Source organism: Duganella sp. GW821-FHT07F09 (assembly GCF_059418705.1).
The window spans coordinates 1-57,671 of the sequence record NZ_JBWKQJ010000006.1 but is presented as its reverse complement, the minus strand read 5'-3'; the positions used below and the strand labels follow the sequence as shown (position 1 = coordinate 57,671).

Sequence of the window (57,671 nt, the reverse complement as noted above, 5' to 3'; positions counted from 1 at the left end):
GTGTGCGTCTATGGAGTTGGGAGCGCGGATTCAATCCGCCACCAGGCCGGCATCAACTGCTGGATCTCCGGACGGCCGAAGCGGTCGTCGATCAGGTAGACGGTGCCCTGGTCGGACTGGGTGCGGATCACGCGGCCCGCCGCCTGCACCACTTTTTGCAGGCCGGGATAGGTGTAGGTGTAGTCGTAGCCGGCGCCGAAGATGGCGTCCATGCGCAGGCGGATTTGCTCGTTGACGGGATTGATCTGCGGTAGTCCCAGGGTGGCGACGAAGGCGCCGATCAGGCGCGCGCCGGGCAGGTCGACGCCTTCGCCGAAAGAGCCGCCCAGCACCGCGAAGCCGATGCCTTCGCTCTCCAGCGTGAAGCGGGCCAGGAACTGCGCGCGCTCGGCTTCGTCCATGCGGCGCGACTGGCGCCACACCGGCACGTCCGGATAGGCTTCGGCGAACTGGTTGGCCGCCTTTTCCATGTAGTCGAAGCTGCTGAAGAAGGCCAGGTAATTGCCGCGCTGGCGCTGGTACTGGCGTCCCATCAGGGCGGCGATGGGACGCAGCGATTGCTGGCGGTGCTGATAGCGCGTGGAGATGTGCGCGGCCACCTGCACCGACAGCTGCTCCGCCACGAACGGCGATTCGACATCGACCCAGGCCGTGGTGTCGGGCATGCCGAGCATGTCGCCGAAGTAGTTCCAGGGGCTGAGCGTGGCCGAGAACAGCGCGGTGGTGTGCGTGCTCTCGAAGCGCGGCTTGAGGAAGGGCGCCGGCACGATGTTGCGAATGCAGAGCACCGAGTTGGAATGGCTGGCGCGCGCGCCTTCGTTTTTTTCGATGTCGAACAGCGCGTGGTCGCCGAAGCTCTCGGCCAGCCGCGCGAACAGCAGGGCGCCGAAGTAGAATTCCTGCAGGTCGGCGTCGACATAGCTCGGGTGGTCGGCCATGTAGTCGGAGATCGCGGTGGCCGCCGTCTGCAGCGCGCCCATGAACTTCTCGGGCAACGTCGCGTAGCACTGGTATTCGGCCGTCTGGTCCTTTTCCAGCTGGTTCCATTGCCGGTGCACGCGGTCCAGCGGCTTTTTCAATTCCTCCGGCGCCACCTTGCGCAGCATGCGCAGGCTGGCGTGCTCCATCTCCGCGGAATACATCTTGCGCGCGCGGGAGACCATGTTGTGCGCCTCGTCCACCAGCACGTTGACCTTCCAGTCGTTGAGCAAGGTGAGGCTGTGCAGCATGGCGCTGATGTCGAAGTAGTAGTTGTAGTCGCCGATGACGATGTCGCACCAGCGCGCCATTTCGCTGCTCAGGTAATACGGGCAAACGTCGTGCGCCAGCGCGACCGCGCGCAAGGTTTCGCGGTCCAGCGCAAGGAAGGACGCCTTCGCCGCTTCGCCATCCCTCGGTGAAGGCGGCAGCATGATGTCCAGCGCCGACTGGCGCGCGGCCGGCAGGCGGTCGTAGAAGCCCTTGGCCAGCGGGCACGATTCGCCGTGGCAGGCCTTGTCCGGGTTGACGCAGGCGGTGGACTTGGCCGCCAGCTCCAGGGTGCGCAAAGGCAGCAGCGGCGCGCCTTCGCGGATGATGTCGACGGCGTCCAGCGCCATTTGCCGGCCCGAGGTCTTCGCGGCCAGGAAAAACACCTTGTCGACGCCATGTTCGGCGCTGGCCTTCAGCATCGGGAACAGGCTGCCGACGGTCTTGCCGATGCCGGTCGGCGCCTGCGCCAGCAGGCACACGCCCCGGTTGCTGGCCTTGTACATCGCCTCGGCCAGTTGCCGCTGGCCGGGACGGAAATCCGCGTGCGGAAACCGCATCGCCTTGAGCTGTGTGTCGCGGGCCTGGCGGTGCGCCATTTCCTTCTCCGCCCATCGCAGGAACAGGCCGCACTGCTTTTCGAAGTAGGCGCGCAAGCCAAGCGCCGCATGCTCCTCGTGCAGCACGGTTTCCTTCTGGCTGCCGATGTCGAAGTAGACCAGCGCCAGATGCACCTTGTCGAGGCCCTGGTTTTCGCACATCAGATGACCATAGATCCTGACCTGCGCCCAATGGAGCTGGCGCTGGTTGTCGGGCATCTTCTTCAAGTCGCCGCGATAGGTCTTGATTTCCTCCAGCCGGTTGGCGCGGCGATCGTAGCCGTCGGCGCGGCCGCGCACATGCAGCGGGCCGAAGTCGCCGGACAAGGCGATCTCGGTTTCGTAGTCTTCGTCGCGGCGCGAGGTCACCAGCGCGTGGCCGGCGATGCCTTCCTGCGCCGTGGGCGAGGGCGTGAAGCGCAGATCCAGGTCGCCGGTCTTGGCGGTGAATTCGCACAGCGCGCGCACGGCGACGGTGTAGGTGGCGCCGTTCATGCCGCCCATTGCAGATAGCAGACCGAGATCGGCATCTGGTGCGTGGCGCAGTATTCGATCCAGCGCAGCTGGTTGTCCTGCAGGCGGTCGCCGGGGCCCTTCACCTCGATCATGTTGTAGCGCCGCTCGGAGGGCCAGAACTGGATCAGGTCGGGGAAGCCGCTGCGGTTGGCCTTGATGTCGAGCAGGATGCGCTCGAAGGCGCGCTTCAGGTGCAGCGGCGGGATGCAGTCGAGCGCCAGCCCGATCAGGTCCTCGTCGAGCGCCTCCCAGTACAGGAAAGGCGACTGGATGCCGGTCTTGGCCGCGTAGTTGGCCAGGATGGTGGCGCGGTACTCATCGCCGTCGAGCTGCGCCAGGCAGTTGGCGAATTGCTGCGCGCGGCGGCGCTGGAAATCGGCGCTGTGCAGGTCGGCCGGACCGCGATGGTAGGGATGGAAGAAGGCGCCCGGTATCGGGCAGAACACCGCGTCCCAGCACAGCAGCCCGAACAGGGAGTTGATCAGCGAATTTTCAACGTAGTAGACCGGCGCGTCGTCGCGCGTCAGATGGTCGCGCACGACGAATTCGACGTAGCTCGGCTCCGGCGGCGGCGGCAGGCTCAGATCGATGCGCAGCGCCTGCGCCAGCGGCGTGCGCGGCGGCTTGGCGTGGCCCAGCTTGCGCGCCAGGCGTGGCGCCATGCGCAGCAGTTGCTGGCGTTCGGCCTCGCTCTCGGGCTGTTGCAGCGCGACCTGAAGCAAATCAAAAGCTTCGCGCGGCTGTTCGTCTTTTTCCAGCACGCGGATGGCGCGCGCGCGGGCGCCCGGATAGTGGCAGCTTGCATAGAGCGCGTGCGCGGCCTTCCAGTCGGCCAGCTTTTCCACATGCTGGGCGATGGTGAAGGTCAGCTTGTCGCGGCGGCTGCGCAGCCATTCGTTATCGTCCGAGCAGGGCGGCAGATCGCGGATCACGTCGGCCGGGTCCTCGCCATCGACAAAACGCTCGTGGCAACGGTGCAGCATCAGGAAATCGTCGATGTCGCGGCGGCTGCGGAAGCCGCGCGCGGCCGGCGAAAACGCCACCTTCTCGTACTGGTAGATGCCCAGGTCGGACAGCACGAACTCGGTCCAGTCCTGGTGATAGTTGCCGAAGAAGATAAGGCGCAGGCGGTCGCACAGTTGCTGCGTCAGATGGCTGTAGACATGGTCGCCGGAATTCTCGTACCAGTTCGAAAAGCGGTGCCGGCCATCGTACTGCTCGCGCAGCGCCTCCAGTTGCTCGCTCTTGCGCAACTGCCGCACGTGCGGCGCCAGCTGGAAGATCTTGCCGATCTCCGGCTTTTGCAGCAAATCGAACAGCTGTTCCAGGTCCAGCAGCGGATCTTCCTCGATCAGGCCCAGCGCGGTGAGCGGACGGGCGGCCTCGTGCGCGCTACCGATTTCGGCGTAGGCCAGCTTGCTCGCCCGGAATAGCGTTCCCTTGCGCATGACCATGCGCACCAGCAGCGCGCGCGACGCCTGCGGCAGCGTGGGAAAGGCGGTGATGAAGTCGCGTTCCTCGGTGGTCAGCAGATCGTCGTAACGGTCGCCTATCCACGCCAGCACCTGATGGAAGTTATCCAGGTAATAAAACGCGTTGTCGAGAACTTTGATCATTGCAGGGGAAGCGGAAGCGAGGAGAACGATAAACTGTATTTATATACAGTGTATCGCTTTCAGCACCGCTTGCCCAGCAAAATCAACTCCGGGGTCAGGTCCACCAATTCTACACAAGCTCGGCGCTATAGCATCGATACAGCACAGTTCGTGTAGAAATGGTGGACCTGACCCCGGATTATGCCCCCGGATTAGAGGGATCGATCAGGCTTGCTTGGCGGCGGGGGTGTTTTTTTCCACCATTTCGCTGGCTTTGGCGATTTGCGCCTCCACCGACTGTACCGCCTGCTTGGTGGCTTTGGTCACCTGCTCGTAGCCGTTGAAGGCGTTGTCGATGGCGGTTTTGACGATCTGCACCGCGTTTTCCGAGCCCGGACGCACGTTTTTGGTGACGTCGTAGATCAGCGCGCTCAGATTGCTCTTGGCCTCGGCCACATGGGCGTCGGCGGCGCGGGTGAACTCTTCGCGGATCTCGGCGATGATCAGGCCCAGCTGCTGGTTGTAGGCGTTCGCGCCGGCGACGCCGGGCTGCAGCTTGGCGGCGGCCAGGCTCATCGCCGCTTTCGGGTCGGCCGCCTGGCTCATTTCCTTGCCTGTGGCCAGGCCGTCCTCCATCTGCGACTTGGCGGTCGCCATGTTCAGCGCGACCACCTGCTCGACGCCTTGCACGGCTTTGCTGGTCAGTGCGTTAAATGTTTCAAGTTGGAATTCAAACAGGGCTTTGGTGGCGTTGGCAAATTGCTCGGGATTCGTAAACATACAGTCTCCTCATTATGATGATGGTATGTAATGCCCCGGGGTTCTCCCGTGTTGTTGTGGGTCCATTATTTAGCAAGAACTAACTTTTCGCAACGGCTATCTTTGTACGGTCCCGCCACCTTCTCCCAGCCGGCGCCGAGCGGGGTTTGCGAACATGCCAGCTTGCCGTCGATTTTGCTGCGGTACTGCCACCAGGGCGCCGGACCGGCGCCGAGCTGGCCGCTGCACAGCGCCAGTGTCAGCAGGGCGGCGACGCGCGTATTGATATTCGTCATGCTCCCAGCGTACAGCAAATCGGCGCCGGTGGCGATGCGTGTCGATCCGGCATCATGGTCGATAACATCATAGCGGTGCGACCTTGGGCAGCCGCAAGGTGAAGCGCGCGCCTCCGCCCTCGGCGCTGCTGGCGTCGATGCGCCCGCCCAGCAAGCCGGTGACGATGTTATGGGTGATGTACAGGCCCAGCCCGGAGCCGCCCGAGCCGAGCCGGGTGGTGAAGAAGGGGTCGTAGATGCGCGGCAGGTTGGCGGCCGGGATGCCGGCGCCGGTGTCGCCGACTTCGATGACGAGCTCGCCGTTGCCGCCGTCGCGGGCCGACAGGGTGATCGTGCCGGAGGTGCGGCCGTCGAAGCCGTGCACGATGCTGTTCTCGATCAGGTTGTGCAGCGCCTGGCTGAGCGGACCCGGATAGCTGTCCATTTCCAGCATGTGGTCCACGTCCTCCTCCAAGGTCAAGCCGTGCCGGCGCAGCTCGGCGTCGAGCGGTTGCAGCAGTTGCGCGATCGGGTCGCCCAGCGCGAAGCGGGACCGCTGCGAACTGGCGCTGTCGGCGGCGATGTGCTTGAAGCTGGCCACCAGCGCCGCCGCGCGGGTGAGGTTGCGCACCACCACCTCGTCGGCGCTGGCGGCCTCCTTCAAATAGCTTTCCAGCGCCGAGCGGCGCAGGCCGCTGTCCATGTCGCGCCGCAGTTCGGCCGTGCGCTCGCTCATGCTGGCGGCCATCACCAGGCTGTTGCCGATCGGCGTGTTGAGCTCGTGCGCCACGCCCGCCACCAGCGCGCCCAGCGCCGCCAGCTTGTCGCGCCGCACCAGTTCCTCCTGCGTCAGGCTGAGGTTGTCGAGCGCGGTCGTCAGTTCCTCGTTGATGTGCTCGGCCTCTTCCTTGGCCTGCAGCAGCTCGGCCGTGCGCGCCGCCACCAGTTCCTCCAGATGCTCGCGGTGGCGCAGCAGTTCCTCCTCGCGGCGGGTGCGGACGATGGCGATGCCGGCGATGTAGGTGGCCGCGCCGATCAGGCTGAGATCCTCGGGACTGGGTGTGCGCACCTCGCGGTAGTACATCGCGAGCGAACCGAGCACGGTATCCTTGTCGAGCATGATCGGCACCGACCAGCACGCGCGCAGGCCATATTGCGCGGCCACCGCCTTGTACTCGGCCCATAGCGGATCGTTCATGATGTCGGCCACCACCACCGTTTGTTTGCGGTGGATGGCGGTACCGCAGGAGCCGGCCACCGGACCGATCGGCAAGCCCTCGAGGGAGGCGAGGTAGTCGGGCGGCATGCTCGGGCCGGCGCCGACCTGGACGGTGACGCCGTCCGGCGCCAGCAGCATGGCCGTGCACATCACGTCCTCGGACTGCGATTCGATCAGCAGCATCAGGCCGTTGAGGATATCGCGCAGCGGCGCGGCGCGGGCGATCATCTCCAGCAGACGGTTCTTGCCGTCGCGCAGCGCGTCGGCCAGCTTGCGGCGCGTGACATCGACCACCCGCACGTGCATCAGCCGGTGTGGTCCGGAACTGAGCGGCACCATGCGCAGCTCGCAACACGCCAAGCGTCCCGGGCGGTGCAGCATGGTGAGTTCGAACACCTGCACGCCGCCCGCCATGACCTGCTCGACATGCGCCTCGAACACCTGGGTTGACGGGCGTCCGTCCGGTTGCGCGGGCGGGCACAGCGACAGAAAATGCGTTTGCACCAGTTCCGTTTCCGTCAGGCCGAACAGCTCGCGCGTTCGGCGGTTGACGTCCAGGATGCGGTAGCTGCCGCGCTGCAACAGCAGGATGGCGTCGGGAGAACCCGACAGCATGGTGTGGTAGTTGACCTCCAGCGTGGACATGGCCGGCAGTTCGGCCGCGATCGGCGCGGGGGCGATGACCCGCAAGCGCAGCAGAATTTTTTCGGCCAGGTCGTCGGCGTTGAAACTGAGCGGCAGATAGGCGTCGGCGCCGACCGCCTGCGCGCGCTCGCCTTCCTCCTCGCTGGGCGCGCTGGACAACACGTAGATGGGCAAATCGGGATCGCACACCTGGCGCAGGCGCTGGCACAGTTCCAGGCCGGCGCTGCCGGCCAGTGCCGCGTCCACCACGGCCAGGGCGATGCCGCCGGCGGCGGCCACGAGCAGCGCTTCGTCGCCGCGGCCGACGGCGCGCACGTCATAGCCGTACCTGCCCAGCGTCTTGCCGAGCGTGACGTGATCGTACGCCGAGCTGGTGGCAATCAGTATCGTGTGCGGCTGATCGGGTGGGAACGGCGGCATCATGGGAGTGGGTCCGGTTCCGCAAGGCGGAGGTGAAAACTAGTGTATTACAAGATGGGCGGGACCTGCCAGCTTTATGCCGCCGCCACCGTGGCGGCCTCCTGCGCCTGTTTGATTTGAGGGAAGTTGTCCTCGATCCAATCGACCAGCACCTCGAGCCGTTCGGCCGCCTCGCGCCCCAGCGGGGTCAGGCTGTATTCCACGTGCGGCGGCAACACCTGTTGCGCCACGCGCAGCACCAGGCCGTCGTAGGCCAGCGCGTCGAGCGTCTGCGCCAGCATTTTCTCGCTGACCCCGCCGATCGCGCGCCGCAACTGGCTGAAGCGGTGGGTGCCGTCAAGCAGCACCACCAGCACCAGCACGCCCCAGCGGCTGGTGATGTGGGCCAGCACGGCGCGTGAAGGGCAATCGGCGGCGAGCACCTCGGCGCGCTGGCCGTCGCTCAGGGCCGCGAGGCTGCCGCGCAGGGATTTGCTGGTTTTCGGCTCGGTCATGACGGTGTCCATTCTGAATAGGGTGTACTTACTAAATTGTACGTACTTACAATTCGAAAGTATAGGCCTTATGATAGTCCAAACCGCGCGGAACGTCGCTGCGGCGCTCAATTTAAAGGAAAAAATCATGATTATTGTTACTGGTGCAACCGGCCAACTGGGCCGTCTGGTGATCGCTAGCCTGCTGAAAACCACGCCCGCCGCGCAGATCGTCGCCGCCGTGCGTGATGTCGCCAAGGCCGCCGATCTGGCCGCGCAGGGCGTGCGGGTGCGTCGTGCCGACTACAACGATGCCGCGTCGCTGGACAGCGCCTTCGTGGGCGCGACCAAGGTGCTGTTGATCTCGTCGAGCGAAGTGGGGCAGCGCGTGCCGCAGCACCGCGCCGTGATCGACGCCGCCGCCCGCGCCAAGGTCGGGCTGTTCGTCTACACCAGCGTGCTGCGCGCCGACAGCAGCCAACTGGGCCTCGCCGCCGAGCACCGCGAAACGGAGGCGTTGATCCGCGCCTCCGGCCTGGCCTACAGCCTGCTGCGCAACGGCTGGTATGTGGAGAATTACACTGCCGGCCTCGGTGGCGCGCTGGCGCACGGCGCGTTGGCCGGCGCGGCGGGGGAAGGGCGCATCGCCGCCGCCGCGCGCGCGGATTACGCTGACGCGGCCGCCGCCGTGCTGTCGGGCGCCGGGCCGGTCGAACAGGTGTATGAACTGGCGGGCGACACCGCGTTCACGCTGGCGGACCTGGCGGCGGAATTGTCGCGCCAGTCCGGCAAGCAGGTGCCGTTCCATAACTTGCCGCAGCAGGAGTACCGGGAGATGTTGATCGGCGTGGGCCTGCCGGCGCCGGTGGCCGACCTGATCGCCGATTCCGACGCCGCCGCCGCCAAGGGCGCGCTGGACGACAGCGGCCACGCGCTGAGCAAGCTGATCGGCCGCCCGACCATCTCACTGGCGGACGCCGTCAAGGCGGCGCTGTAGTTTTAGCGTTCAGTAATGAAAAAAGCTCCATCAGACCTTTCGGTTGATGGAGCTTTTTTGCGTATCCGGTAGAGTGGTGCCCACGGAGGGACTCGAACCCCCACACCTTGCGGCACATGGACCTGAACCATGCGCGTCTACCAATTCCGCCACGTGGGCACTGAACTGCTTGCTACTTTTTGCTTCCCGCTGCGTGTTCTGCAACAGAGGCCCGAATCTTAAAGGAGGGCTGTCGCCTCGTCAATAGCAAATTTGGTGCTTGGGCGAAATTCTTTGATTTGAAAGTTGCGATTGTTTCACTACAATCAATTCATGAATGATAGTCGCTCCCTTTGCCTGCTGGCCCTTGTTTCCATCCTGTCGCTGCCGTTGGCCGCGAAGGAGACGCAGGTCGTCACGCTGATCGCCGGCGAGTGGGTGCCCTACCTCTCCGAATCCTTGCCGGACAACGGTCCGGTAGCGCGCGTCGTCACCGAGGCGTTCGCACTGGAAGGTATCACTGTGAAGTATTTGTTCCGTCCATGGAACCGGGCATATGCCGAAGCCGCCCAGGATCTGGCCCACGGCACGCTGGTCTGGAGCATGTCCGGCAAGCCGACCGACCGCACCCGTCGCTTCCATCAAAGCGCGGTGCTGTTCTATGGCCAGTCGGTGTTCTTTCACCGAAAAAATTTTCCCTTCCAATGGCGCGGCGAGCAGTCGTTGAAGGGCCTGCGCATGGGCGGCACGGCCGGCTATGAGTATTTTTTCGATAGAAGCCCGCTGCTGAACATCGACAAGACGGCCAGCACCGACGCGCAGAATTTCCATAAGCTGCTGGCGGGGCGCTTCGACGTGTTTCCGCTCAACCTGGATGTCGGCTTGTCGATCATGAAGACCGACCTGACGCCGCAGGAGGCCTCGGTGCTGACGTGGGACCCGCGCCCCTACAACATCGCCCACTACCATATTTTGTTCAACAGGAAGAACCCGGCCAACAAGCGCCACGTGGCGCTGTTCGACCGCGGCTTGAAGCGTTTGCGCGAGAGCGGCCGCTACGATCAAGTCATGCGCGGTTTCACGCAGAAGGGCAAGCTTGGCAGCTTGGAAAAAGAGATGCGGGCGCAGTGAGCAATGAAAAAAGCCCCCGGTACGCCGTAAGGCTGACCGGAGGCTTTTTTGCGGAATTTTGTGGTGCCCACGGAGGGACTCGAACCCCCACACCTTGCGGCACATGGACCTGAACCATGCGCGTCTACCAATTCCGCCACGTGGGCACTGTACTGCTTGCTGCTTCTTATTACTGCTGCGTGTTCTGCAACAGAGGCCAGAATCATAAGCGGGCCGCTGACCGCAGTCAAGGGAGAAACCATTTTTTTTGTGAAAGAAATTCGCGCGCCACAACGGGCGCGGTGGCGGCGGGGCGGGGCGGATTTCGCGCTTGCTTGTTCAGTCGCACTTTCGTAAGCTCCAGTTTGCCCGCTCGGCATCCAAGCATACGGAGACAGTAATGGAGATGTTGAACAACTGGTTTAACAGTCAGGGATTTATGCCGCACGGCCACTGCTTTTTGTGGATACCGTCCATCCTGTGGACCAGCGTCATCGCCGACGCGCTGATCGCATTGGCGTATCTGACCATCCCCGTCACGTTGATCTACTTCATACGCCGCCGCCGCGACATGCCGTTCAACTGGATGTTCATCGCCTTCGGCGTGTTCATCCTCGCCTGCGGCAGCACGCACGTGGCCGAAATCTGGGTGGTCTGGCGCCCCGACTACGTGCCGCTGGTGATCCTCAAGGCGATCACGGCGGTCGCCTCGGTGGTGACGGCGATCGCGCTGGTGCGGCTGGTGCCGGTGGCCTTGCTGATTCCCAGTCCGGCGCAACTGGCCGCCGTCAACGCCGAACTGCTGCAAGCTAATCGCGATCTGCGCGCGGCGATGGAGCGCGCCGAAGTGGCCAACCGGGCCAAGAGCGCGTTCCTGGCCGCGATGAGCCACGAGCTGCGCACGCCGCTCAACGCCATCCTCGGCTACACGCAAATCCTCAAGCGCGACAAGCAGCTGTCGCCGTCCCAGCAAACCGGCCTCGGTACGATCCATCAAGGCGGACACCACCTGCTGGCGCTGATCAACGACGTGCTGGACCTGTCGCGCGTGGAGGCGGGCAAGATGGAGTTCCATCCCAAACCGGTGCGGCTGGGCGAGTTGCTGACGGTGGTCGCCGACATCATGCGCGTGCGGGCCGAGCAGCGGCATTTGCATTTCGAACTGGAGCTGGCCGGTGGCCTGCCGCTGGCGATCAGCGTTGATGAGACCCGGCTGCGGCAGGTGCTGTTGAATTTGCTTGGCAACGCCGTCAAATTCACCGATCACGGCGCGGTGCGCCTGCGGGTTTCGCCCGCGCCCGCGCCGGTCCCGTTGGTCGCGGCGGCGGACGGTTCGGCCGGCGTTTCCGCCGTGCCCGGGGTGGCGGCCACGGCCCATTTGCGCTTCGAGGTATTGGACGAAGGCGTGGGCATCGACGCCTCCCAGCTGGACATTATTTTCGATCCGTTCGAGCAGGTCGGCGACGCCGCGCGGCGCGCCGGCGGCACCGGCCTGGGTTTGGCGATCAGCCGTCAACTGGTGCGCCAGATGGGTGGCGATGTGAACGTGGAGAGCGTGCCCGGACGCGGCAGCCGTTTCTGGTTCGACGTGCCGATGCCGGTGGTGGACGCGCCCGGCGCCGCCGCCGGTGGCGACGAGATTCCCAGCGGCTACCTGGGGCCGCGTAAAACCTTGCTGGTGGTGGATGACGTCGCCACCAACCGCGCCTTGCTGCGCGACCTGCTGGGCGCGCTCGGTTTCCGCATGCTGGAGGCCGACAACGGCGTCGCCGCGCTGCGCCAGGCGAAAATCGATCCGCCCGACCTGGTGTTGATGGACATGGTGATGCCGGATATGGACGGCATCGAAACGACCCGAAGACTGCGCGCCGAGCCGGATACCGCCAGGACGCCGGTGCTGATCATCTCGGCCAGTTCGACGCCGGAGGAGGGGCAGCGCGCGATCGCCGCCGGCGCCGACGCCTTCCTCAGCAAGCCGGTCGACGAGCATGCGCTGCTTGGCGAAATCGGCGCCCGCCTCAATTTGCAGTGGATAAAATGACGAGGCAATGAAAAAAGCCCCCGGCGCGCCGTTAGGCTAGCCGGAGGCTTTTTTGCGGAATTTGTGGTGCCCACGGAGGGACTCGAACCCCCACACCTTGCGGCACATGGACCTGAACCATGCGCGTCTACCAATTCCGCCACGTGGGCACTGATACTGCTGAACAACAACTGCTATTATAGCGACAGGGTGAGTTTCGCGCCAGATGAACTTTCGTTCCATACTGCGCATCAACCCGGTCTAGCAGTTTCTCGGTTAAACTTTTGTTTTTCAACATTGTCGCTGCGAGAGACCAAGATTATAGAGCAATCCTGCGCAATGTCAAACACCAAATTTGGAATATGTCTGAAAAATCCTGCAGAAGGGCGCCCAATTAGGCTATCGCGGCGTTTCCAAGTACACTACGCCTGTCGTCGTGTCATATATATGCACCCGACGATTTTGCCAGGCCGGATTTCCTCTGAACACTGTCAATAACAACTACAGAAATACTTTTGAACCAAACTACCCACACCATTCCCAGCCGGGAGGAAATTCTCGGCATCTTCCGCAGCGCCAAGGCGCCGCTTGACCTGCTCGCAGTAGCGAAGTCGCTCAAAGTCGCCAATGACGCGCAAGCCGTGCTGTCGCGCCGGCTCAACGCCATGCAGCGCGACGGCCAGATCGTCGCCGACGACACCGGCCACTTCTCGTTGGCGACGGAGACCGGCTTCGTCGCCGGCCGCGTCAGCAGCCACCGCGACGGCTTCGGTTTCGTCATCCCGGACGAGCCGGGCGAGGACCTGTTCCTGCCCGAGAAGGAAATGCAGAAAGTGCTGCACGGCGACCGCGTGCTGGCCAAGGTCATCGGCGTCGACCGCCGCGGCCGGCCGGAAGGCACCATCGTCGAAGTCGTCCAGCGCGCCAACACGCACGTCATCGGCCGCCTGCTCAACGAAAACGGCACCTGGATCGTCGCGCCGGAAGACCAGCGCATCGCCCAGGACATCCTGATCGAAGGCTCGATCGGCAAGGCCAAATCGGGGCAGGTCGTCAGCGTCGAGCTGACCGAGCAGCCGATGCGCTTCAAGCAGCCGGTCGGCAAGATCGTTGAAGTGCTGGGATCGCTTGACGATCCGGGCATGGAGATCGAAATCGCCGTGCGCAAGTTCGGCGTGCCGCACATCTTCTCGGACGCCGCGCTCAAGCAGGCCAACAAGCTGCCCGACGTGGTGCGCGAGATCGACCTGGCCGACCGCGTCGACCTGCGCGACATCCCGCTGGTGACCATCGACGGCGAAGACGCGCGCGACTTCGACGACGCGGTCTACTGCGAGCCGGTCAAGATCGGCCGCGCCAACGCCTACCGCCTGATCGTCGCCATCGCCGACGTCAGCCACTACGTCAAGCCGAACGACGCGCTCGACACCGACGCGCTCGAACGCAGCACCTCGGTCTACTTCCCGCGCCGCGTGATTCCAATGCTGCCGGAAAAACTGTCCAATGGCCTGTGCTCGCTGAACCCGGCGGTCGACCGTTTGACCCTGGTGTGCGACGCCGTCATCACCGCCAAGGGCGAGATCAAGGCCTACCAGTTCTACCCGGCCGTGATCCACTCGGCCGCGCGCCTGACCTACACCGAAGTGGCCGACATCCTCGGCAACACCAAGGGACCGGAGGCCGCGCGCCGTCCGGGCATCGTGCCGCACCTGCTGAACCTGTACGACGTCTACCAGGCCTTGTTGAAGGCGCGCAGCGAACGCGGCGCGATCGACTTCGAGACCACCGAAACGTACATCGTTTGCAACCCGTCGGGCAAGATCGAAAAGATCATCCCGCGCACCCGCAACGAAGCGCACAAGCTGATCGAAGAATGCATGTTGACCGCCAACGTCTGCGCGGCCGACCTGCTGATCCGCCACAAGCATCCCGGCACCTACCGCATCCACGCCAGTCCGACCGCTGAAAAGCTCAAGCAGGTGCGCACCTTCCTCAAGCAGGTGAACCTGAACTTGAACGGCGGCGACAAGCCGACCGCCGGCGATTACGCCGAGCTGATGCGTCAGGTCAAGGAGCGTCCGGACGCGTCGCTGCTGCAAACCATGCTGCTGCGTTCGATGCAGCAGGCGGTCTACTCGCCCGACAACATCGGCCACTTCGGCCTGGCGTACGAGGCGTATGCCCACTTCACCAGCCCGATCCGCCGCTATCCGGACTTGCTGACGCACCGCGCCATCAAGGCCATCCTGCTCGGTAAAAAATACGAGCCGAAGATCCCGTCGACCAGCGTGCTCAACACCAACGTCTCGAACGCCACGCGCAAGCAGCAGGCCAAGGACAAGGCCGACGGCAAAGAGAAAAAAGCCGCCGTCGACCTGACCGTGTGGGACGCGCTGGGCGTGCACTGCTCGGCCAACGAGCGCCGTGCCGACGAAGCGTCGCGCGACGTCGAAGCCTGGCTGAAGTGCTACTTCATGCAGGACAAGCTGGGCGAGGAATTCACCGGCATCATCACCGGCGTGACCAGCTTCGGCATCTTCGTGCAGCTGGATCAATTGTTTGTCGAAGGCATGGTGCACATCACCGACCTCGGCACCGACTACTTCCAGTACGACGACGCCCGCCACGAACTGCGCGGCGAGCGTAGCGGCAAGAAGTTCCAGCTGACCGACCGGGTCGATGTGCAAGTCGTCCGCGTCGATCTGGAATCGCGCAAGATCGATCTGCGCCTGGCCGGCGTCGACGCGCCGCCGCCGCGTCCGGAGAAGCCGTCCAAGGATCGGAAGGGCAACATCAAGCCGGGCCCGACGACGTCGCAGCGGCACGAGGTCAAGACCACCGCGCCGAAGTCGGCGCCGTCCAAGCCGTCGCAATCGGCCCAGCCTTCCGCCCCACAGCCGGCCGCCAAGCCGGCGTCGCGCTCGCGTGGCGGTCGCGGCAAAACCAATGCCGCGGCGAGTGCCGCGGTAGCACCCCGAGCAGCGAAGCCTGCCTCAAAAAGTAAGAAGAAGCGATAAATAATGAAGAACAAAATGATTTTTGGTTTCCATGCGGTGACCTCGCGTTTGCGTCATGAGGCCTCATCCGTGGAAGAGATTTTCATCGACGCCACGCGCGACGACCGCCGCATGAAGGATCTGGTGGCCAACGCCAAGGCGGCCGGCGTGCGCGTCATGCCGGTCGACTCGGCACGGCTGGACAAGATCGTCGGCACCCGCCGCCACCAGGGCGTGATCGCCTTCGCCTCGCAGCTGGCGCTGGCGCGCAACCTCGATGAACTGCTCGACGCCATCGAAGGCCCGCCGCTGCTGCTGGTCCTCGACGGCATCACCGACCCGCACAACCTGGGCGCCTGCCTGCGCGTGGCCGACGGTGTCGGCGCGCACGCGGTCATCGTGCCGAAGGACCGCGCCGTCGGCCTGAACGCCACGGCCGCCAAGGTCGCCAGCGGCGCGGCAGAGACCGTGCCTTACATCACCGTCACCAACCTGGCGCGCACCCTGCGCGACCTGAAGGACCGCGACATCTGGCTGATCGGCACCTCCGACGACGGCGAAAAAGGCTTGTACGAAGCCGACTTCACCGGCCCGACCGCGCTGGTCATGGGTTCGGAAGGGGAGGGCATGCGCCGCCTGACGCGCGAGACCTGCGACATGCTGGTCAGCATCCCGATGTTCGGTTCGGTTGAAAGTTTGAACGTCTCCGTGGCCTCCGGCGTCTGTCTGTACGAAGCGCGCCGCCAGCGCCTTGCCAAGGAAGCTTAAACAGCATCCCGGCAAAGCAGTTCCGGCGGCCCGCTTCGAGGGCCGCCGTCTCTACCCCTCCAAGTCTGCCGCTTCTTAGCAACCTCCAACCGGATGCGCTAACATGGGCGTTTCGGTTGTCATTCCGTACAGCTATGTTCAACCACCTGCGACAAGACATTAACAGCATCATCGAACGCGACCCCGCCGCCCGCAACACCTGGGAGGTGCTCACTTGCTATCCCGGCCTGCAGGCGATCGTCATGCACCGCTGGGCCAGCTGGTGCTGGTGGCACGGCATGAAGTGGCCGGGCCGCTTCATTTCCTATCTGGCGCGCGTCATCACCGGGATTGAAATCCATCCGGGCGCCACGATCGGCCGGCGCGTCTTCATCGACCACGGCTTCGGCGTGGTCATCGGCGAGACGGCCGAAGTCGGGGACGACTGCACCATCTACCAGGGCGTGACCCTGGGCGGCACCTCGCTGCACGCCGGCAGCAAGCGCCACCCGACGCTGGCGCGCGGCGTCATCGTCGGCGCCGGCGCCAAGGTGCTGGGCGGCTTCACGGTGGGCGAATACGCCAAGGTCGGCTCCAACGCCGTGTTGCTCAAGCCGGTGCCGGCGGGCGCCACGGCGGTCGGCAATCCCGCGCACATCGTGCAGAAGGAAGCGGCGGCGCCGGTCAGCGCCACCGCGCACCTGTTCTCGGCCTATGGCGTCACGCCGAACGGCGACGATCCGCTGTCGAAAGCGCTGCACGGCCTGATCAACCACGCCGTCCAACAGGAACAGCAGATCGAGCGCATCCTGGCAGTGCTGAAGGCTGCGGGCTTGCCCTGTCAGGGAGTAGCCGAATGTGATAAATTGAATTCCGACCAATTAAACAAGCTCGTCGAATAAGGATAACGGACATGGAATCACCCGCAGGCGCAGAAATACTGGACCCGTTTGAAATCCGCGTGCTGGCCGTGCTGGCCGAAAAGGAAGCGCTCACGCCGGACAACTATCCGCTGTCGCTGAACGCGCTGGTCAACGGCTGCAATCAATTGTCGAGCCGCGATCCGGTGATGTCGATCTCGGAGGAAACGGTGGCCGACGTCTTGCAGCGGCTGATGCAGCGCAAGTACGTCAACGGCATTACGCAGGCGGGCGCGCGGGTGACCAAGTACGAACACCGGATGCGCATCAAATGGTCGCTGGAGCAGGACAAGCTGGCGGTGCTGACGATCCTGATGCTGCGCGGTTTGCAGACGGCGGGCGAGATCCGCACCCGTACGGGGCGCTTGCACGACTTCAAATCGGTGGCCGACGTCGAGCAGGCGCTGCAATTCCTGATCGACAAATATCCGCCGCTGGTCTCCAAGCTTGCCCTCGCGCCCGGCACCAAGGAACCGCGCTACGGCCAGTTGCTGGGCGGGGAAGACGCGCTGGCACGCGAAGAAACGGCGGCCGGCCTGGGCGGCTCGGTCAGCTCCGCGTCGTCGGGCGGCCGGGTCGCCGCGCTGGAGCAGGAAGTGCAGCAACTGCGGCGCGACTTCGAAGACCTCAGCGCCCAGTTCGCGGAGTTCCGCAAACAGTTCGAGTAGCAACTCCGGGGTCAGGTCCACCATTTCTACACGGGCTGGTCGGTTAGACCTTCGGCGCTCACAATGCAGCAGGGCGTGGCGGTCGAAAATCGGCCTATGCCCGTGCTACTGTTGAAGCCGTGTAGAATTGGTGGACCTGACCCCGGAGTTGTTTGCAGGTCAGCCTTCCTCGCGGCGGCGGCGCATCCAGATGGCCACCGCTATCATGGCGGCCCCGGCGGCGACGCCGATCCACACATTGGCGTTGCCCAGGGTCGACCACGACTCGCCGAAGATCTCTTGCGCCGGCAACCGCTGCGGCACGTTCTCCGTCAAGATGCGGGCGTCGTCAAACAGCAGCCACGCGCCCGGCACCACGCTGAGCAACAGACGGCAGACGATATTGCTGACGAACCAGGCCGAGTCGATGCCGATGTGCATGGCTTTCTCGGCCCACAACAACAATAGCGCCGTCACCAGCGGCGTGCCGACCGCCCACAGGAATACCTTGGAGCGCGCCATGCTCGACACCATCAGCAACCAGCCTACCGTCGGCAGCGCCCACATCACGTACAAGGGGAGCAGACCGAGCATGCGCAGCGGCGTCAAGTAGAGGTCCGGCGTGAGGAACAGTTCGCCGAACACATTGGTGCCGTGCGTTAGCAACAGGAAGGCGCCGATCAGCAGGATCAGCAGCGACAGCACGAAGCCGATGCCCAGCGTGATCAGCGGCGCCACGACGGCGGCGAGCAAGACCTTCGACAGCACCGTCATCGAGTCCGACACCGGCAGCGATTTCCAGAACAACAGACTGCGGTCGCGCCGCTCGTCGTGCAGCGCGCCGAGGCAGTAGAAGAACACCAGCACGCCAAGCACCAGCAGCACCGGCGCGGAAGAGGCCATGTACGCCTGCGCCATTGTTTCGACGACTTGGGTGCGCACCTTGCCCTCCAGGGTGACGGACAGGATTTGCGATGGCGAACCGTCGCCGTTGATGCTGATGTTTTTGTCGAACGTGGCCGCGACCAGCGCCATCACTGCGACCAGCGCGGCGATGACGGCCGGCGCCCACACCAGCATGCCCTTGTGTTCCCACATTTCGCGCTTGATCAGCCATTTCATGGTTCTCATGCGTAGGTTCCTTTCATGGTGGCGACAAACAGATCGGCGACGCTGGGCGTGCGCAGCTCGCCGAAGTTCGCCAGTTGCTCGCGCGATACCCCGTCAAACAGCATGATGGATTTGCCGAACACGGTACGCTGGGTCATCGGCTGCAGCGCGTTGGCGGCGCCGATGAACGGCCCCTCGACCATGACCTCGGTGAAGCGCTCGCCGACCTCATCCATCGTCGCGGCCAGCGAGATCTTGCCGTCCTGGATGAACATCAGATCGGTCAGGATGTGCTCGACCTCTTCGATCTGGTGCGTCGTGATGACGATGGTCTTGTTCTCGTCGAAATAGTCCTCCAGCAGGTTCTGGTAAAACTGCTTGCGGTACAGGATATCCAGGCCCAGGGTCGGCTCGTCGAGCACCAGCAGCTTGGCGTCGATGGCCATGACCAGCGCCAGGTGCAACTGCACCACCATGCCCTTGGACATGGCCTTGACCTTCATATTTGGATTCAACTTGGTGATGGCCAGATACTTCTCCGCCTTGCTGCGGTCGAAGCGCGGATGCACGCCTTCGACGAAATCGATCGCATCCTTGACCTTCAGCCACTTCGGCAGGATGGCGACGTCGGCGATGAAGCACACCTCGTTCATCAGCGCATCGCGCTGGGTGCGCGGGTCCATGCCGAGCACCGACAACTCGCCGTCGAACTGGGTCAGTCCCAGCAGGGCTTTGAGCGTGGTGGTCTTGCCCGAACCGTTGGGGCCGATCAGGCCGACAATGCGACCTGCCTCGACCGTGAAAGTGACGCCGTCCAGCGCGGCTTGCTTGCCGTATTTTTTGCTGAGGTTGGTCGCGGTGATGATGGCGCTCATGCCGCACCTCCCGGTGTGGCGGGCTTGAGCAGCGATTCGGGTTCCAGGCCGAGGCGGCGTATGCGTTCGAGCATCGCCGGCCATTCTTCGCGCAGGAAGCGTTCGCGTTCGCTGGCCAACAGTTTTTCGTGGGCGCCGTCAGTAACGTACATACCTAATCCCCTTCTTTTTTCGACTAAGGTTTCGTCCACGAGCTCTTGATAGGCCCGCGATACGGTAATCGGATTGAGTTGATAATCGGCGGCAACCTGCCGGACCGAGGGCAGGGCGTCGCCCGGCTTGAGGACGCCATCGAGCATCATGCCGATGACCTTGTCCTTCAGTTGCCGGTAGATCGGAGCGTTGTCATTCCAGCCTATCGTGGACATACATGTGGTCCCCTTGATGTGTGTTAATGAAGTGGTGTTGTAGTGAACTATAACAGTGGCCCCGAAAAAAGCAAGCAAAAAAAGCAAGCCAATCTGCCCGCGATGCGTCCTACCCGAGTTTGGCCATCAATTCGAGCGCGTTGGGTAGCGCCGCCCCGGACGCGGTGTTGTCGAAGATGCACCAACCCGGGTGTTTTTTTAGATAATCGGCAACTTGATTCAGATATTTTTCTTCATACGGTGAGTAATAAATTCGCGGACTGCCGTGCAGACGCGCGTAAATCATGTCGGTGGTCGGCACGAAAACGCCGGCTTGACCCGCTGGCGGGTCGGCGATGACCCGTGTCACCCGATGACGTTTCATCAACTCCGTCGCCTCGTCGCCGAACCAGCTGCCATGTCTCGCCTCACAGGCGAGGGCGCATTTGAAGCTGTCGTGCAGACGATCAAAGAACCGGTCGGCAACTTTCAGGTCGAAGACCAAGCTCGGCGGCAATTGCACCAGAATGCACCCGAGTTTTTCGCCCAGCGCGCCTGCCTCGGACAAAAAAATTTTCAACAAATCATCAATGTTAAATAGTTTTTGATAATGTGTGATGCTCCGGGGTAACTTCACAGAGAAACGGAACCCATCCGGCACGCTTTCGGCCCAGCGCGCGTAGGTCGAGGCCTGGTGCGGCTTGTAGAAGGATGAGTTGATTTCGACCGCGTTCAGTACGGTCGCGTAACGCTGCAAATGGCTGCCTTCGCCAGGAAATTGGGATGCGGACTGCCGGTCGATCCCCCATCCCGCGCAGCCAATACGTATATTTGAAATCATTATTATTAACTCCCCGTTCAAAAAAGAACACATTGGTTCATTTTAAGAGTTTTATGCAATCAACGGCGCCCAATTCACGGGATTGGCCGGACCAATTAACTGATCATTTTTCTGATTATTTAAGGTTACTAGCAATTCTATATTTTCCTAATATATCTGGTATATGGATTATTTATTATTCGTTCCGGCTAAGTAGAATACCGTACTTGACATATTAATCGGCACCACATTGGTGCATTCGACAAAAATGACAATAGGAAAGTATTGTTTAAAATATGAATTATTGAACAATGTTGGCATCCGCGAAAACTCCGTGCTATATTGTTTTCACCGCTGAAGCCTTTGGTTGTCATACTCCGCGCTGTTATCAATCACGATAGCGGTCGCGATGAGATATTCCAATTTTCCATACGCCTGCGCAGGCGTCCTGGTAATTGGTAGTGCTGCCTTCGATAACCTTTTGTTTAAATATCTTCCAATTCGATGTCTTCTTGATCATCGGTGGATGATGGCTGGCGCTTGTCTGACTAATCATAGTCATCCGTTTAAATCATTCATCAGCATGGATATTGATTATGAATAAACTTAAGTACGATATACCGGCCGCTATCGTGGTCTTCCTGGTGGCCCTGCCGCTATGCCTGGGCATCGCCCTGGCCTCGGGCGCACCCCTGTTCTCCGGCATCATCTCCGGCATCATCGGGGGCATCGTCGTGGGGATGATCAGTGGCTCGCAGACCAGCGTCAGCGGTCCTGCCGCCGGCCTGGCCGCCGTGGTGCTGGCCTCGATCACCAAGCTCGGAACATTTGAGATCTTGCTGGTGGCGATATTGATCGCGGGGGTTTTGCAGTTGGCGATGGGTATATTCCGCGCCGGCTTCATCGCGAACTATATTCCATCGAATGTGATTAAAGGCCTGCTCGCGGCGATCGGTATTCTATTAATACTTAAGCAGATCCCGCACGCGATCGGCTACGACAAGACCGATGTCGATAATTTCTCCTTCACACAGGGGAATGGTGAAAATACCTTCTCGGCTATTCTCAACGCGTTGAATGTCATTACGCCGGGCGCGCTGATTATATCGTTGCTGTCCGTGCTGATACTGGTCTATTGGGATAAAACGCCATTCAAGCGATTCAAGCTGTTGCCGGCTCCGCTGTTTGTGGTGGCCTTGGGTATTTTGTTGAATGTAATGTTTAATAAGTACATGCCGGCACTCGGCATTGAACAGACCCATCTGGTGGATATTCCACCCATCGATACCAGCAATCTTGGCGCCTATTTACATTTGCCGAACCTTGCCCATTTCGCCAACCGCGACGTCTGGTTCGTCGGTATTACCATCGCCATTGTCGCCTCGCTGGAAACGCTGCTGAATGTGGAAGCGGTCGACAAGGTCGACCCGCACAAGCGTGAAACCCCGCCGAACCGCGAGCTGGTGGCCCAGGGCGTGGGTAACATCTTCGCCGGCCTGCTGGGAGGCTTGCCGGTGACCTCGGTGATCGTGCGCAGCTCGGTTAACGTTCAGTCCGGTAATAAAACCAAGGCGTCCGCTGTATTGCACGGTGTATTCATGCTGGTCAGCGTTGCATTGTTGAGTCCGTTATTGAATCTTATTCCGCTGGCCGCTTTGGCCGCCATCCTCATCACCACCGGCTACAAATTGGCGAAGATATCGTTGTTCCGCGATATGTACCAAAAAGGCTGGTCGCAATTTGTTCCTTTTGTCATTACCGTGTTGGCAATTGTTTTCACCGATTTGCTGATGGGCGTATTGATCGGTTTGGCTGCTGGCGTGTTCTATCTCATGCGCAGCAATTTCCGCAATCCCTTCTCCATAGAACAATATCGCCTGCACATCGGCGAAGTGATCAAGATGGAATTGCCCAATCAGGTATCGTTCTTGAACAAGGCCACGATCAAAACGGCCCTGTGGGAAATTCCGGAGGGCTCGAAAGTGCTGATCAACGCCAGCAATGCCGATTTTATCGACCATGATGTTTTGGAAACTATTAGCGACTACCGGGTGGTGGCCGCCGAGCTCGACGTGCAGCTCAACGTCATCGGCCTGCGTGACAAATACGCGCTGAACGACCCGATCCAATTCGTGCCCGTGCTGGACCAGGAAACTCAGAAAAAGCTGCGTCCTCACGAGGTGCTGCAACTGCTGCGTGATGGCAATGAGCGCTTCAAGGCTGGCCGCTGCTTCGAAAAGTACTACCTGCATCAGGCCGACGCGACCGCTTCCGGCCAGCACCCGATGGCGGTGGTGGTCAACTGCATCGATTCGCGGACGTCGCCGGAGATCATCTTCGATGCCGGCCTGGGTGATTTGCTGACGATCCGTATCGCCGGCAATGTGATCAGCCGGGAAATTATCGGCAGCCTGGAGATCGCGCACAAGCTGGGCGCCAAGCTGATCGTCGTCAAGGGACACTCGTCCTGCGGCGCCATCGGCCTGGCCATGGCGAACGAACATGCGCACAGCATCGGCGCGATCACCGGCAAGATCCAGATGGCGATCCACCAGTGCTCGGGACATGGCGCGGCCGGCAGCAAGGAATTGCGCGATCAGATCGCCCGTCAGAACATCGAGAACTCGCTGGCGGAAGTGATCAACGGCAGCGAGTACCTGCGTGGTTGCATCCAGCGGGGCGAAATGGGTCTGGTCGGCGCCTATCACGATATCGCGGCCAGAACGGTGCAGTTCGGCGATTTGGTCACTGGCGACAAGGTACAGCGCTACCGCTCGTCCGATAGCGATCTCGCCGCCTGAGCCGGGACGCCGCAGGTCGGTCATAATGTCGACGAGTTCATCTCGAAAAGGACAATATGATCGACCTTAAACGCTCCCTGAAGTTTGTCTTTCCGCTGTTGGCGGCCGCGCTCCTGCTGGCCGCCTGCGCCTCCCTGATCGGCCCGCGCGAGGTCGATCTGCCCCAGGAGCGCCTGCAACACAATCTCGACCGAAAATTTCCCATGCGCCAGCGCGTGCTGGGCGTGTTCGAGGTTGAGCTAAGCCATCCCCAACTGGCCATTCTGGCCGAAAACAACCGCGTCGCTTTAAATGTCGACCTGAACGTGACGCCGCTGCTGGCGCGCCAAGCCTGGCGCGGCAATATGACGGTGTCCGGCCGCCTCAACGTCGACAGCGTGCGCAACACCATCTATCTCAGCGAAGCCCACGTCGACCGCTTCGCCATGGACAATATGGACGAGGGAAAACAGGTGCAGCTGGCCAGTGTCGCGAATTTGCTGGGCGATAACGTCGTCAAGGATATCGCGGTGCACACCTTCGACCCGAAAGAGTTGCGCTATGCGGGCGTGCAGTTCGTCTTGACCGGCATCGGCACGCGTCCCGGCGGCCTGGTCGCGAATCTGCAGCCGGCGGAGCAATCGCGCTAGCGTCGCGTTTTTTAGCGGGTAAGATGTCTCACTGCTTACTCAAGGACATACAGCATGCAACAAAAGATCGCCGCCGATATCGCCGTCATCCAGTCGATGGCCGTCGTGCCGACGATACTGGAGACCGTCGCGGCGCTGACCGGCCTGCGGTTTGTATGCGTGGCGCGGGTGACCGCCGATTCCTGGACCACCTGCGCGGTGCTGGACAAGCTCGACTTCGGGTTGAACGTGGGCGACGGGCTCGACGTCACCACCACCATTTGCGAAGAAGTGCGCGACACCCGCAACGCCGTCGTGATCGACCACGTGGCCCGGGACGAGCGCTACCGCGACCATCGCACGCCGCGCATGTACGGCTTCCAGAGTTACTTTTCGATTCCGCTGTTCCGTCCGGACGGCGAGTATTTCGGCACGCTATGCGGGCTCGACCCTGTTCCCAACGAGTTGTCGACGCCCAAAGTCAGCCAGACGCTCGCGTTGTTCGCCCAGCTTATTTCAGCCCAGCTTGAGTGCGAGCGCGAGCTGGCCGAAACGCGCTCGGCGCTGTTGGACGAGCAGGCCAGCGCCGAGCTGCGCGAGCAGTTCATCGCCGTGCTGGGCCACGATTTGCGCACGCCGCTCAGTTCCATCGTCACCGGCGCCGACGTGCTTGGCATGCTCGCGCTGCCGCCCCAGGCCGTCAAAGTGGTTGAGCGCATCCGCCGCAGCGCGATGCGCATCGCCGGCCTGGTCGACGACGTGGTGGATTTCACGCGCGGACGCATGGGTGGCGGCATCGCCATCGAGCTCAAGCTGGAAAACAAGCTGAAAGCAGCCTTCGAGCAAGTCATCGCCGAGTTGCGCGGCGCCCATCCGGGCAGCGAGATCATTGCCGACATGTCGCTGGACGGACCGCTGATGGTGGATGCCGGGCGGATGGCGCAGCTGCTGTCCAACCTGCTCAAGAACGCGCTGGTGCATGGCGACGCCAAGCGTCCGGTGCGGGTGCGCGTCACGCAGCAGGGCGGGGCGCTGGAAATCATCGTCGCCAACCAAGGCCCTGCCATCCCCGCGGAAACCCTTAGCCAGCTGTTCAAGCCCTTCTGGCGCGGCAAGCCGGTCTACGGCGAAAAAGGCCTGGGTCTGGGCTTGTTTATCGTGTCGGAGATCGCGCTATCGCATCATGGCGAACTCGATGTGATTTCTACCGATGACGCGACCTCGTTTATTTTCAGGATGACAGAGACGATTCGCGCCGGCTGACGGCAATTCGCGCCGCCGTCCGGCATTTCGTCGCACCGCGCCGTTCGGGCGCCTGGCCGCAGGCATAGTGGTGACAACTTAACCAGCCCTGCGGAGCACGCCATGATTCAGCAAATTATTTCCCATACCCCTGTCTATGTATGGGCCTTGCTGGCCTTTCTCGTCTATCGCGGCGTGCAGGCCGCCAAGGACCGCAAAGTGTCCCTGTCCAAGCTGTTCATTATCCCGGTGGTGATGTTGCTGATTTCACTGACCGGCATGAACGGTCATGGCCTGCTGGGCGCCGGGGTGTGGGGCGTGTGGCTCAGCGGCATGCTGGCGGCGGTGCTGGTCACCTGGACTGTGGGCAAAGGCGAGATCGTCGTCGATCGCGCCGCCGGCACCGTCCTGCAACGCGGCAGCTGGGCGCCATTGGTGCTGATGATCGCGATTTTCGTCACCAAGTACTCGGTGGCGGTGTTGTCGGTGATGCATCCGGAGTTGCAGCGACAAACGCTGTTTGTCGTCGCCGTGAGCGGTTTGTTCGGGGTGTTCAACGGTGTCTTCATCGGCCGCCTGCTGCGTTACGTCGCCGCCTATGCGCGCGGGCCGGCGGCGGCCTTGGCCTGATTTAGCGAATACTTAAGCGGCCCCGGCCTTCCTTGTGGCCGACGGCAAGAGCTCTTACAATGGGCCGCATCGATGACATTGTTGGGGCGGTCTATGTATATATTTGGTATCGGCATACACGTGCTGGTGGCGGTGTTCTTCGCCATCCACGTGGTCCGCAGCGGTCAGCAGATGTACTGGCTGATGATACTGTTCATGTTTCCCGGTATCGGCAGCGTCGTATATTTTGTTGCTATCTACCTGCCGAATTCGAAGTTGCAGCACGGCGCGCGCAAAGTGGTGACGGTGGCCGCCAAGACGCTCGATCCGGGGCGCGAGTTGCGCGAGGCGCGGCAAGCCTACGAGTACACGCCGACCGCGCAGAACCAGATGCGCCTGGCGAGCGCCCTGCTGGAGGCGGGCGATGCCGACGAGGCCGCGACGACCTATGAAGCCTGTTTGCAGGGGCCGTTTTCCGGGGACCTGGAGATTCGTTTCGGCGCGGCGCGCGCTAACCTGGCATGCGGCAGGGCGCTTGCCGCGGTGACGCATTTGCAAACCATCCGCGCCGCCAACGCCAATTTCAGGCCGGAGCAGGTGTCGTTGCTGCTGGCGCAGTCGCTGGCGGCGGCCGGGCGGCAGGATGAGGCGAGGGCGGAGTTCGATTACGCGTTGAGCCATCACAACAGCTTCACCACCCAGGCCGAATGCGCGATCTGGGCGGCCGGCGTGGGGGACGCGGCCAAGGCCAACCAGCTCGATCAGGAATTGCAGCGCACGATACAGCGCTGGACCAGCCATACGCGCGATTTGAACCAGCCGTTGATACGCCGGTTGAATGCGGCGATGGCGACCTTAAGAAGATGATGATCACGTAGGGCGGATTAGGCGGAACGCCGTAATCGGCCATGCATGCGCCATCGAAACGCATGCATGGCCGATTACGCTTCGCTAATCCGCCCTACGTGTCTCCGTGGTCATTCGGGTAGCCCGTCCCGTGGTCATTCGGGCGGCACGGCTCCGGGGTTATTCCGCGACCGGGGCGCCGCCCAGGTCGTGGCGGGTGATGGCGCCGTTGGCGTCGATCGCGATCCAGCCGCCGCGCGGCGGCGCCGCGTCCGGCTCCCAGTCGGGCAGCACGTAGCGGCGCGTGGCGCCGACCTGGTGCAGGGCGGGGCGGTGCGTGTGACCGTGGATCATCACATCGGTGCCCGTTCGCGTGAACACGTCGTCGATCGCCTGCGGCGTCACATCCATGATCTCGTACGATTTGGCGCCTTGCTCGCTGCGGCTGCTTTCGCGCATGCCGGCGATGATGGCCTTGCGCTGCGCCAGCGGCATCGCCATGAATTGCGCCTGATACGCCGGTTGCCGCACCATCGCCCGGAATTCCATGTACTTCACGTCCTCGGTGCACTGGGCGTCGCCGTGCAACAAGACCAGGCGCTGGCCGCCGATCTCGGTCACATAAGTCTCCGGCAGCAACGTCAACCCGGCGGCCTCGGCAAAGCCGGTGCCCACCAGGAAATCGCGGTTGCCGCCTATCCAGTAGACGCGCGTGCCGCCATCGCTCACGCTGCGCAGCGCGGCAACGACTTGCGCGTGGAAGGGATCGCCGATGTCGTCGTCACCCGCCCAGAATTCGAACAGGTCGCCGAGCAGGTACAACTGTTGCGCGCGCCGCGCATGCCGCTCCAGGAAGTCGAAAAACGCTGCACTGGTGGCGGGATGCGCGGGCTGCAAATGCAGATCGGAGATGAACAGCGCGAGAACGTCGTTCACGCGCTCGCCGGTCTGGTGTTGGCTCATTGAGTCTCGCTGACTTAATTAACTGAAATTAAGCGGCCAGCTCGATGCTTTCGATGACGACGTCTTCCGCCGGCACGTCGGCGAACATGCCGCTGCGGGTGGTTTTGACTTTCTTGATGGCGTCGACGACTTCGGTGCCTTCGATGACTTTACCGAACACGGCGTAGCCCCAGCCATCCTGGCCTGGATAGTCGAGGAAGGAGTTGCCCTTGACGTTGATGAAGAACTGCGCCGAGGCCGAGTGCGGCGCCGAGGTGCGGGCCATGGCCAGGGTGTACGGCTCGTTTTTCAGGCCGTTCTTGCCTTCGTTTTCCACGGTCGCGTCAGCCGGCTTTTGCTTCATGCCCGGCTCGAAACCGCCGCCCTGGATCATGAAACCGTCGATCACGCGGTGGAAGATGGTGTTGTTGTAGTGGCCGGCGTTCATGTAGGCCAGGAAGTTTTCCACGGATTTCGGGGCTTTTTCGTCGTTCAGTTCGACGGTCATTTTGCCCATGTTGGTGGTGATGATTACGTTGGTCATGTTGTTATCCTGTGTGGTGACGGGGTAATAAATAAAGTGTTTTTATGCCGCAGGGCGCTATTTTACAGTTTTGGCTGGATCGGGGTCTTCAAAATCGTCGCGGACTTCACGACAACCGGGATCACCGGGATGTTCTGGAAGATCCCTTTGTCGTCGACCAGCACGCCTTTGATCTTGTCGACCACTTCCTGTCCCTGGATCACCTTGCCGAACACGGTGTAGCCGAAGCCGTCGCGGCCCGGATAGTTCAGCGCCTCGTTATCGGCCACGTTGATGAAGAACTGCGAGGTGGCCGAGTTGGGATCGCCGGTGCGCGCCATCGCCAGCGAATAGGTGACGTTGGTCAAGCCGTTCTGCGACTCGATCGGCACCGGTTTGTTGGTCTTTTTCTGCTTCAGCTTTTCATCGAAGCCGCCGCCCTGGATCATGAAACCGTCGATCACGCGGTGGAAGATGGTGCCTTTATAAAAGCCCGATTTGACGTAGGTGAGGAAATTTTCCACCGACTTCGGCGCCTTCTCGCGATCGAGTTCCACCACGATATCACCCATCGTGGTCTTGATCTCGACCTGCGGCGTGGCGCTGGCGGCAGTCGTGTTGGCTTGCGCGGCCGGCGTGGCCGCCAGCGCGGCGCCGGACAGCGCGACACCCGCGAACATGGTCATCAGTTTGCCGAACAGCGATGTCTGCGATTTGTACATTCTTGCTTCCCCGTATGAATTTTGTTGATGGCGATCGGCCCGACGAGCCAAAATCCTCAGTCATATCGGGCCAATACGATTTTTATCAATGCTATACTTCTCCAATACATTCCATTCTACCCGCTGTCTGGTGGAATGAAATAACGCAACAAGATAACGAAATAACTATACCGAGGGTCTGTCAGTCTCCACGGCATGCGATGAAACACGGTGCGCCCCGCCCATTGGTGCCGCGCCAGGTTCCCGTATTGCCCGGGGCCGACGGGCGCTTCTATAAAAGAATACCCAAGAGTCCGATGAGCAATTTAAAGATTTACAACACGCTGGCGCGTGAAAAGCAGACATTCGTTCCCATCGAAGCCGGCAAGGTCCGCATGTATGTCTGCGGCATGACCGTGTATGACTACTGCCACATCGGCCACGGCCGCATGATGATGGCGTTCGACGTCATGTATCGCTGGCTGCTGGCCTCGGGCTACGAGGTCACCTACGCGCGCAACATCACCGACATCGAAGACAAGATCATCAAGCGCGCGGTGGAAAACGGCGAGACCATCTCGCAACTGACCACCCGTTTCACCAAGTACATGGACGAGGACACGGCCGCCCTCGGCATCCTGCCGCCGACGCTGGTGCCGCGCGCGACCGCCTATGTGCCGCAAATGCTGGCGCTGATTGAGAAGCTGGAAAGCAAGGACCTGGCCTATCAGGGCACCGACGGCGACGTTAATTACGCGGTGCGCAACTTCCCCAACTATGGCCGCCTGTCGGGCAAGTCGCTCGACGATCTGCGCGCCGGCGAGCGCGTCGACGTCAACACCGGCAAGCGCGATCCGCTCGATTTCGTGTTGTGGAAGGCGTCCAAGGAATCGGAGCCGGAAGAGGTCAAATGGGACTCGAAATGGGGCAAGGGCCGTCCGGGCTGGCACATCGAGTGCTCGGCGATGTGCTCGGCGCTGCTCGGCGAACACTTCGACATCCATGGCGGCGGCGCCGACCTGCAGTTCCCGCACCACGAGAACGAGATCGCCCAGTCAGAAGGCGCATTCGGCCACGCCATGGTCAACTACTGGGTGCACAACGGCTTCGTGCGCGTCGATAATGAAAAGATGTCCAAATCGCTGGGCAACTTCTTCACGATCCGCGATGTGCTGAAGAAGTACGACGCCGAGGTGATCCGCTTCTTCATCATGCGCGCCCACTATCGCAGCCCGCTGAACTATTCGGACGCGCACCTGGACGACGCCCGCGCCGCGCTGAGCCGCCTGTACACCGCGCTCGACGGCGTCGACGGCGACGGCGCGCCGCTGGACTGGACCGAAGCCCACGCCGCGCGCTTCGCCGAATCGATGGACGACGACTTCAACACGCCGCTGGCCATCGCCGTGCTGTTCGATCTGGCGAGCGAACTGAACAAATCGAAATCGCCCGCCGTGGCGCGTCAGCTCAAGGGCCTGGCCGATGTGCTGGGCCTGCTCGGACGCACGCCGCAGCAGTTTAGGCAGGCGGCCGTCGGTGACGCCGACACCAGCGGCGACGCCGCCATCGACGCCGCCATCGCCCGCCGCATCGAAGCGAAAAAGGCGCGCAACTTCGCCGAATCGGACAAGATCCGCGCCGATCTGCTGGCCGCCGGCATCATCCTCGAAGACAAGCCCGACGGCACCACCAACTGGCGCCGCGCATAATGGTCACCGCCAAGGATAACGAGGGCGGAGCCGGCCCGGTATCGGCCGTTCCGCCGTACTGGGAAGAAGCCAAGATCGAGCTCATGAAGCGTGACCGCATCATGAAAAAGCTGATCCCGCAATTTGGCGACCTGCACCTGGTCGGCCATGACGACCCGTTCACCACCTTGGCGCGTTCCATCGTCGGCCAGCAAGTCACGCCCAAGGTGGCCGACGCCGCCTGGCATAAGCTGCTGCTGGCCTGTCCCAAATGCACGCCCGCGCAGGTCGTCAAGGCCGGCGCCGAACAGCTGGCGGCCTGCGGCCTGTCCAAGCGCAAGACCGAATACATCCTCGACCTGGCCGACCACTTCAAGAACAAGCGCGTCCACAGCGCCCAATGGGGCCAGATGGACGACGAGGCCGTCATCGCCGAACTGGTGCAGATACGCGGCATCGGCCGCTGGACGGCCGAGATGTTTTTGATCTTCAATCTGCTGCGCCCCAACGTGCTGCCGCTGGACGACCCCGGTCTGATCCAGGGCATCAGCCAAAATTATTTCTCAGGCGAACCAGTCTCGCGCAGCGACGCGCGCGAGGTCTCGGCCAATTGGGAGCCGTGGAGAACCGTCGCGACATGGTACTTATGGCGTAGTTTGGACCCGGTTGCTGTAGAATAATCACTCTAATCGCTGCGCGAGGCCTTTTTGTGCGCGTCACAAGATGGCAACCGAGCCGCAGCTGAGAATAAACTCGGAGGTACAATGACCAAAACGACTTTCCTCAATTTTGAGCAACCGATTGCCGAACTCGATGGCAAAATCGAAGAACTACGATTCGTCCAGGATGATTCGGCCGTCGATATCTCGGAGGAGATCGACCGCCTGGCCAAGAAGAGCCAGCAACTGACCAAGGACATCTACGCAAAGCTGACCCCTTGGCAGGTCGCGCAAATCGCGCGTCACCCACAGCGTCCGTACACCATGGACTATGTGAATGAAATCTTCACCGACTTCCACGAACTGCACGGCGACCGCACCTACGCCGACGACCTGTCGGTCGTGGGCGGGCTGGCGCGCTTCAACGGCCAGGCTTGCATGGTCATCGGCCACCAGAAGGGCCGCGACACCAAGGAACGCGCGATGCGCAACTTCGGCATGCCGAAGCCGGAAGGCTACCGCAAGGCCATGCGCCTGATGAAGCTGGCCGAGAAATTCGGCATCCCGATCTTCACCTTCGTCGACACCCCGGGCGCCTTCCCCGGCATCGACGCCGAAGAGCGCGGCCAGTCCGAAGCGATCGGCCACAACTTGTACGTCATGGCCGAACTGAAAGTGCCGCTGATCGCCACCATCATCGGCGAGGGCGGCTCCGGCGGCGCGCTGGCGATCGCCGTCGGCGACGTCGTGCTGATGCTGCAATACTCGACCTACTCGGTGATCTCGCCGGAAGGTTGCGCCTCGATCCTGTGGAAGACCTCCGAGCGCGCGGCCGACGCCGCCGAAGCGCTGGGCCTGACCGCGCACCGCCTCAAGGCCATCGGCCTGATCGACAAGATCGTCAGCGAACCGCTGGGCGGCGCCCACCGCGATCCGAAGCAGATGGCGACCTTGCTCAAGCGCGCGCTGGCCGACTCGCTGCGCCAGTTCCACGGCATGAAAACCAAGGACCTGCTGGAAGCGCGCCACGAAAAGCTGATGAGCTACGGCAAGTTCAAAGAAACCACGCCGCAGGAATAAACCAGCCGGCATAGACACCAACCGGGAGCGCTGCTCCCGGTTTTGCATTTTGGAGCAGCACTTGAAGAAGCAGCAAATCCCGACCCTGTCCCATATCTTCGAACAAGCAGCCGACGCCGCGTTGACGCGCGTTGGTTCGGGGCAGGGCGGCCGCATCGCCATCGCCCTCAGCGGCGGCCTGGACTCGTCCGCGCTGCTGCACCTGGCGCACGCCTACGCGCAGGCGCACGGCGTCGCCTTGTACGCCTTCCACATTCACCACGGCCTCAGCCCCAACGCCGACGCCTGGCAGGCACACTGCGAACAAGCCTGCGCCGCGCTCGGCGTCACCTTCGAGGCGCGGCGGGTCGAACTGGTGCGCAAGGAAAAGACCGGCACCGAGGAAGCGGCCCGCAAATCGCGTTACGCCGCGCTGGGCGCGCTGTGCCGCGAGCACGGCGTCCAGCTGCTGTTCACCGCCCACCACCAGGACGACCAGGCCGAAACCGTTCTGCTGCAACTGCTGCGCGGCTCCGGCACCGCCGGCCTGTCCGGCATGGACGCCGCCAACGCCGCGCCGGACCTGCTGGCCAATCCGGACCTCGTCATGGTGCGCCCGCTGCTGCCGGCCTCGCGCAAGCAACTGGCCGCCTACGTCGCCGGGCACGGCATCAGCCACATCGACGACGAATCGAACGACGACCCGCGCTTCGCCCGCAACGCGCTGCGCCACAAGGTCATGCCGGCGCTGGCCGACGCCTTCCCCGGCTTCCAGGAACGCTTCGCCCGCAGCGCCCAGCACGCGCAATCGGCGCAGCGGCTGCTCACCGAGCTGGCGCAGCAGGACCTGGCGATGTGCCTGGACGGCGACTGCATCGTCATCGCCAAACTGAGGACGTTGAGCACCGACCGCAGCTACAACCTGCTGCGTTACTGGTTCGGTACGCGCGACCTGCGCATGCCCAGCGCCGCGTGGCTTTCCGAAATGCTCACGCAGCTGCTGGAGGCGCGCGACGGCGCCCAGCTGCTGGTCACGCACCCGGACTGCCACGTGCGCCGCCACCGCGACCGCCTGCACCTGACGCCCAAGCTGGCCGATCTGGAAGGCACGCGCGAGGACGAATTCGACCAGACCCCGGGCACCTCCTTCGCCTGGAATGGCGAGAGCGAGATGGCGTTCCCGGCCTACGGCGGCGTGCTGCACTTCGATGTCGCCGACGCCGGCGCCGGGCTGGACCCGGAATGGCTGCGCGGGCAAAAGCTGGTGATCGAATTCCGCAAGGGCGGCGAGCGGCTCAAGCCGGCGCACAACCGCCCGACGCGCGGCTTGAAGTACCACTACCAGGCGCTGGGCATTCCGGCCTGGGAGCGCGGCCGTCTGCCGCTGGTGCGGGCCGACAAGCAGATGCTGTTCGCCGCCGGCATCGGCATGGATTGCAACCAGTTGGGCGAGGGGGCGGGGCGGGTCACCCTGCGTTGGCAAGCGGCATAAAAAATTTCCTTGCATTCGCCGAATTTTGTATGTGTATATGCCTATACGGTATGACTTTATGAGCTTTTTGACTTGTTATTTTGCACTGCGGCATGTAGAGTTAAGGGTTCCATTTACCTTTATTTGAGCGGAAACCTCACTGTTATGGCTTTAATCGTGCACAAATACGGCGGTACGTCGATGGGTTCGACGGACCGTATCAAGAACGTCGCGCGGCGTGTCGCCAAGTGGCATGACGCCGGGCACCGCATCGTCGTCGTGCCATCGGCCATGTCCGGCGAGACCAACCGCCTGATCGGCCTGGCCAAGGAAATCCAGGCGCAACCGGACCCGCGCGAGCTGGACATGATCGCCTCGACCGGCGAGCAAGTCTCGGTCGGCCTGCTGTCGATGGCCCTGCTGGCGATCGGCAAGAAAGCCGTCTCCTACGCCGGCTGGCAAGTCGCGATTAAAACCGATTCCGCTTTCACCAAGGCCCGCATCCAATCGATCGACAACGAAAAGGTCAACCGCGACCTGGACGACGGCAAGATCGTCATCATCACCGGCTTCCAGGGCGTTGACGACAACGGCAACATCTCGACCCTGGGCCGTGGCGGCTCGGACACCTCGGCCGTGGCCATCGCCGCCGCCATGAAGGCGGCCGAATGCCTGATCTTCACCGACGTCGACGGCGTCTACACGACCGACCCGCGCGTCGTTTCGGAAGCGCGCCGCCTGAAGGCGATCACGTTCGAAGAGATGCTGGAACTGGCGTCGCTGGGCTCGAAAGTGCTGCAGACCCGTTCGGTGGAATTCGCCGGCAACTACCGCGTGCCGACCCGCGTGCTGTCGTCGCTGACCGATCCGTTGCTGGATATCGAAGAAGAAGCCAACTCTGGCACCCTGATTTCGTTTGAGGAAGATACAAACATGGAACAAGCAGTCATCTCCGGGATCGCGTTCAACCGCGACGAGGCCAAAATCACCGTGCTGGGCGTGCCGGACCGTCCTGGCGTCGCGTACCACATCCTGGGACCGGTGGCCGACGCCAACATCGAGGTCGACATGATCATACAGAATCAGTCGGTCGACGGTAAAACGGATTTCACCTTCACGGTTTCGCGCAACGACTACCAGCGCGCGGTTGATGTGCTGACCGGCACCCAGGCGGAGTTGGGCGCGGCCAGCATCACCGGCGACGCCAAAGTGTCGAAGATCTCGGTCGTTGGCGTGGGCATGCGCAGCCATGTCGGCGTGGCCTCGCAGATGTTCCGCACCTTGTCGGAAGAGGGCATCAACATCCTGATGATCTCGACCTCGGAGATCAAGATCTCGGTGCTGATCGACGAAAAGTACATGGAACTGGCCGTGCGCGCGCTGCATAAAGCGTTCGAACTGGAAAAGGCTTAATTTTTTCGAAAAAAATGGTCTGGTTTCCTTGACCAGATCAATCCCGGTCTATACCATGGCGGTCGTCTGCTCTGGTGAAGTTTGGCCGGTCGGACAAGGTTGAGCAATCAACTGGGAGACGTGGCCGAGTGGCCGAAGGCACATCCCTGCTAAGGATGCATACGGCTTATACCTGTATCGTGGGTTCGAATCCCACCGTCTCCGCCAGAATCAGAAAAAAAGCCCCGGCAACGGGGCTTTTTTTCGTCCATGCCATCGGCTTAACCGATGTTGGGGCGTATTGTCAGAATTTGGGCCAGCGTGCCGATCGGCCCCGTTTCATCATAAATGGTCGAGCTGGTCAGGCCCAGTCCATCAACGCCAAACGACACCGACGTGTCAAAGCCCAGCCATTCCCCGCGCGGCGCCGCGAACAGGTGCGCCGTCAGGTCCAGGTTGGGGAAGGCCACGGCGGTCGGCGCGGCGCGCACGGCCATGCCGTTGGCGATATCAAACAACGACGCGGCGCGGGCGAGGGGGCTGACCGCTTCGTCGTCAAGCAGCGGCTGGCGGGCGCGTGCCCAATACGCCGCCCGGCCGGGTTCCTCGGACGCGCGATGCACGTCGATGGTGGCGATAAAGCCTCCCGGCCAGACTGTGGAGGGATCCCATCGCGGCATCGCGTCGGGACCGGGTATTGGGCGAAGGGCGTTCCCGGCGATAGCGCCCGTATCGTTCGGTTTAACCAGCCAGGCGCGGGCCCGTAGCGCCGGGCGCCCGTTGTGCAGCAGGGTCGCCTCCACCAGTTCGATGGTACGGCCCGAGCGCAGTGACTGCACTTCGGTCTGTACCTCCCCGATCGGGATCACGCCGAGAATGTCGAACGCCAGGCGGCCGATTTTGAATCCATTGCCGCGCCGTGCGCAGTCCAGTTCGATGACATGGGTGAGCAGCCCCATCGGCGCCGCGATGTGTTGTTCGTGTACGCTCCAGGCTCCGCCGGTGTGCTCGGTGGCGAGAAAGTTAGTATCGCTGAGGCGGGTGAAGTAGGCCATGTCGGGTATCCGTTTCAAATGCGATCGACGATGGCCGCATGATTGATTAAATCGCTATCATAAGCCAAGGTTGTCAAAGCGGGAAAACGGCGGTCGGCGCGTGGCGTCGGCATGGCAAGCGCTCGGCGTCACATTTGTGGGGCGTACCCTTGACCAAGTGGCTACCGATCTATATCATAACTCGCGTCCACATTGCTGCTTTACGGCAAGTGGTCATAGTTGAGCGATCGACTAGGAGACGTGGCCGAGTGGCCGAAGGCACATCCCTGCTAAGGATGCATACGGCTTATACCTGTATCGTGGGTTCGAATCCCACCGTCTCCGCCAGAATCAAATAAAAAAGCCTCCCCTGCGGGAGGTTTTTTTATTTGTCTGAACGGAACTGCGCCGAGGCAATCCGCCTCGCTTCCGCCCCTTTCCCTACCCGTTCGCCGTCCGTAAGATAAACGTAAGGCAATCATATCGGTCCGCCAATAGAGTTCAGTCCGCAGGGAGCGCGTTGCGGAACGCGTCCCGTCCACGGAGGCAGACATGAATGCTCGGTTTGACATGACGAACCACGACAACGTCCCGGCGCCGCTCGCCGATTGCCTGCGCAATGCCGCGGCGTCGATACTGCGCGGTCCAACCTTTGCCAAAGCGCCGCGCATGCGGCAACTGCTAGCCTTCCTGATCGACGCCGAACTGACTGGCAGCGCCGGCCAACTGAGCGAGTACGCCATCGGCCTGGCGGTGTTCCGGCGCGACCCGCGCGTCTACGACACCACGCTCGACCCCGTCGTGCGCGTTCAAACGGGTCGGCTGCGGGAGCGCCTGGCCGCCCACTACCGCGCCGCCGGTGCGCCGGACGGCCTGGAAATCTCGATTCCAAACGGCGGTTACGCGCCGCGTATCGCCGCGCCGGCCATTGCCCCCGGTCTCGGCGTGCGGCTGCAACTGGCGCCGCTGCGCGACCTCAGTCGGGTGCGGGGTAGCGATGCCTTCGTGTGGGGATTGGATGACGAGCTGGGCTCCAGGCTGTACCGCGCATTCGGCGAGGCCATCATGCTGGGCGGTAGCGATGCCGGCGCCGGTGTGGCGGATTACCGGCTGGAGGGTGGGATTCGGGTCGAAGGGCGCCGCGTGCGCGCCTGCGTGCGGCTGGTGGACGGGGGCGCCGGGCAGGTCGCCTGGATGTCGCAGTTTGACGGCGACGGCGACCTGGGCATGGCGCTGCAGGAGGAGCTCGCAGGCGCCATCTGTGACGGCCTGCGGCGCCACTTTTATGGGATGGCTTAGGAGCGTACGTTGGTCTCCTGTGGATCGTACTGGAATGTGACTCCGTTGTTTGCGAAATTCAGGTAGTACTGGTATCTATCCATCTGTTCATAGGGATCGATGACCAACAGCGACAGGTTATTGGGGCCTGCCAAGGGGGTCAGAGTGGGGCTGCCCGGAACCACCGGGCTGCTTCCCGTGATGGTCCAGCCGGCCTTGCTTGTCGTGTAGTCTAGAACGAACAAGCAATCAGTGGGACAGGTGATTTGCAATCTGATCCACTTATTCGTCACCGGTTTCTTGGTTGCGTCGTCGAAGTAGGTAAATTTGACCTCGTGGCCTGGGCCGATCGACACCAGGACTGGGTACTGCGCTGCAGTAGTAGGCATGTTATTCCTTAATTGTGGGAGGGAGGGATTGCAGATAGGCCCGGTCGAGATAGCCGATTTGCCGGAGGCGGGCGGCGGCCAGCAGCATCGCCGGCCGGTCGCCCAAACAAGTGTTGACTTTGCTCCACAGTTCGAGCACCTGGTAGTCGCGCGAGGCGGTGGCTTCGTCCTTGAGCATGCCATGAATCTGTTGGCAAATAGATATTGCCAACTTGTTGTCGCCTTGACTTCTTTGTAACGACGACGATAACAGCTGCGCTTCGGCCAGCGCGAGCCGGCCGTTCAAATTGCCTGGATTGCTGTCATGCAGCGACTTCAATGTCGCCACCGACACCTGGAGTTCCTGCCCGGCGGCGGCGCCTTGCCGCGCGGCCATCAGCGTGGCGGCGAGCTGGGTGCGGGCGATGGCCGCTCGGCGCGCCCACAACACGTTCTTCGGATCGAGCAGCGTCATCTCATGCAAGGTGCGTTGCACGGCCGCCAGCTGCGATGCCACCCGGGCCGGCGGCGCCGTACGCGCCAGCAGCCACAGCCTTTCCCGCTCGAAGTTCGCCTGCTCGACTCGCCACTGGCGGTGCTCGGGATCGTTCTCCAGGATGTCCGTGTACAACCGCTTCACCTGCCCGTAGTCGCGCAACGCATCAGCGTCCATGCCCAGGGCTATGCTGATGAGCGCGCGATGTTGCAGGGCCACGGCGTGGCGGTGGGCCCACAGCGCCTCCTCGGGCGCGCCCTCGGTCAGCCGCAGCACCAGCCGCATTTCGTCGGCGTACAGTTGGCGCGCCTCTTCGAGCCGCCCCAGCGACTGCGTGGCCGACGCCAGCCACGAATAGCTGTCGGCCAGCTCGGCGAGCACGGTGCGCGACGACGGCTCGCGCAGCAGCGCGCGCTGCTTGAGCGCGATCGACGCCAGAAATTGCGGTACCGCCAGATCGGCCCGGCCGCGCAGCAGCGCCAGATTGCCCAGGTTGTTGTGGGCGTAGGAGCGCTCCACCCACCACTCGGTGTTGTCCGGGTCGCGTTCGTACAGCAGCTCGGAAAAGCGCAGGTAGTCGCGCCAGGCGTCTTCGGCCGCCTGCAAGTGGTTGCGGTCCTTGTGCAGCTGGCCGATCCAATAGGCGTTGGCGCCCAGGTTTTTCAACACCTGGAGGTCGCCGGGCGCCTGCCGGCGCTGGCGCATCAGGATCGCGTTGGCCTGGTTGAGCGCGTCGATGGCGCCGGGCGAGTCGCCGCGCGAGCGGCGGATCTCGCCGATCATCTGCAACCCTTTGGCGCGCAAGGTCAGCGCCGACGCGTTGAGGTCGTCGTTGCTGGTGCCGCGCAGATACTGCAGCGCCTTGCCGCTGACGCTGTCGAGGAAATCGAGCCTGCCGAGCGGCCGCAGCTTGTCGGCCAGGTCGCCCAGCATGAAATCGACCAGGCCTTCGGCCTGTTCGCGGCGCGACTCGGCCGAGCGTTTGGCCGACAGCGCGCTCAGGCCCAGCAGCGAGGCCAGCAGCGCGAGCGCCACGATCAGCGTCATCGCCGCCAGGCGCAAGCGGTCGCGCTGGCGGACCCGCCGCGCCGACGCGACGATGCATTCGACCTCGGTGTCGGTGAGCGTGACCACGCCGCCGTGGCGCAGCAGCTCGGCCTCGGCCAACAGCGTGCCCTTGGGCAGCAGCAAATCGCCGGGACGGCCCTCGTCGTGCCAGCGCCGCGCGTGCTGGGCCAGGCGGCCGCGCGCGCGCAGGGCGTCGCGGTGGGTCTCGATCCAGTCGCTCATGCGCGGCCAACGCCGCAGGATGGCCTCGTGGGCGATGCCGAAGACCGGCGTGCCGGCCACCAGGTCGCTGACGAACAGGCGCGCCTCGACCAGCGCCTCGACCGCCTGCCGCGCCGCCGCGTGGGGCAGCGCGGTCCACGCGGCCCGCTGGCTGCCCAACTGCTCGTCGTCGTTCGACAGCACCACCACCTGCGCCATGATGTGGGGCAGGGCGTCGCGCTGCGCCGCCGTCAGGCCCAGCACGACCTGCTCGGCGCGTTGCCCGATCGCGCCCTCGAGTTCGCCCAGCTGGCGGAACGCCTCAAAGCTCAGTTCGCCCGTGACGGTGCGCAGCCGGTACAGCTCCTGCAGGCAGTATTGCAGCATCGGCAGCGCGTCGGGGCTGTTGGCGGCGCTTTCGCACAGCACGTCGTCGAGCCGGGCGTGGGTGTGCGGATCGACGCCAAAGCTGAGCGCGGCGGCGGCGGCCGGGGCGCGGATGATGTCCGGAATATCGTTAAAGCCCGGCGGCGCGAGGTCGAAGTGGCCGCCGAGGCGCCGCGCTTCGCTCAGCAGTGGAATCTTGGCGATGCTCGGATAGTAATCGTTGCGGCAGGCGACCACCACCAGCATGGCCGGACTGCGCGCCAGCTGTTCGAGCGCGTGCATGAAGGCGCCGCGCGCGGGCTCGTCGATGCGCGCCGTGTTGAACAGCACTTCGAAGCGGTCGATGAACAGCGCGAACCGCAGGCCCGGCCGCGCGCGGGCGTGTGGCGCCAGCACGGCCGCCAGTTCGGCCACCACGCTCTCGCAGCCGTGCCCGAGCCGCGCGCCCAGCGACAGCGCGTTTTCGCCGGGGAACGCCAACTGCTCGCCCCATTCCAGGTCGAGCAAGGCGCCGGCCAGCGCGGTCGGCAGTGTTTGCCCGCCCAGGTCGATCAAGTCCAGCGTGGTGGTGGCCAGCAGCGCCAGTTCGCCGGTGGCGCGCGCCGGCGCCAGGCCGGCCAGCAGACCGGCCTGGATCAGCGAGGTCTTGCCCGACCCGCTGGGACCGAGCACCAGCGTGAGCGAGAGCCCGCCGCGCGCCTGCGCCTGGACGGTACGCGTCAGCTGGCGGGTGGCGTCGTCGCGGCCGAAAAACACCGCCGCGTGGGCCTGGTCGAAGGCCAGCAGCCCACGAAACGGCGTACCGTGTTCCCAGTTGCCGGGACGTTTGTCGCCGTCGGCGAAGAAATCGAGTGGCGCCACCGTGCGGTAACCGCGCTTGCGGATGGTGGCGATGTAGGTGGGCGCGCCGGCGTTGTCGCCGAGAAGGCGGCGCAGGTGGGCGATGTTCTTGTGCACCGAGCTGTCGCCGTGGAAGGCGCCGCCCCAGCAGCGCTCCAGCAGGTCCTCGCTGCTGACGATGTCCCCGCCGGCGGTGCACAGGGCCAGCAGCACCTCCATCGTGCGCGGCTCCATCTGGCGCCGCTCGCGCACATTGGAGATCGCGTTCAGGGACGGCTCGACCAGCCAGTCGCCAAAGCGGAACTTCGCCGTCGCGCTGGGCGACGGCGGATGGGATGCGGCTTGGACGCTCGGCTGTGGCATGGCGGGTTTTGAGAATACTAATCTTAGCATTTTAGTACCGTCCCGCCAGGCTGGGGTTGTTGTCTTTTTATTTATTTTTCGCCCGCGACGGCCTTGCGGCGCCGCGCGAGAGCCCCGGTCAGACCCAGGCCGGCAAGCAGCATCGCGTAGGTCTCCGGTTCCGGCACGGCGGTGACGGCGGACGTGACGCTGAACGAGTTATTGGTCGTGTGCAATTCCCAGCCCGGATATTGCCAGGCGTCGGTGTACATGCGGATGCTCAACGGATCGGCGGCGCTCCAGGTCACGCCGCGCAGCGCCGCGTTCAGGCCGCCGAGCAGCGCGTTGTTGTCGGCGATGTCGAAGGTGACGGTCGCCTGATCGTGCGACGAGCCGGCGACGAGGAAGTTGAACACGTTCGTGGTGCCTTGGAACAGGCCGATGAACACGCCGTTGCTCGGGTCGGTGAAGCCCCAGCCCTGATCCACCAGCGTCGACGTGCTGGTCAGCGCGTAAATGGTGTTGGTGCCGCTGCCCAGCGTCACGCCGCCCATGTCGAGCACGCCGCCATTGACCCACGCGTATTGATCGGTGCCGGAATGCGACAGGGTTTGGGTGACCGCCGCGTGCGCGGGCGCCGCCAGCGAGACGGCGACGGCCAGGCCCAGTACCGCTTTTTGCAAGATGTTCATGTTTACCCCTTTGTGATGGTGCGTTTGTAGGATGGTGGCTGCGCCGAAGATGTTGTCGTGCAGCTAATGAACTATCCCATTTGGCGGTCTCGCCGGCCAGTATCGACAGGTATCTTCCACGTAACAACAACCCTCACAGGCACGTCCAGCGCATCGGCATTTCAGATCGGAAATAATTTCCCAGTTGTGACAATTGGTTAGATTGTAATCTTGCCAGAGCATTAAAATTACCCCTGGTAAAGATGCCGTGCCCGGGCGGCGCGGCCGTTTCTTCGCTTTGGGAGCAACCAACTCTCGGGCGGAAATGGCTGGCCACCGATCGTTACTTTGCGGGCAGCGCTCCAACCGAAGAATAGATTTTTCGTCCACGTCCGGAATTCCCCCTTTTTGAGAGATAGCTAAAAATGGCAGCAATCACAGGTACGACAGGCAACGATTCCCTTACCGGCAGCACCACTGCGGATCAGATATTCGGGCTGGAGGGCAACGACACCCTGCTCGGCAACGCCGGCAACGATGTGCTCGACGGTGGCGCCGGCGCCGACGCGCTCAACGGCGGGTTGGGCGTCGATACCGCGACTTATGTCAATTCAGCGGCGGCGGTGACGGTCAACCTGACGACCGGCGCGGCCTTGGGCGGCGACGCCCAGGGCGATACGCTGGTGGCGATTGAAACGGTGATCGGCTCGGCCTTCAACGACAGCCTGGGCTCGTCGACCGCCGGGCACACGCTGGCTGGCGGCGCCGGCGACGATGTGTACACGGTCGGCATCGCCACCGTGGTGGTGTTCGAGACGGCCGACAGCGGCAACGATGAGGTGCAGACCGGACTCGCCACGCTCAGCATCGCGGGCTATGGTAATGTGGAAAAACTGACCTACACCGGCACGGCGGCCTTCACCGGCACCGGCAACGCGGGCGACAACGTCATCACCGGCGGCGTCGGCAACGACGCGCTCACCGGTGGCGCCGGCAACGACGAGCTCATCGGCGGTTTGGGCAACGACACGCTCGCCGGCGGCGTGGGCGCCGACGTGCTGCGCGGCGGCGCCGGCATCGACACCGCCAGCTACGCCGACGCCGTCGGCGTGGCCGTCACGATCAACCTCAAGACCAACAACCATACCGGCATCGCCGCCGGCGACACCTTCGACGGCATCGAGGTGATACGCGGCACGAGCTACGGCGACACCTTCACCGGTGACGCCAACGGCAACAGCTTCGACGGCGGCACCGCCGGCTTCGACGGTGTCGACTATTCGAGTTCTGAGGCCGCAGTCAACGTCAACCTGAGCACCAATGTGCACTCGGGCGGCGACGCCCAGGGCGATTCCCTGGTCTCGATCGAGCTGGTGACCGGCTCGGCCTTCAACGACACGCTGGCTTCGTCGAGCGCCAGCCACATCCTGCGCGGCGGCGCCGGCGACGACCTGTATATCGTCGGCGCCGCAGGCGTGGTGCTGGGCGAGGCGGCCGGCAACGGCATTGACGAGGTGCAGACCGCGCTCGCCACGCTGAGCATCGAGAACTATGAATATATCGAGAAGCTGACTTACACCGGCACGGGCGCCTTCACCGGCACCGGCAGCGCCGCCAACAACATCATCACCGGCGGCGTCGGCAATGACTCGCTCACGGGCGGCGCCGGCAACGACGAACTCATCGGCGGTTTGGGCAACGACACGCTGGCCGGCGGCGTCGGCGACGACCTGCTCCGTGGTGGCGCCGGCATCGACACCGCCAGCTACGCCGACGCTGTCGGCGTCGCCGTCACGATCAACCTCAAGACCAAGATCCATACCGGCATCGCCGCCGGCGACACCTTCGACAGCATCGAGGTCATACGCGGCACGAGCTACAGCGACACCTTCACCGGCGACGCCAGCGCCAACAGCTTCGACGGCGGCGCCGCCGGCTTCGACGGCGTCGACTATTCGACCTCGGCGGCGGCCGTCAACATCAACCTGAGCACCAACGTGCACTCGGGCGGCGATGCCCAGGGCGATTCGCTCGTCTCGATCGAGCTGGTGACCGGCTCGGCCTTCAACGACACGCTCGCTTCGTCGAGCGCCAGCCATCTGCTGCGCGGCGGCGCCGGCGACGACATCTATGTCCTGGGCGCCACCGGCGTGGTGCTGGGGGAGGTGGCCGGCAACGGCAACGACGAGGTGCGGACCGCGCTCGCCACGCTTAGCATCGCAACCTACGACAATGTCGAAAAGCTGACCTACACCGGCACGGGGGCCTTCACCGGCACCGGCAACGCCGACGACAACATCATCACCGGCGGGGCGGGCAACGATACGCTCTTCGGCGGCGCGGGCGCGGACGAGTTCCACGGCGGCGCCGGCACCGACGTCGCCGGCTATGCCGACGCCGCCGCCGGCGTCACGATCAACGTCAAGACCGGCAGCCATGGCGGCATCGCCGCCGGCGACACCTACGACAGCATCGAGCTGATCCGGGGCTCGAACTTTGCCGACACCTTCACCGGCAAGGCCGGCGCCTACAGCTTCGACGGCGGCACCGGCGTCGACACGATCGACTATTCTACGTCGGCGGCGGCCGTCAACGTCAACCTGACGACCAACGTGGTCGCGGGCGGCGACGCCCAGGGCAATGTGCTGCTGGGGTTCGAGGCGGTGAACGGCTCGGCCCTCAACGACACCCTGGCCTCGTCGAGCGCCGGCCACGTTCTGCGCGGCGGCGCCGGCAACGACCTCTACACCGTCGGCCTCGCCACGGTCGTGGTGGCCGAGGCGGCCGGCAACGGCGTCGACGAAGTGCAGACGGCGATCGCCGCGCTCAGCATCGCCGGCTATGGCGATGTCGAGAAGCTGACCTACACCGGCACGGGCGCCTTCACCGGCACCGGCAACGCCATCGACAATATCATCACGGGGGGCGCGGGCAACGACACGCTCTACGGCGGCGCGGGCGCGGACGAGTTCCACGGCGGCGCCGGCACCGACACCGTCGGCTATGCCGATGCCACCGCCGCCGTCACGGTCGACCTCAAGACGGGCGCCCACACCGGCATCGCCGCCGGCGACACCTACGACAGCATCGAGGTGATCCGCGGCTCGAATTTCGCCGACACCTTCGCCGGCAACGCCGGCGCCAACACGTTCGACGGCGGCGCCGGCGTCGACACGATCGATTACTCGCGTTCGGCGGCGGCCGTCAGCGTCAACCTGACGACCAACGTGGTCGCCGGCGGCGATGCCCAGGGCGATATATTGACCGCGATGGAAGCGGTGACCGGCTCGGCCTTCAACGATACGCTGGCCTCGTCGACCGCCGCCCACACGCTGGCGGGCGGCGCCGGCGACGACCTCTACACGGTCGGCGTCGCCACCGTCGTCGTGACGGAGGCGGCCGGCAACGGCATCGACGAAGTGCAAACCGGGCTCGTCGCGCTCAGCATCGCGGCCTATGCCAATGTCGAGAAACTGACCTACCTCGGCACGGGCGCCTTCACCGGCACCGGCAACGCCGGCGACAATACCCTCACCGGCGGTTCGGGCAACGACAACTTGCTCGGCGGTGCGGGGGGCGACGAGTTCTTCGGCGGCGCCGGCATCGATACCGTCAGCTACACGGACGGCAACGCCATGACCTTGAACTTCGCCACCGGCGACTTCTCCGGCATCGGCCAGGGCGACCGCTTCCACGATATCGAGAAGTTCGCCGGTTCGAATTTCGGCGATATCTTCATCGAGAATGGCGACAGCCATCAGCTCGACGGCCAGTCGGGCGTCGACATGGTGAGCTACGAAACGGCGGCAGCGGGCATCACGTTCAATCTGGCCACCAAAATTCATACCGGCATCGCCGCGGACGATCTCCTGACCAACATCGAGGTCATTCAAGCGACCGGCTTCGCCGACATCCTGGTCGGCGACGCGACCGCCAATATCTTCGTCGGCGGCGCCGGTGGCGACGCGATCAGCGGCGGTTTGGGCAACGACACCGCGTGGTATTGGAAGAGTTCCGCCGCCGTCCAGATCGATCTCGCGGCGGGAACTGCCGCCGGTGGCGACGCCGCCGGCGATACGCTGACCAGCATCGAGTACCTGGTCGGCACCTCCCTCAACGACACGATCACGGGCAATGCGGCCCACAATCAACTCGATGGCGGCTATGGCGACGACACCATCCATGGCGGGGACGGGGCCGATACGATCTTCGGCGATGTGGGCAGTTCCGTCTTGCCGCTGATTGCCGCGAACGGCGGGGCGCAGGCGGATATGCTCTATGGCGGAAATGGCAATGACACGATCTCGGGTGCGGAGAACGATGCCGGGACCATTGCCTATGGCGAAGACGGGGTCGACACGATCACCGTCGTCAACGGTATCGCCGATGGCGGCCTCGGCGGTGACTTCCTCTCGGTGCGCGGGGGGCAGGCGCTGGGCGGCGAAGGCGACGACCGGATCGCCTTGTACGGCCAGGGCGTGGCACGCGGCGGCGATGGCGAGGACGGCATTACCGGCTATGGCAGCCTGTATTCCCTGTATGGCGATGGCGGGGCGGACACGCTCTTCCTCACTGGGGTCGGGGACGCTTTCGGGGGGGAAGGCGGCGATACGTATCATGTGAACTCGTCGGGTATTGTCCATATACGCGATACGGGAACGACAGGCGCCGACTATATCAAGTTGAATAACATCGCTACGTTTGCCGATCTCTTCCAGGAGCAAAGGGGCGATGATCTATATTTAACTTCCCAAGCCGACATGAACGACAACGGCGTGGGCAATTCCGGCGTCATGTTGATAGGCTGGTTCACCGGTGGGAACACCATTGAATTTATCGTTACCGCGGACGGAGCGATTCATTCGGGCGCCTGAAAAATGTAAAAGCAATGACGGGGGGGATTTGCCCTTCTTCTCCCCCGATCGCGGCATGCGGGCACGCGGTAGGATCGCATGTGGAAGTACTATGTATTGATAAAAGGACAGAAGATGACGACCATTTCCAGCACTACCGCTGCAGCTATCCAGGTGACGCCTTCACGGCGCACAGCGATCGAATCCGGTAACGAGGCCAAGGCCTTCGCCCGTGGCGAGAAGGAAGTCATGGTTTTTCGTCGCGGAGGACCACCGACAGCCGAGCAAACGGCGCAGCTCGCCAAACAGAAGGCCATTGCGGCAGAAATGACAGCCGGCTTCGCGAAGCAAGCTCTCGAAGCGGAAAAGCTGCGTCCAGGAATTACCCGGATAGACTTGCCGAACACGGCGACTATGTCGCTTGAAAATGCGAGGACGGCCCCAGGCATCACTCAAGGGCCGGTCGGCAATCGCGAGGACAAGGGTGTCAATGAAACCGCGATGCCAAGGACGACAGCGGTAGTGGCAACTGGCCCTTCGCAGGCGAATACGATCGCCGCATCGTTTTATCGCCTGATGCAAGATATGGACAGCAAAGGCGGCACCGAGGGCTAGGTACGCCCTGCCAGAAGCACCCGCCAACCACACCCGGTTAAAACTTCAGAACCTCGCCATCTTCCGGGATGCGCACGCGGTCCTGGATGCCATGTTGCTTGACATGTTCCCTCAGGTCCTTGCGGCTCAAGGTCATGTGGTTGATCGCATCCATATGCGTGGCGATGATGGTCGCGTTCGGCATGGCCTGATACGCGTGCAGCACGTCGTCCTTGCCCATGATGATGGAGCTGGCGTAGCCCACCATCCGCGCGTCGCCGGCGTTGATGATGATGACGTCGGGCTTGAACTTTTCCAGCGTCCGATCCACCTCGGAGCGCCATACGGTATCGCCCACCACATACACGGTTTTGGCGCCCGGCGCCTGGAACACGATGCCCATCGCCTCGCCGAGCATCTCCGCCACCGCCTTCTTGCCGTACATTTCATCGGTACCATGCTGGCCGCCGGTCCTGGATAAGCGCACGCCTTCGAAGGCGGTGTTCTCGCCGAGGACGCGGACGTTGGTGTAGCCCTGGCCGCGTATGAGTTTGGCGTCGGTGTCATTCTGGACGAACAGCGGAAGCGCCTTCGGGATGAACTGGTGGGCGCCGCCATCCCAGTGGTCGAGGTGAGTATGGGTGACGAGCACCGCGTCCACTCCTTTCATGAGTTCGTTCGCCGACATCGGCAGCTCGACCATCGGATTGCGCAACTGGCTGTTAAACGTCCCCGGGAAGCCGGGATAGGTGCCTTTCTTCGCCAGGAAGGGATCGACCAGGAAGGTCTTGCCCGCATAGCTGATCTTGGCGGTGGCGTTACGGATTTGCTGCACCTGGACGGTGGGCTTGGCGCTTGCCGACGCCGCGTCGGGGGCGGCGTGGACAGCCGCGCCAGCAGCGCCGAAGGTCAGTGACAGGGCGATAAGTATCTGTTTTAGTTGTCGCATTTTGCTGCTCCATGGATGTTGTGATCGGTAGCAGCATTGTGGGTGCGCGGGCTTGATTGTGAAATTGGCCCGTAAGCCAACTATCGACACTTTCGGGCCATAAGCGGGCGATGCCGGCCCCAGCCGTCAATGGAAGAGGGAACGACGGTGTAAAATAGTCAAATGTTCATCTCCCGACAACGACGACGGTACTTCGCATGGCTGCTCTGCGCATCCATGTTGATGACGGCATTGATGCCGGCGTTCTCGCGTACTTTCGCTGCGGATGGTGCGGCGAACGCCGTGCTGCTGGAAATTTGTTCGGCCATGGGCGTCACATACGCCAAATCGCCCGATGGGGAGACATCCGGCAAACAAACCGGCATGATGGACGATTGTCCCTATTGCCGGGTTCACTTCGACCTGCCTGTTCTTCCGCCCGCGCCGGCCCAGCTTCCACACTTCAAGATCACCTCGGAACGGCCCGCGCTGTTCTATCGTTCCCCGACGCCGCTGTTTTCCTGGGCCGTCGCGAATCCGCGCGGTCCGCCCGCCGCCTGATATCCGCCGACCCTGTGCGGGCCGCTTCGCCCGTCCGCGCAAACACGTTACTCCAGACCGACGCACCTGACAGCGCCGCCATATTGGCAGCCGCTGCCGCTTGACGCCGTCTGGCCGAGGTCCGCCCCATGGCGGGCTGGATATCCATTTCGCGTATCGATACCATGAACACTATTTCCCATTCGCCCGGCGCCCGTGCCGCCACTTTTTGCGCACTGGCGCTGCCACTGCTGGCCGCCAACGCCGTCTCCGCCGCGGAGGACGCCACCTTGCCCACGGTCGTCGTCTCCTCGCGCGCCGACCACGGCGGCTTGAATTCGCAGACCGCCACCGGCTCCAACCTCGATCTGAGCCGCTTCGACACGCCGGCAAGCGTCGACGCCATCACCCGCGACCAACTTGAGCGGCGCGGCGACACCAGCCTGCTGGACGCCATCACCCGCGCTCCCGGCATCAGCGCCATGCCACACCCCGGCAACGGCGGCTCCTCCGTTGCCGCGCGCGGCTTCACCGACACGCTGTCCGTGATGCGCCTGTATGACGGCATGCGCCAGTACGGCGGCGCCGGCCTCACATTCCCGTTCGACACCTGGGCCGTCGAGCGCATCGAAGTACTGCGCGGACCTGCCTCCGTCATCTACGGCGACGGCGCCATCGGCGCCGTGATCAATGTGGTGCCCAAGAAGCCAACGCGCGGCGCCATCCAGACCGAGCTGCAAGCCGCCCTGGGCACCGGGAACAGCCGCCGCTTCGCCATTGGTAGCGGCGGCGCCATCGACGACCAATGGTCGTACCGCTTCGATGCCAGCACCGACCGCTCGGACGGCTGGGTGGAGCGGGGCGAGTACAGCAACCGCGCCTTTTCGGGCGCGGTGCGCCTGGACATCTCCCCGCGCCTGAATGTGCAGCTCGGCGCGGCCAAGGGCAGGCAAAAGCCGATGAAGTACTTCGGCACGCCACTGATCGACGGCAAGCCCGATCCGGCATTGGCCGACAAGAACTACAACGTCGCCGACAGCGTGATGCGATACGACGACCGTTGGATCGACGTGCTGGTGAACTGGAGCCCGAACGACAACGTCAGCGTGCGCAGCCGCTTCTACGACATCGATAGCGACCGTCACTGGCGCGACGTCGAGGCCTATCGGTACAACCCGGCGACGCGCCTGATCGACCGCTCCGACGCCACCGAGATCTACCACCAGCAATCGCAAACGGGCAATACGACAGACGCCGCGTTCAAAGGCCGGTTGCTTGGCCTGGCCAACCAGTTTTCCGTCGGCTTCGACGTCAACTCCAGCGACTTCAGGCATACAAACAACACCTATGTCGGCAGCGCGCCGTCGGTCGATCCGTACAACCCGGTGCCGGGGGCGTTCAGCAGTCCGGTGCCGACCATCCCGCGCTACGACAGCGACGCCAAACAGTACGCGCTGTTCGCCGAGGACCGGCTGGCGCTGGACGAGCGCTGGTCGCTGCTGGCGGGCGTGCGCTACGACCATGCGACCTTGCGCCGCACCGACCTGGTCGCCAACAGGCTGGCCTACGACAAGACTTCGACCAATGTCGGATGGCGCTTGGGTGCGGTGTTCCAGGCGACGCCGTCGCTGGCGGTGTACGGCCAGTACGCCAAGGCGGCCGACCCGATCAGTTCGTTGTTCTTCCTGTCGGCGGCCAACAGCCAGTTCAAGAACGCAACCGGCCGGCAAGTCGAGGTCGGCGTCAAGCAGGCGTTCGCGCAGGGAGGCGGCGAGTGGACGCTGGCGGTCTACGACATCACCAAAAACAATCTGCTCACCCGCGACCCGGCCAACCCGGCCCGCAGCGTGCAGGTTGGCGAGCGCAGTTCGCGCGGCATCGAGGCGACGGTGACGGCGGTGCTGGCGCCGGGATGGCGCGCGGAGGCCAACGCGTCGCTGCTGCGCGCGCGATTTGAAGACTTTAGTGAGGCATCGGGCGGAAGACTGGTCTCGCGCGCGGGCAACGCGCCTCCGGATGTACCGCAACGTCTGGCCAATGTCTGGCTCAACTGGGAGTTCATGCGGGCATGGACCGCCAGCGCCGGACTGCGCTATGTCGGCGAGCGCAATGCCGACAATGCCAACACGCTCAAGCTGCCCTCGTATGCCGTCACCGACGCGTCGTTGCGCTGGACGCTATCGGCCGACACCAATCTGACGCTGCGGGTCGCCAATGTCTTTGACAAGCGCTATTTCACGACCGCGTATTACACGCCGACCCAGTGGTTCTACGGCCAGGACCGGCGCGCCGACGTCATTGTCAACCACCGATTCTGACCGGGAGGCGCGATGCGACGCTATATCTACTTGCTACATCGCTGGACCGGCATGGTCATGTGCGTGTTGATGGCGCTGTGGTTCGTCAGCGGCGTGGTGATGCTGTTCGTCGGCTATCCCAAGCTGACGCCCTGGGAACGCCTGGCCGCGCTGCCGCCCTTGTCGCAAGCGGGTTGTTGCATCGCACCGGAACAGGCGCTGGCGCAAAGCGCCGCGCCGGCGGACGTCCAGCGGCTGACGCTGACCTCGATCGGCGGCCGGCCGCACTATCTATTGCTTGAAGGGGACGGGCGATACACGCCGGTGGACGCCATCACCGGAACCATGCCCGGCCGGGCCGATAAGCGCGCCGCGATCGCGGCCGCGCGCGGTTTCAAGCCCGGGACCGCTGCCCACTACCAGGGCTTGATCGACGAAGACCGCTGGACCCACTCGCGCGCCTTGAATGCGCACCGGCCGCTGCATATCGTGGACCTCGCTGACGAGGCGTCGACGCGGGTCTATGTGTCTTCCTCGACCGGTCAGGTCGTGCTCGACGCACCGCGCGCCGAGCGCTACTGGAACTTCGTGGGCGCCTGGTTGCACTGGATGTACATGATTCGCCAGCAGCCCAGCGATCCGGTGTGGACCTGGACCCTGATCGGCCTGTCCGCCGTGGGCGTGCTGTCGGCCGTCACCGGCCTGGTGAACGGCGTGTGGCGCTGGCGATTCCGCGGCCGTTACAAAAGCGGCCAGCGCACGCCATACCGCGAGGCATACATGCGCTGGCACCATATCCTTGGCCTGGTGTTCGGCCTGGTGCTGTGCACCTGGATGTTCAGCGGATTGATGTCGATGAATCCGTTCAACATCTTCGGCGCAAAGGGCGCGCGTCCCGATGCGATCGCGATGCAAGGCGGATCGCCCGCGAACTTGCGCCCGCCGCAAACGGTGCGGCAGGTGCTGTGGCGTTTGCGGACCGCTTCCTTCGCGCCGCGCGAGCTGGAGTGGGGCGTCTTGAATGGCCATCCGTTCATCCTGGCGCGCGATGGTGTGAACGACACACGGATCGTGGACGCCGCCGGCGACGGCATGCGGATCATGACGTCCTGGCCGCTCACCCAACTTGAGGCGGCGGCGCGCCGGCTACTGCCATACCAGGTACGCTCGTTTGGCATGCTGACGAGCTACGACGCGCAGTATTTCGCGCGCGAACAGGCGTCCATGTACGGCGCCAATGAACGCCGCTTGCCGGCCCTGCGCGCGGTGTTCGACGATCCGGAAGACACCTGGGTATATCTGGATGCGCGCACCGGCCAGATTGAGCTGAGCGCCGACAAAACCCAGCGCCTCGGACGCTGGCTGTTCAACTTCCTGCACAGCTGGGATATTCCCGTGCTGTTGACGCCGGCCTGGCCGCGCGAAGCGGTCCTCATCGCCCTCAGCCTCGGCGGCTTGCTGCTGAGTATGACGGCGGCGGTCATCGCCTTGCGCCGTTTGCGTACCATCTTCAAGAATAGCGCATAGGCTTCGGGTTCCCTGGCGGGCGCAAGTAGTGGAGAATGTGGTGTCGCCCACAAACCTGTTGAATCCCGGAACCGCCAACGATGAAACCAAGCCGCCCCAACCATGTACACGCCAGATTGTTCGTTCACTGCCTCGCCGGCATCCTGCTGGCGAACGCCGGTCCGGGCGACGCCGCCGAGCCGCCCCGGATCGAGGTGCGCGGCAGCCAGATCCTCGGCCCCGACCAGCAGGATAGCGGAGAGGCGGACTGGCTGGCCCGCCTGAACAACTGGAAGCGCGACACCACCGGCCAGCACGCTCCCTGGCTGGCGGCGATGCGCGCCTGGCGCGCCGACCAGCTCGCGAAGAACGGTTACGACGACGCCCAGTACCGGCGCCCGGAACTGCGCTGGACGCAGCGCGACTTCGTGCAAACGCAGGCGATGATGGAAGACCGCTACCTGTACGACCCGGCCACCGGGCGCTACATCGTCGACCGTTTCCTCGACGATTTGAAGCAGCGCTACGGCGGCATCGACAGCGTGTTGCTATGGCCGGTATATCCGAACATCGGCATCGACGACCGCAACCAATGGGACATGCTGCGCGACCTGCCCGGCGGCGTGACGGGTGTCCGGCAAATGATCAAGGACTTCCACGCGCGCGGGGTCAAGGTGTTCTTCCCGACCATGCCCTGGGATACCGGCTCGCGCGACCCGGGCACCAGCATCCACGAGGCGACGGCGGCGCTGATGGCGGAGATCGGCGCGGACGGCATCAACGGCGACACGATGTTCGGCTTGCCGCTGGAATACCGCGCGGCCGCCGACGCCACCGGCCACGCCATGGCGCTCGAGCCCGAGCTGTTGTTCAGCGACGACCGCATGCTCGCGTACAACAATCAAAGCTGGGGTTACTGGCCGGCGTCGCCGGTGCCGCTGGTCAGCAAATGGAAATGGCTGGAGCCGCGCCATCAGGTCCACGTGTGCGACCGCTGGGCAACCGACCGCACCACCTTGCTGCAGGACGCCTTCTTCAACGGCGTCGGCGTCCAGAGCTGGGAAAACGTCTGGGGTTGGTGGAACCGGATCACGCCGCGCGACGGCGAGGCCTTGCGCCGCATCGCGACCATTTATCGGGCCTTCCCCGAGCAGCTCGTCAGCAGCGGCTGGCGGCCGCACGTGCCGACCCTGCATCACGGCGTCTACGCCAGCGAATTCCCGCTTGCCGGCAAGACGTTGTGGACGCTCATCAACCGTACCGACTGGCGCGTCGACCAGCGCGTCATGCGCGTCCCGCACGCCGAGGGCCAACGCTACTTCGACGTCTGGGATGGCAAGGAAATGAAGCCGAAGGTGGCGAACGGTTACGCCGAGCTGGGCGTGGCGCTGGAATCGCATGGCTATGGCGCCGTGCTGCGCGTCGATCCGGGTGTCGATGTGGCGGGCCTGCCGGCGACCTTGAAGACGCTCGCGAAGCAGGCCGCGCGGCCGCTGGAGTCGTATTCGAATGCCTGGACGCCGCTGCAACAGAAGATGGTGGACATCGCCGCCACGCCGGCGGCGCATGCCACGCCGCCCGGCATGGTGAAAGTGCCCGGCGCGCTGTTCGACTTCCAGGTGCACGGCGTCGAGATCGAAGGGGAGAACAAGCCCGGCCTGGATGTGCAATATCCATGGGAGCCGGTGGCGCGCCGGCACCACGTGCGCAGCGTGCCGATCAAGACCTTCTACATCGACAAGCACCTCGTGACCAACGCCCAATACAAGCAATTCCTCGACGCCAGCGGCTACCGGCCGGTGGACGCGCACAACTTCCTGCGCCACTGGATCGCCGGCGGGCCCAAGGCGGACGACGCGCAGCGCCCGGTGGTGTGGGTGTCGCTCGAGGACGTGCGCGCCTACCTGCGCTGGGCCGGCAAGCGCCTGCCCAACGAATGGGAATGGCAGTACGCCGCGCAAGGCACGGACGGGCGCCTGTATCCATGGGGCAACGAGTGGAACGCGGCGATGGTCCCGGCGCCGGAAAAGGGCCGCGCGCTGACCGCGCCGGAGGCGGTCGGGCTACGTCCGCAAGCGGCCAGCCCGTTCGGCGTGGAGGACCTGGTGGGCAATGTGTGGCAATGGACCAACGAGTTCGCCGACGAGCACACCCGCGCGGCGGTGCTGCGCGGCGGCAGCTACTACCAGCCGCAAAACTCCTATTGGTACTTCCCGCAAGCGTACAAACTCAACGAGCATGGCAAGTACCTGTTGATGGCGCCGTCGAAGGACCGTTCCGGCGCGCTGGGATTCCGTGGCGTGCGGGACGCGGCGACGCCTTGAGCGGCGCCGGCGTGCCGCCGGCACGGTAGTTTCTAAAATGCAAAAATGTAAAAAAGCTATCCATTTTCTGTTTGCAGTTAAATAATTCTAACGTCAAGTTAAGGCTTACTTCGACTAAAGTAGTGACTTGCTGTGAATCTCGTAGCAAGGTAGATAATAATGACAAAAATGCTGCTTTGTGTCGTCGCCGGCTCGCGCTTGCACGGCGAAATCGGTAACGCCCTTTCTGGTTGGGACGTGCATACGGCGATAGGCCTGCAGGAAGCCGGGCGGCAGTTGCGCCTGCGCGGTTTCAAGGTGGGTTTGCTGTTGTTCGACACCGCCGATGTCGACGTACGGCGTTTCGACGCCTTTTTGCGCCAGCATTGCGCGATGCGCTGGGTCGCCGTTTGCCACCGCGAGGCGCTCGAGCGCGGCAATTGCCGCCAACTGCTGCACGATCACTGTTTCGATTTCCACACCTGGCCGCTGGACGAGACCCGCCTGCGCCACACGCTGGGCCATGCCTATGGCGTGGCGTCGCTGGGCGCGCCGGCGGCGGCGCGCCGCCTCGGCGGCGACTGCATGTCGCTCACCGGCGACGCGCCATGCATCAACCGGCTGCGCCAGAACATCCGCCGCGTGGCAGGGGTTGGCGCGCCGGTGCTGATCTGGGGCGAGAGCGGTACCGGCAAGGAACTGGTGGCGCACGCGGTGCACCGCCATTCGGCGCGCGCCGGCGCGCCCTTCGTGCCGATCAATTGCGCCGGCTTGTCGCCGACCTTGGTGCAGTCCGAACTGTTCGGCTACGAGCGCGGCGCGTTCACCGGGGCCGCGCGCGAAAAATGCGGCCTGATCGAATCGGCCCAGGGCGGCAGCGTGTTTCTCGACGAGATAGGCGATTTGCCGATGGAAATGCAGGCGATGATGCTGCGCTTCCTGCAGGAGGGCACGCTGTACCGGGTCGGCGGCACGCAGCCGCGTGTGGTTGACGTGCGCGTCATCGCCGCCTCGCACGTCAACCTGGAGCAGGCGGTGGCGCGCGGCGCCTTCCGCCAGGATCTGTTTTTCCGTCTCAACGTGCTGATGCTGGAAGTGCCCGCGCTGCGCCATCGCAAGGAAGACTTGCCGCAGCTGGCCCAGCATTTTTTCGATCGCTACGCCGCCGAGCGCGCGCCGCAGCTGCGCGGCTACAGCCGGGCGGCGGTGGCGGCCATGCAGGCGCACGACTGGCCCGGCAACGTGCGCGAGTTGATCAACCGCGTCCGCCGCGCGCTGGTCATGGCCGAGGGCCGCCTGATCGGCGCGGCCGACCTGGGCCTGCCGGCCGGCGGCGCCGCGCCGATGGCATCCGTCGAGTTCAATGGCGCGCCGGCGTCGCCCGTGGCGTCCGCGCCGGTCCCGCGGCGCGGCGGCGCGCGCGTGGGAGTCGAACGCCACGCGATCGAGGCCGCCCTGCGCGGCGGCAAGAGCGTCACCCAGCTGGCCTTCGAGCTGGGCGTCTCGCGCATGACGCTGTACCGTCAGATGGCCAAGCACGGCATCGATGCGCAAGCCGCGCGCTGCCGGGGCAAATAGCGTCCCCCGGCTTAGCGAGCTCAAGCGTTGTGACAGTCAAATGTTACAAAAACGTCACAATGTGGCAGTCGAGCATTGTTAAAGTGGCATGAAATTGTCGTTCTTGACCGCGCCTGGCGCGGCCCTCCCTGATAAATCAAGCAGTTGCAAGCGGGCGCCCGGCATGGCACCGAGTTTGCAATAGCTTGACTGCCGGACACAAATCTCCGGGAACCGCTTCCGAAAAACTCAACAGGTGAGGTAGACAAAATGAACAAGAAGATGTTAGCCACGACCATCGCGCTACTGGTCAGCGGCCAGGCTTTTGCCCAAACAGATCCCTCCAATAATCTCACGCAATCCGGCGCGGGGGCGTTCGCCACCGATCAAGCCAAGGCGCTTCAGGACAGCAGCAGCAACCGTAACAACGATTCCAGTTCCAACCGTAACAATAACAACAACAGCGACGGCCTGGCCCGGGCGACGGCGGACGGGGCGGCGGCGGCCAACAACGGCGCCACCGCCACCTCCAACCTGAACAACGCCTTCAACAAATCGGCCGCCACCGCCGTGAGCAAGTTAAACGGCACGGTCAGCGGCAACGCCATTTCGCACATCGGCAATGTCGCCAGCAACCGCGGCAACGCCAACGGCGGCACCGCGATGGGTGGGCTGGGCGGCAGCGCCAAGGGCGGCTCCAACCTGGGCGCCAACGGCGGTGACGGCGCCGAGGCCAAAGGCGGCAACGGCGGCGACGGCGCCTGGGCCAAGGGCGGCAGCGGTGGCGAGGGCGCCACCGGCGGCTATGCCAAGAACGGTAGCGCGTCGAGCGGCGACGCGCGGGGCGGCTCTGCCATCGGCGCCGACGGCGGCAACGGAGGCGACGCCAGGGGCGCCTCCAGCGGCGACGCCGGTAACGGCGGCCGGGGCGGCGCAGGCGGCGACGGCGGCCGTGCCGCCAACGCCACGGCGGGCGCGGGCGGCGATGGCGGCAATGGCGGACGCGCAAGTGGCGGTGACGGCGGCAAAACCGGCAACGCGATCGGCGGCGACGGCGGCAGGACCGGCTACGCGGCCGGCGCATCGGGCGGCGACGGCGGCAAGACCGGCAGCGCGATCGGCGGCGACGGCGGTAAGGGCGGGGCTGGCGGTAGCGGCGGACGCGGCGGCAGCGGCGGCGGGGCCTGGGGCGGTGACGCCGTGGCCAAGCAGCAGGCTGCGGGCGGAAACGGACGCGCGGGCGGGGCCGACAGCACCAACCGGGCGGTCGGCGGCGGCGGCGAATCGGGCGGCACGCCCGCCATCAGCGGCAACCAGACGGCGACGGCGACGGCCGGCACCGGCACCGGCGGCGCCGCTTCGGCCGGCACCAACACCGCCACCAGCGGTAGCAACACCTCCGGCGCGGGCGGCGCCGGGGCGGCCGGCGGCACGGCCGGTTCGGGCGCGGCCGGCGCCAGCGCGGCCAACACCGGCGGCGCGGGCGCGGCGGGCGGTAGCAACGCCTCCGGCGCCGGCGGCGCCGGCGCGATGGCCAGTAACACCGGCGG

Annotated in this window: 44 protein-coding genes and 5 tRNA genes; 28 read left to right on the top strand and 21 right to left on the bottom strand. The window is 63.8% G+C overall.

The window, feature by feature from the left end:
• Positions 1 to 8 precede the first annotated feature (8 nt).
• The 6 genes from AC07P1_RS16855 to AC07P1_RS16830 form a co-directional block, all read right to left on the bottom strand.
• The gene (locus AC07P1_RS16855; protein WP_494696906.1) at positions 9 to 2,351 is read right to left on the bottom strand and encodes an ATP-dependent DNA helicase; all 2,343 of its coding nucleotides are present in this window, start codon (positions 2,349 to 2,351) and stop codon (positions 9 to 11) included.
• Positions 2,339 to 3,979: a VRR-NUC domain-containing protein gene (locus AC07P1_RS16850; RefSeq protein ID WP_494696905.1), complete on the bottom strand. Its 1,641-nt coding sequence runs from the start codon at positions 3,977 to 3,979 to the stop codon at positions 2,339 to 2,341. Before AC07P1_RS16850 ends, AC07P1_RS16855 begins: the two co-directional genes overlap by 13 nt.
• 204 nt (positions 3,980 to 4,183) lie before the next feature.
• Entirely contained in the window at positions 4,184 to 4,738 is a 555-nt protein-coding gene (locus AC07P1_RS16845) for a phasin family protein (protein ID WP_494696904.1), read from the bottom strand.
• Positions 4,739 to 4,803: 65 nt separating this feature from the next.
• Positions 4,804 to 5,013 carry a hypothetical protein gene (locus AC07P1_RS16840; protein ID WP_494696903.1) on the bottom strand — a complete coding sequence of 70 codons (210 nt, stop codon included), beginning with the start codon at positions 5,011 to 5,013 and terminating at the stop codon, positions 4,804 to 4,806.
• Positions 5,014 to 5,080: 67 nt separating this feature from the next.
• Complete coding sequence (locus tag AC07P1_RS16835) at positions 5,081 to 7,279, bottom strand: ATP-binding protein (RefSeq protein WP_494696902.1); 2,199 nt, start codon at positions 7,277 to 7,279, stop codon at positions 5,081 to 5,083.
• Positions 7,280 to 7,350: 71 nt separating this feature from the next.
• A complete protein-coding gene (locus AC07P1_RS16830) occupies positions 7,351 to 7,770 on the bottom strand; it encodes a winged helix-turn-helix transcriptional regulator (RefSeq protein ID WP_494696901.1) in 420 nt (139 codons plus the stop codon).
• Between the two features lie 127 nt (positions 7,771 to 7,897).
• Between AC07P1_RS16830 and AC07P1_RS16825 the strand changes: the two genes are divergently transcribed.
• Entirely contained in the window at positions 7,898 to 8,746 is an 849-nt protein-coding gene (locus tag AC07P1_RS16825; RefSeq protein ID WP_494696900.1) for an NmrA family NAD(P)-binding protein, read from the top strand.
• A gap of 74 nt (positions 8,747 to 8,820) precedes the next feature.
• Here AC07P1_RS16825 and AC07P1_RS16820 read toward each other — a convergent pair.
• Positions 8,821 to 8,905, bottom strand: a tRNA-Leu gene (locus tag AC07P1_RS16820).
• Between the two features lie 153 nt (positions 8,906 to 9,058).
• Here AC07P1_RS16820 and AC07P1_RS16815 point away from each other — a divergent pair.
• Complete coding sequence (locus tag AC07P1_RS16815) at positions 9,059 to 9,856, top strand: substrate-binding periplasmic protein (RefSeq protein ID WP_494696899.1); 798 nt, start codon at positions 9,059 to 9,061, stop codon at positions 9,854 to 9,856.
• Positions 9,857 to 9,917: 61 nt separating this feature from the next.
• Here the strand turns inward: AC07P1_RS16815 and AC07P1_RS16810 are convergent.
• Positions 9,918 to 10,002: transfer RNA gene (locus AC07P1_RS16810), tRNA-Leu, on the bottom strand.
• A gap of 233 nt (positions 10,003 to 10,235) precedes the next feature.
• On the opposite strand from AC07P1_RS16810, the gene AC07P1_RS16805 reads away from it, so the two are divergent.
• On the top strand, positions 10,236 to 11,876 hold the full coding sequence (locus AC07P1_RS16805) for an ATP-binding protein (protein ID WP_494696898.1): 1,641 nt from the start codon (positions 10,236 to 10,238) through the stop codon (positions 11,874 to 11,876).
• A 64-nt stretch (positions 11,877 to 11,940) separates the two neighbouring features.
• On the opposite strand, the gene AC07P1_RS16800 is transcribed toward AC07P1_RS16805, so the two are convergent.
• Positions 11,941 to 12,025, bottom strand: a tRNA-Leu gene (locus tag AC07P1_RS16800).
• Positions 12,026 to 12,370: 345 nt separating this feature from the next.
• Here AC07P1_RS16800 and rnr point away from each other — a divergent pair.
• The 4 genes from rnr to AC07P1_RS16780 all read left to right on the top strand — a co-directional run bounded on the left by rnr (position 12,371) and on the right by AC07P1_RS16780 (position 17,186).
• Positions 12,371 to 14,872 carry a ribonuclease R gene (rnr, locus tag AC07P1_RS16795; protein ID WP_494696897.1) on the top strand — a complete coding sequence of 834 codons (2,502 nt, stop codon included), beginning with the start codon at positions 12,371 to 12,373 and terminating at the stop codon, positions 14,870 to 14,872.
• A 3-nt stretch (positions 14,873 to 14,875) separates the two neighbouring features.
• The gene (gene rlmB, locus AC07P1_RS16790) at positions 14,876 to 15,619 is read left to right on the top strand and encodes a 23S rRNA (guanosine(2251)-2'-O)-methyltransferase RlmB (protein WP_209718812.1); all 744 of its coding nucleotides are present in this window, start codon (positions 14,876 to 14,878) and stop codon (positions 15,617 to 15,619) included.
• A 134-nt stretch (positions 15,620 to 15,753) separates the two neighbouring features.
• Positions 15,754 to 16,500, top strand: a complete 747-nt coding sequence (cysE, locus tag AC07P1_RS16785; RefSeq protein WP_315212445.1) for a serine O-acetyltransferase — start codon at positions 15,754 to 15,756, stop codon at positions 16,498 to 16,500.
• 11 nt (positions 16,501 to 16,511) lie between these two features.
• On the top strand, positions 16,512 to 17,186 hold the full coding sequence (locus tag AC07P1_RS16780) for a YceH family protein (RefSeq protein WP_494696896.1): 675 nt from the start codon (positions 16,512 to 16,514) through the stop codon (positions 17,184 to 17,186).
• A 159-nt stretch (positions 17,187 to 17,345) separates the two neighbouring features.
• On the opposite strand, the gene AC07P1_RS16775 is transcribed toward AC07P1_RS16780, so the two are convergent.
• The 4 genes from AC07P1_RS16775 to AC07P1_RS16760 all read right to left on the bottom strand — a co-directional run bounded on the left by AC07P1_RS16775 (position 17,346) and on the right by AC07P1_RS16760 (position 20,338).
• Positions 17,346 to 18,296: a hypothetical protein gene (locus AC07P1_RS16775; RefSeq protein WP_494696895.1), complete on the bottom strand. Its 951-nt coding sequence runs from the start codon at positions 18,294 to 18,296 to the stop codon at positions 17,346 to 17,348.
• The gene (locus AC07P1_RS16770) at positions 18,293 to 19,150 is read right to left on the bottom strand and encodes an ABC transporter ATP-binding protein (protein WP_494696894.1); all 858 of its coding nucleotides are present in this window, start codon (positions 19,148 to 19,150) and stop codon (positions 18,293 to 18,295) included. The genes AC07P1_RS16775 and AC07P1_RS16770 overlap by 4 nt, the downstream gene beginning before the upstream one ends.
• Positions 19,147 to 19,518 (bottom strand): GntR family transcriptional regulator, encoded by a 372-nt coding sequence (locus tag AC07P1_RS16765; protein ID WP_494696893.1) that lies wholly within the window; start codon positions 19,516 to 19,518, stop codon positions 19,147 to 19,149. The genes AC07P1_RS16770 and AC07P1_RS16765 overlap by 4 nt, the downstream gene beginning before the upstream one ends.
• A gap of 109 nt (positions 19,519 to 19,627) precedes the next feature.
• Positions 19,628 to 20,338, bottom strand: coding sequence for a DUF72 domain-containing protein (locus AC07P1_RS16760; RefSeq protein WP_494696892.1), 711 nt, complete (start codon positions 20,336 to 20,338; stop codon positions 19,628 to 19,630).
• A gap of 575 nt (positions 20,339 to 20,913) precedes the next feature.
• On the opposite strand from AC07P1_RS16760, the gene AC07P1_RS16755 reads away from it, so the two are divergent.
• From AC07P1_RS16755 to AC07P1_RS16735, 5 genes are all read left to right on the top strand, one after another.
• The gene (locus tag AC07P1_RS16755) at positions 20,914 to 23,118 is read left to right on the top strand and encodes a bifunctional SulP family inorganic anion transporter/carbonic anhydrase (RefSeq protein ID WP_494696891.1); all 2,205 of its coding nucleotides are present in this window, start codon (positions 20,914 to 20,916) and stop codon (positions 23,116 to 23,118) included.
• Between the two features lie 56 nt (positions 23,119 to 23,174).
• Complete coding sequence (locus tag AC07P1_RS16750) at positions 23,175 to 23,747, top strand: YceB family lipoprotein (RefSeq protein ID WP_494696890.1); 573 nt, start codon at positions 23,175 to 23,177, stop codon at positions 23,745 to 23,747.
• A 54-nt stretch (positions 23,748 to 23,801) separates the two neighbouring features.
• Complete coding sequence (locus AC07P1_RS16745; protein WP_494696889.1) at positions 23,802 to 24,989, top strand: GAF domain-containing sensor histidine kinase; 1,188 nt, start codon at positions 23,802 to 23,804, stop codon at positions 24,987 to 24,989.
• A gap of 102 nt (positions 24,990 to 25,091) precedes the next feature.
• Positions 25,092 to 25,598, top strand: coding sequence for a DUF6622 family protein (locus AC07P1_RS16740; protein WP_494696888.1), 507 nt, complete (start codon positions 25,092 to 25,094; stop codon positions 25,596 to 25,598).
• A 93-nt stretch (positions 25,599 to 25,691) separates the two neighbouring features.
• Positions 25,692 to 26,444 carry a tetratricopeptide repeat protein gene (locus AC07P1_RS16735; RefSeq protein WP_494696887.1) on the top strand — a complete coding sequence of 251 codons (753 nt, stop codon included), beginning with the start codon at positions 25,692 to 25,694 and terminating at the stop codon, positions 26,442 to 26,444.
• Between the two features lie 159 nt (positions 26,445 to 26,603).
• Here the strand turns inward: AC07P1_RS16735 and AC07P1_RS16730 are convergent, their stop codons facing one another.
• The 3 genes from AC07P1_RS16730 to AC07P1_RS16720 form a co-directional block, all read right to left on the bottom strand.
• Complete coding sequence (locus AC07P1_RS16730) at positions 26,604 to 27,386, bottom strand: UDP-2,3-diacylglucosamine diphosphatase (protein WP_494696886.1); 783 nt, start codon at positions 27,384 to 27,386, stop codon at positions 26,604 to 26,606.
• A 28-nt stretch (positions 27,387 to 27,414) separates the two neighbouring features.
• A complete protein-coding gene (locus AC07P1_RS16725; protein WP_494696885.1) occupies positions 27,415 to 27,909 on the bottom strand; it encodes a peptidylprolyl isomerase in 495 nt (164 codons plus the stop codon).
• A gap of 62 nt (positions 27,910 to 27,971) precedes the next feature.
• Positions 27,972 to 28,610 carry a peptidylprolyl isomerase gene (locus AC07P1_RS16720; protein WP_494696884.1) on the bottom strand — a complete coding sequence of 213 codons (639 nt, stop codon included), beginning with the start codon at positions 28,608 to 28,610 and terminating at the stop codon, positions 27,972 to 27,974.
• A 296-nt stretch (positions 28,611 to 28,906) separates the two neighbouring features.
• On the opposite strand from AC07P1_RS16720, the gene cysS reads away from it, so the two are divergent.
• The 6 genes from cysS (at position 28,907) to AC07P1_RS16690 (ending at position 35,086) form a co-directional block, all read left to right on the top strand.
• Positions 28,907 to 30,298: a cysteine--tRNA ligase gene (gene cysS, locus AC07P1_RS16715; protein WP_494696883.1), complete on the top strand. Its 1,392-nt coding sequence runs from the start codon at positions 28,907 to 28,909 to the stop codon at positions 30,296 to 30,298.
• Positions 30,298 to 30,957, top strand: a complete 660-nt coding sequence (locus tag AC07P1_RS16710) for a DNA-3-methyladenine glycosylase family protein (protein ID WP_494696882.1) — start codon at positions 30,298 to 30,300, stop codon at positions 30,955 to 30,957. Before cysS ends, AC07P1_RS16710 begins: the two co-directional genes overlap by 1 nt.
• 84 nt (positions 30,958 to 31,041) lie before the next feature.
• Positions 31,042 to 32,016, top strand: coding sequence for an acetyl-CoA carboxylase carboxyltransferase subunit alpha (locus AC07P1_RS16705; protein ID WP_090321062.1), 975 nt, complete (start codon positions 31,042 to 31,044; stop codon positions 32,014 to 32,016).
• Between the two features lie 61 nt (positions 32,017 to 32,077).
• Complete coding sequence (gene tilS / locus AC07P1_RS16700; protein WP_494696881.1) at positions 32,078 to 33,487, top strand: tRNA lysidine(34) synthetase TilS; 1,410 nt, start codon at positions 32,078 to 32,080, stop codon at positions 33,485 to 33,487.
• Between the two features lie 144 nt (positions 33,488 to 33,631).
• Positions 33,632 to 34,879 (top strand): aspartate kinase, encoded by a 1,248-nt coding sequence (locus tag AC07P1_RS16695; protein ID WP_090321068.1) that lies wholly within the window; start codon positions 33,632 to 33,634, stop codon positions 34,877 to 34,879.
• A gap of 114 nt (positions 34,880 to 34,993) precedes the next feature.
• Positions 34,994 to 35,086 (top strand) — tRNA-Ser (locus AC07P1_RS16690).
• A 53-nt stretch (positions 35,087 to 35,139) separates the two neighbouring features.
• On the opposite strand, the gene AC07P1_RS16685 is transcribed toward AC07P1_RS16690, so the two are convergent.
• Entirely contained in the window at positions 35,140 to 35,913 is a 774-nt protein-coding gene (locus tag AC07P1_RS16685) for a thioesterase family protein (protein WP_494696880.1), read from the bottom strand.
• A 234-nt stretch (positions 35,914 to 36,147) separates the two neighbouring features.
• On the opposite strand from AC07P1_RS16685, the gene AC07P1_RS16680 reads away from it, so the two are divergent.
• Together AC07P1_RS16680 and AC07P1_RS16675 are read left to right on the top strand one after the other, a co-directional pair.
• A tRNA-Ser gene (locus tag AC07P1_RS16680) sits at positions 36,148 to 36,240 on the top strand.
• Between the two features lie 204 nt (positions 36,241 to 36,444).
• Positions 36,445 to 37,191 carry a hypothetical protein gene (locus tag AC07P1_RS16675; protein ID WP_494696879.1) on the top strand — a complete coding sequence of 249 codons (747 nt, stop codon included), beginning with the start codon at positions 36,445 to 36,447 and terminating at the stop codon, positions 37,189 to 37,191.
• Here AC07P1_RS16675 and AC07P1_RS16670 read toward each other — a convergent pair.
• From AC07P1_RS16670 to AC07P1_RS16660, 3 genes are all read right to left on the bottom strand, one after another.
• Positions 37,188 to 37,559 carry a hypothetical protein gene (locus AC07P1_RS16670; protein ID WP_494696878.1) on the bottom strand — a complete coding sequence of 124 codons (372 nt, stop codon included), beginning with the start codon at positions 37,557 to 37,559 and terminating at the stop codon, positions 37,188 to 37,190. The two genes, AC07P1_RS16675 and AC07P1_RS16670, sit on opposite strands and share 4 nt — an antisense overlap.
• A gap of 1 nt (position 37,560) precedes the next feature.
• Positions 37,561 to 40,893 (bottom strand): nSTAND1 domain-containing NTPase, encoded by a 3,333-nt coding sequence (locus AC07P1_RS16665; RefSeq protein WP_494696877.1) that lies wholly within the window; start codon positions 40,891 to 40,893, stop codon positions 37,561 to 37,563.
• Between the two features lie 71 nt (positions 40,894 to 40,964).
• The gene (locus tag AC07P1_RS16660; RefSeq protein WP_494696876.1) at positions 40,965 to 41,564 is read right to left on the bottom strand and encodes an FxDxF family PEP-CTERM protein; all 600 of its coding nucleotides are present in this window, start codon (positions 41,562 to 41,564) and stop codon (positions 40,965 to 40,967) included.
• A gap of 404 nt (positions 41,565 to 41,968) precedes the next feature.
• Between AC07P1_RS16660 and AC07P1_RS16655 the strand changes: the two genes are divergently transcribed.
• Together AC07P1_RS16655 and AC07P1_RS16650 are read left to right on the top strand one after the other, a co-directional pair.
• Entirely contained in the window at positions 41,969 to 46,417 is a 4,449-nt protein-coding gene (locus tag AC07P1_RS16655; RefSeq protein WP_494696875.1) for a beta strand repeat-containing protein, read from the top strand.
• A 114-nt stretch (positions 46,418 to 46,531) separates the two neighbouring features.
• Positions 46,532 to 47,011 (top strand): hypothetical protein, encoded by a 480-nt coding sequence (locus tag AC07P1_RS16650; RefSeq protein ID WP_494696874.1) that lies wholly within the window; start codon positions 46,532 to 46,534, stop codon positions 47,009 to 47,011.
• A 37-nt stretch (positions 47,012 to 47,048) separates the two neighbouring features.
• Here the strand turns inward: AC07P1_RS16650 and AC07P1_RS16645 are convergent, their stop codons facing one another.
• The gene (locus AC07P1_RS16645; protein WP_494696873.1) at positions 47,049 to 47,939 is read right to left on the bottom strand and encodes an MBL fold metallo-hydrolase; all 891 of its coding nucleotides are present in this window, start codon (positions 47,937 to 47,939) and stop codon (positions 47,049 to 47,051) included.
• Between the two features lie 162 nt (positions 47,940 to 48,101).
• Between AC07P1_RS16645 and AC07P1_RS16640 the strand changes: the two genes are divergently transcribed.
• The 6 genes from AC07P1_RS16640 to AC07P1_RS16615 all read left to right on the top strand — a co-directional run.
• Complete coding sequence (locus AC07P1_RS16640) at positions 48,102 to 48,479, top strand: DUF2946 domain-containing protein (protein WP_494696872.1); 378 nt, start codon at positions 48,102 to 48,104, stop codon at positions 48,477 to 48,479.
• A gap of 164 nt (positions 48,480 to 48,643) precedes the next feature.
• Positions 48,644 to 50,776 (top strand): TonB-dependent receptor, encoded by a 2,133-nt coding sequence (locus AC07P1_RS16635; protein WP_494696871.1) that lies wholly within the window; start codon positions 48,644 to 48,646, stop codon positions 50,774 to 50,776.
• A 12-nt stretch (positions 50,777 to 50,788) separates the two neighbouring features.
• Positions 50,789 to 52,282 (top strand): PepSY domain-containing protein, encoded by a 1,494-nt coding sequence (locus AC07P1_RS16630; protein ID WP_494696870.1) that lies wholly within the window; start codon positions 50,789 to 50,791, stop codon positions 52,280 to 52,282.
• 80 nt (positions 52,283 to 52,362) lie between these two features.
• Positions 52,363 to 54,585, top strand: a complete 2,223-nt coding sequence (locus AC07P1_RS16625; RefSeq protein WP_494696869.1) for a formylglycine-generating enzyme family protein — start codon at positions 52,363 to 52,365, stop codon at positions 54,583 to 54,585.
• 159 nt (positions 54,586 to 54,744) lie between these two features.
• Positions 54,745 to 56,142 carry a sigma-54 dependent transcriptional regulator gene (locus AC07P1_RS16620; RefSeq protein ID WP_494696868.1) on the top strand — a complete coding sequence of 466 codons (1,398 nt, stop codon included), beginning with the start codon at positions 54,745 to 54,747 and terminating at the stop codon, positions 56,140 to 56,142.
• A gap of 249 nt (positions 56,143 to 56,391) precedes the next feature.
• On the top strand, positions 56,392 to 57,671 hold a 1,280-nt coding region (locus tag AC07P1_RS16615), incomplete at its 3' end, for a hypothetical protein (protein WP_494696867.1).

Coding starts and splice junctions, on each gene's coding strand:
- AC07P1_RS16855 (WP_494696906.1), bottom strand. CDS start 2,351: ATGGGCGGCATGAACGGCGCCACCTACACCGTCGCCGTGCGCGCGCTG.
- AC07P1_RS16850 (WP_494696905.1), bottom strand. CDS start 3,979: ATGATCAAAGTTCTCGACAACGCGTTTTATTACCTGGATAACTTCCAT.
- AC07P1_RS16845 (WP_494696904.1), bottom strand. CDS start 4,738: ATGTTTACGAATCCCGAGCAATTTGCCAACGCCACCAAAGCCCTGTTT.
- AC07P1_RS16840 (WP_494696903.1), bottom strand. CDS start 5,013: ATGACGAATATCAATACGCGCGTCGCCGCCCTGCTGACACTGGCGCTG.
- AC07P1_RS16835 (WP_494696902.1), bottom strand. CDS start 7,279: ATGATGCCGCCGTTCCCACCCGATCAGCCGCACACGATACTGATTGCC.
- AC07P1_RS16830 (WP_494696901.1), bottom strand. CDS start 7,770: ATGACCGAGCCGAAAACCAGCAAATCCCTGCGCGGCAGCCTCGCGGCC.
- AC07P1_RS16825 (WP_494696900.1), top strand. CDS start 7,898: ATGATTATTGTTACTGGTGCAACCGGCCAACTGGGCCGTCTGGTGATC.
- AC07P1_RS16815 (WP_494696899.1), top strand. CDS start 9,059: ATGAATGATAGTCGCTCCCTTTGCCTGCTGGCCCTTGTTTCCATCCTG.
- AC07P1_RS16805 (WP_494696898.1), top strand. CDS start 10,236: ATGGAGATGTTGAACAACTGGTTTAACAGTCAGGGATTTATGCCGCAC.
- rlmB (WP_209718812.1), top strand. CDS start 14,876: ATGAAGAACAAAATGATTTTTGGTTTCCATGCGGTGACCTCGCGTTTG.
- cysE (WP_315212445.1), top strand. CDS start 15,754: ATGTTCAACCACCTGCGACAAGACATTAACAGCATCATCGAACGCGAC.
- AC07P1_RS16780 (WP_494696896.1), top strand. CDS start 16,512: ATGGAATCACCCGCAGGCGCAGAAATACTGGACCCGTTTGAAATCCGC.
- AC07P1_RS16775 (WP_494696895.1), bottom strand. CDS start 18,296: ATGAGAACCATGAAATGGCTGATCAAGCGCGAAATGTGGGAACACAAG.
- AC07P1_RS16770 (WP_494696894.1), bottom strand. CDS start 19,150: ATGAGCGCCATCATCACCGCGACCAACCTCAGCAAAAAATACGGCAAG.
- AC07P1_RS16765 (WP_494696893.1), bottom strand. CDS start 19,518: ATGTCCACGATAGGCTGGAATGACAACGCTCCGATCTACCGGCAACTG.
- AC07P1_RS16760 (WP_494696892.1), bottom strand. CDS start 20,338: ATGATTTCAAATATACGTATTGGCTGCGCGGGATGGGGGATCGACCGG.
- AC07P1_RS16755 (WP_494696891.1), top strand. CDS start 20,914: ATGAATAAACTTAAGTACGATATACCGGCCGCTATCGTGGTCTTCCTG.
- AC07P1_RS16750 (WP_494696890.1), top strand. CDS start 23,175: ATGATCGACCTTAAACGCTCCCTGAAGTTTGTCTTTCCGCTGTTGGCG.
- AC07P1_RS16745 (WP_494696889.1), top strand. CDS start 23,802: ATGCAACAAAAGATCGCCGCCGATATCGCCGTCATCCAGTCGATGGCC.
- AC07P1_RS16740 (WP_494696888.1), top strand. CDS start 25,092: ATGATTCAGCAAATTATTTCCCATACCCCTGTCTATGTATGGGCCTTG.
- AC07P1_RS16735 (WP_494696887.1), top strand. CDS start 25,692: ATGTATATATTTGGTATCGGCATACACGTGCTGGTGGCGGTGTTCTTC.
- AC07P1_RS16730 (WP_494696886.1), bottom strand. CDS start 27,386: ATGAGCCAACACCAGACCGGCGAGCGCGTGAACGACGTTCTCGCGCTG.
- AC07P1_RS16725 (WP_494696885.1), bottom strand. CDS start 27,909: ATGACCAACGTAATCATCACCACCAACATGGGCAAAATGACCGTCGAA.
- AC07P1_RS16720 (WP_494696884.1), bottom strand. CDS start 28,610: ATGTACAAATCGCAGACATCGCTGTTCGGCAAACTGATGACCATGTTC.
- cysS (WP_494696883.1), top strand. CDS start 28,907: ATGAGCAATTTAAAGATTTACAACACGCTGGCGCGTGAAAAGCAGACA.
- AC07P1_RS16710 (WP_494696882.1), top strand. CDS start 30,298: ATGGTCACCGCCAAGGATAACGAGGGCGGAGCCGGCCCGGTATCGGCC.
- AC07P1_RS16705 (WP_090321062.1), top strand. CDS start 31,042: ATGACCAAAACGACTTTCCTCAATTTTGAGCAACCGATTGCCGAACTC.
- AC07P1_RS16695 (WP_090321068.1), top strand. CDS start 33,632: ATGGCTTTAATCGTGCACAAATACGGCGGTACGTCGATGGGTTCGACG.
- AC07P1_RS16685 (WP_494696880.1), bottom strand. CDS start 35,913: ATGGCCTACTTCACCCGCCTCAGCGATACTAACTTTCTCGCCACCGAG.
- AC07P1_RS16675 (WP_494696879.1), top strand. CDS start 36,445: ATGAATGCTCGGTTTGACATGACGAACCACGACAACGTCCCGGCGCCG.
- AC07P1_RS16670 (WP_494696878.1), bottom strand. CDS start 37,559: ATGCCTACTACTGCAGCGCAGTACCCAGTCCTGGTGTCGATCGGCCCA.
- AC07P1_RS16665 (WP_494696877.1), bottom strand. CDS start 40,893: ATGCCACAGCCGAGCGTCCAAGCCGCATCCCATCCGCCGTCGCCCAGC.
- AC07P1_RS16660 (WP_494696876.1), bottom strand. CDS start 41,564: ATGAACATCTTGCAAAAAGCGGTACTGGGCCTGGCCGTCGCCGTCTCG.
- AC07P1_RS16655 (WP_494696875.1), top strand. CDS start 41,969: ATGGCAGCAATCACAGGTACGACAGGCAACGATTCCCTTACCGGCAGC.
- AC07P1_RS16650 (WP_494696874.1), top strand. CDS start 46,532: ATGACGACCATTTCCAGCACTACCGCTGCAGCTATCCAGGTGACGCCT.
- AC07P1_RS16645 (WP_494696873.1), bottom strand. CDS start 47,939: ATGCGACAACTAAAACAGATACTTATCGCCCTGTCACTGACCTTCGGC.
- AC07P1_RS16640 (WP_494696872.1), top strand. CDS start 48,102: ATGTTCATCTCCCGACAACGACGACGGTACTTCGCATGGCTGCTCTGC.
- AC07P1_RS16635 (WP_494696871.1), top strand. CDS start 48,644: ATGAACACTATTTCCCATTCGCCCGGCGCCCGTGCCGCCACTTTTTGC.
- AC07P1_RS16630 (WP_494696870.1), top strand. CDS start 50,789: ATGCGACGCTATATCTACTTGCTACATCGCTGGACCGGCATGGTCATG.
- AC07P1_RS16625 (WP_494696869.1), top strand. CDS start 52,363: ATGAAACCAAGCCGCCCCAACCATGTACACGCCAGATTGTTCGTTCAC.
- AC07P1_RS16620 (WP_494696868.1), top strand. CDS start 54,745: ATGACAAAAATGCTGCTTTGTGTCGTCGCCGGCTCGCGCTTGCACGGC.